The sequence below is a fragment of the Nocardiopsis potens DSM 45234 genome, assembly GCF_000341105.1.
Lineage (GTDB): Bacteria > Actinomycetota > Actinomycetes > Streptosporangiales > Streptosporangiaceae > Nocardiopsis_A > Nocardiopsis_A potens.
In genome coordinates this window covers 1-55,206 of sequence record NZ_ANBB01000008.1, presented here as the reverse complement: position 1 = coordinate 55,206, position 55,206 = coordinate 1, and the positions used below count along the sequence as shown (strand labels likewise).

Genomic DNA, 55,206 nt, shown 5'->3' with positions numbered 1-55,206 from the left:
CGGGGCGGGCCGGCGGTAGACGAACAGGACGAGGCCGGTGAGCGGGCCATGGGCCGTCACCGCCGCCTCCCGCGCCGTGCGCGACCAGGCCGGGGCCGCGCCGGACAGGTCGGCGAACCAGGCCGCATCGTCGTCGGAGGCCCACAGGAGGACGCTCCGGCCGGCCCCCAGCAGCGCAGGCCAGCCCGGCCCCGCGGCGTAGGCCTCGGGGTGCGCGCCGTTCTCCATCCACTCGTCGAGGGCGCCCCGGGCGGCCTGCGCGCCGAGCCGGTACTCGGCACCGACCGCCAGGCAGGCGTCGGCGCGGTGCACGGCGGTCTCGCAGGCCTCCCGGCGGGCCCAGAACCGCGTCCGGAGCGAGAGGTCGTCCGAGGGGTTCCACACCGGGGCGTCCGGCCCGGCCCCGCGCAGTGCGGCGGAGAGCGCCGCGGCGCCCTCGGCGAGCCAGCCGTCCAGGAACGCGCCGTCCTCGTCGGCGTACCCGGAGACGTCGTTCAGCCGGTCCTCGGCGACGGGGCCGGCCGCGCGGGTCCGGACGACCTCCTCGGCCCACCGCTGCGACCAACCCAGGTGGCGCAGGAGCTGCCCGAGGTTCCAGCCCGGGCAGGTCGGCACCGGGGCCCGCATGTCCGCGCCGCGCACCGCCTCCCGCAGCAGGTCGGTCTGGGCGGTGATCTCCGCGCAGTACCGCTCGTACTCCGCACGGTCCATCGGGTCTCCTCCGCGTCAAGGGGCCGGGCCGAGGGCCAGGCTGCCCGATCGGCGCGGCGCCGTCACCTCTTTTTCCCACCGGCGGGGCCGCCCGCCGCTCCGCGCCCGGCCCCGTCTACCCTTGCCGTTGAGTGAATCTCAGCGTTCCTCTCGCTGGTCTCCTTCCTGCTTCACCGACCGCCGCCGGCTCCGAAGAGCGAGGTCTCACACGGTCTCCACGAGGCGTTTCTCCTCTCCGGGCGACTTCCCGGCGAGGGCTCCGATGCCAGGCGGTGCTCTCCTCGAGAGACGCCCGCTTCCCGGCGCTCTGACGGTGAACGCCCTGCATGCGCGCCGGACCGCCGAACCGCCTGAGGCGATGGCAACGGAGGATCATCGAGAAGTACCGATGAAATCACCAACAGTTGTCAGCCCCCGTCCACGTCCCGGCCCCCGCCCGGCGGGCGGATCCGGGACCGCCCCGAAAAGGAGTCCCATGCGCGTTCTCGTCGCGGGCGCCACCGGCGCCGTCGGCCGCCTGCTCGTCCCCCTGCTGCTGCGGGCCGGGCACGAGGTCACCGGGACCTCCCGCACCGAGGAGGGCGCCGCACGGGTGCGGGCCCAGGGGGCGCGGGCCGTCCGGGCCGACGCGCTCGACGCCGGGGCGCTGCACGAGGCGGTGTCCGAAGCCGCACCGGACGCGGTGATCCACCAGCTCACCGACCTGTCCGGCGCGGACGGCGCGGCCAACGGGCGGCTGCGCCGCGAGGGCACCCGCAACCTGGTGGACGCCGCCGCGGCGGCGGGGGTGCGCCGGATCGTCGCCCAGTCGATCTGCTGGACCTACGCCCCGGGCGACGGCCCGGCCGGCGAGTCGGTCCCGCTGGACGACCGGGAGGCGCAGCCGCGGGCCGGGATGGTCGGCGCCGTCCGGGCGCTGGAGGAGACCGCCGCCGAGCTGGAGACCGCGGTCCTGCTCCGCTACGGGATCCTCTACGGCCCGGGCACCTGGTACGCGCCGGGCGGGGCGGTCGCGGCCGCACTGGCCGGCGAGCCGGGCGCCCCGTTCCTGGGCAGCCTGGAGGCCGGGGACGCGGTGAGCTCCTTCGTGCACGTCGCCGACGCGGCGCGGGCGGCGGTGGCCGCCCTGGACTGGCCGGGCGGCCCGGTCAACATCGCCGACGACGAGCCCGCGCCCGCCCGGGAGTGGCTGCCGGTGCTGGCCGGCGCCCTCGGCGTGCCCGCGCCGGCCCCCGCCGCCGAGGGGAGCGGCCCCGACTGGGCGCGCGGCGCCGACAACGCCCTGGCCCGCTCCCGCGGCTGGACCCCGGAGCACCCCACCTGGCGGACCGGCTTCGCCGACCAGGGCGCCTGAGTCCGTCGGCGGGGCGCACCCTCCGGGCGGTCCCCGGGCGGCGGCCGGCTGTCGTCCTCCCGCTGTAGCCTCGCGGGATGAGCGACGAGACCGCCCGCACCGGCGCCCCGGCCCCGGGCTCCCGCGTGCAGGCCGCCGTCCAGCGCGTGGCCCCGGAAGAAGAGGACCGGCAGCGCACCGTCCTCGCGGCCGAGATCAGCGCGGAGCTCGGCCGCACCGGCCGGGTCGTGGTGCATCCGGCCTATGCGGAGCAGGGCCCCCTGCTCAAGTCGGCCATCCGCCGCGCCGCACGCGAGATCGGCGAGAAGGCCAGGATCCGCACCTTGGAGGGCGGGGCCCTGTCCGCCGTCGTCGTCGAAGAGCCCGGCCCTTAGGAGAGGGGCCGCCGAGCCCCTGGTGCCCGCCGCGCGGGGAGCACGCGGGCGGCCGCCCCGCAGCGCGGCGGCCGCAGCGGCGGGACGGCCCTGAACAGGTGAGTCCGCCGGGCCCCGGAACTCATCGGGGCGGCGGGCCGGCGGCCCCGCCCCTCCCCTCCTCAGACGAGGGTGGAGATGCAGAACGGGTGGCCCGCCGGGTCCAGCAGCACCCGCCAGCGGTCCGGGTCCGGCTGGACCGGGGCCTCGGTCGCGCCCAGCGCGACCAGGCGCTCCCGGGCCGCGTCCAGGTCGTCGACGCCCAGCTCGATGTGGGCCCGCTTCTCTCGCTCGGGCTCCGGCCAGGTCGGGGGCCGGTAGTCCGCCACCCGGTTGAACCCCAGCCCGGGCGCGCCCTCCTGGGCGAGGAACACGAAGTGGTCGCTGGAGAAGGCGACCGGCAGGCCGAGCGCCTCCCCGTAGAAGCGGGCCAGTTCGGCCGGGTCCGGGCAGTCGAAGGTCACCGCGGAGAAGCGGGCGGCCGGCGCGGTCGCCCCGGCGGTCGTTCCAGTCGTTTCGCTCATGGAGGGGACGGTACGGGCCGACCAGGACGGGTTCTGTCCTGGTCGTGGTGGAGACTGCGAAGATGCTGAGTACGTCTGCGCGGCTGCTCCTCCTGCTCTCCCTGCTGGCCGACCGGCCCTCGTGGACCTGCGAGGAGCTGGCGGAGCGCCTGGAGGTCACCGGCCGCACCGTCCGGCGGGACATCGCCCGGCTGCGCGAGCTGGGCTACGGCGTCGAATCCGACCCCGGCCCCTGGGGCGGCTACGGCCTCGGCTCCGGCGACCGGATCCCGCCGCTGGCGCTGGACGACGAGGAGGCGCTGGCGATCGCGGTCGCCCTGCGCGAAGCCGCGCTCGGCGGAGATCTCGGCGGCGACCAGGCCGCGCTGTCCGCCCTGCTGAAACTGGGCCGGCTGCTGCCCGCCGCGGTCGCCCGGCGGCTGGGCGAGATGGACGCGGCGCTGGCGTACGCCCCCGGCTCCGAAGAGGGGCGGCTCGCCGCCGGCATGCTGCTCGAACTGGCCTCCGCCTGCCGGGGAGGGGAGCGCTGCCGGCTGTCCTACCGGGACCGGTCGGGCAGGGCCACCGTCCGGGAGGTGGACCCCTACCGGCTGGTGCGGGCCGCCGGCCGCTGGTACTTCGTCGCACGGGACGTGGCGCGGGGCGAGTGGCGGACGTTCCGCGCCGACCGGGTCCGGCGGATCGAGCCCTGCGGGCGGCCGGCGGACCCGGTCGAGGGGCCCGACCCGGTCCGGCTGGTCGCCGAGTCCCGGGCCGCCGGAAGGTACCCGGTGCACGCGGTGGTCCGCCTCCCCGTGCCCATGGAGCGGGCGCTGCTGCTGGTGCCGCCGTCGGTCGGCGCCCACCGCCCGGACGGCCCGGACGCCACCGTGGTGGAGATCGGCGGCCCCGACGCCGACGGCCTCGCCGGCTACCTCCTCGGCCTGGACACCCCGCTCCGGGTCCTGGCCCCCGACGCGGTGCGCACGGCCTTCCTGGAACGGGTGCGGTCCCTGCTCGCCGAGAACGGGGAGCAGGGACCGCCGTGACCGGGCCGTCCCGAGGCGGCCCGGCCGGGGTCACTGGGCGGTGATGCCCCCGTCGATGGCCAGCGCGGCGCCGGTGATGAACCGCGATTCATCGCTGAGCAGGAAGGCCGCGAAGGCGGCGATCTCGTCGGGCTGAGCGATGCGGCCGACCGGGAGCATGGCCTCCACCTGCGCCCTGCCCTCCGGGGTGGCGCCCATCGTCTGCGCGAACAGAGGCGTGTCGACACCCCCGGTGACCAGGGCGTTGACCCGGACTCCGGCGCCGGCGTTCTCCAGCGCGGCGGCCCGGGTGAGCCCGACCACGCCGTGCTTGGCCGCCACGTAGGGGGCCACGGTCGGCGTGCCGGTCACCCCCAGGTTCGAGGCGTTGTTGAGCACCGCCCCGCCACCGGCGGCGAGGATCGCCGGCAGCTGGTACTTGAGCCCGTAGAAGACGCTGGTCAGGTTGACGTCCAGGTCGGCGCGCCAGGCGCTGTCGGAGATCTCGGGCACCGGGCCGAACCCGTTCATCCCGCCGACGTTGTTGAACGCCCCGTCCAGGCGGCCGAATTCGTCGATCGCCGCCTGGACCAGCCGGGCGGCGTCCTCTTCGACGGTGACGTCGGCGGGGACGAAGACCGCGCGTCCGCCGCCGGCGCGGATCTCGGCGGCGACCTGGTCGCCGAGGTCCTTGCGGCGGGCGCCGAGGACGACCGCGGCCCCCTCGGCCGCGAGCCGCTCGGCCACGGCCCGGCCCATGCCCGAGTTGCCGCCGGTGACGAGGACGACCTTGTCGGTGAAGCGTGGCATGCGTGAACTCCCTTTTCCGGGCGCCGCTGACGGCGCCGAGAATCACACGACACGTGTCGTGTCGTTTTGGCGATGTGAAGTCTGCACATGCGACCGCCCCTCTGTCAACACGATCCGTGTCGTGTCGTATAGAGTGGGCGGCATGCCAGACGACCTCGAAGCCAGGCGGCCCGATCCCCAGCGGCGCAGCGAGAAGAGCCGCCGCTCGGTCCTCGACGCCGCCTTAGACCTATGCGAAGAGCAGGGATACGGCCCGGTGACGGTGGAGGCCATCGCCGCTCGGGCCGGAGTGAGCAAGAAGACGATCTACCGCTGGTGGCCCTCGAAGGGCGCGGTCGTCCTGGAGGCCCTGGACGATGCCGCCGCTCCCGCCGCCGACTTCCCCGACACCGGCGACCTCCGCGCGGACCTGCTGGCGCAGATGGAAGGACTGCTGCGCGAGCTACTGGGCGCCCCCCGCTTCGGCCGCGCCCTGGTCGGCGTGATCGCCGACACCCAGCATGACGCGGAGCTGGCGCGCGCCCTGAAGGAGGTGCTGTTCCGGCCGCGCGCCGAAGACGGCCGCGCCCGCCTGACCAAGGGCCGCGAGGCCGGCCAGATCGGCCCGGACGCCGATGTGGACCTGGCCCTGGAGCTGCTGTACGGGCCGGTCTACTACCGCCTCCTGCTCCACCAGGGCGACCTGCACAGCTCGGCCGAACTCCAGGTGCTCGTCGACCACACGCTGCGCGCCCTGGCTCCCCCCGCCGCGGAATGACCCGCAGGCCGGCGCGGGCCCATCGGCCGCCTCCACGGTGAGGAGGCGCCGCTGCGGGCCCCGGCCCCGATGCGGCACGGGAGGCGCCCCGGAGCGGGTGCGCGTCCCGCCCGCAGGGCCCGCACGGCCGTCCCGGCCTGCGCCGAGATGCCGCATCCCCGCCGGAGCCGAGCGGACGGAAGCGGGGCGGACGAGAACCGGGCGGGACACCGCGGACCCGCACACCGGCGGCGGCCGCACCCGTCAGGCCTCGGGCGCCCCGCCGCTCCGGGCCTTCCGCAGCGCCGCGGTGATCCGGTCGACGTCGCCGCGCTCGGCCGGGGGCAGCGGGGCGCCCGCCTCCTCGCGGAGCCGGGCCGCCGCGGCCAGCAGGCGGGACGCCTCCCCGGGCCGGCCGGCGAGCAGGTGCGCGCCGGCCAGCCCTTCGCGGGCCAGGGCGATCGCGCGCGGGTCCCCGGTGGCCTCCGCCGCCGCGAGGCCCCGCCCGTGCAGCTCCAGGGCGGCGCCGGGGTCGCCGCGCTGCTCGGCGAGGAACCCCAGTTCGGCCAGGAGCAGCGCGGAGCCGTTCTCCGCCTCGAACCCGCCGTTCCACTCCAGCCAGGGGCGCAGGTACTCCTCCGCCTCATCGAACCGCCCCCGGCGGCGCGCGGAGAGGGCCAGGCCGACCTCGGCGAACTCCTGGGCGCGGCGGTCGGCGTGCGCCACGGCCAGGCTCCGGCCGCGCTCGTGCAGTTCGTCGGCGCGGTCGTGGTCGCCGGAGAGCAGGGCGATCCGCCCCAGCTCCGACCAGCGGACGGACGCCTCGCCCCACAGGTCCAGGTGCTCGGCGTGGGCCAGGCCGTCCCGGTGCCGCTCCTCGGCCTCCCGGTAGTCGCCCTCGATCTCGGCGAGCCTGCCGAGCACGCCGCCGGCCTGGAGGAGCCCCCACCGGTCGCCGGCCTCGGCGAAGAGCGCCAGCCCCTCCTCGGCGTCCCGCCGCGCCCCGGCCAGGTCGCCGCGGACCTGGCGGTGCAGCCCCCGGGCGGTCGCGGCGGCCGCGACGCCCCACCGGTCGCCCCGGGCGCGGAAGGCCTCCAGTGCGCGGCGGTTCCGCTCCTCCCCCGCGTCCAGGGAGCCGAACAGCGTCTCGGCGTACCCGAGGAGCCACTCCTCCCGCCCGTCGCCCACCACCGCCCTCAACGGAGGCCCTTCGGGCCGCTGTCCCTTCTGCCCGTCGCCCACCACCGCCCTCAACGGAGGCCCGTCGGGCCGCCGCCCTTGCTGCCCGTCCCGTGCCTCCGACCCGGTCGGGGCCTCCTCCCGCCACGGCTCGCCGGAGAGCAGCGTCATCCCGGCCAGCCAGGCGGTGAGCGCGGTCCGGTCGGCTCCGGCGTCCAGCGCGGCCGCCAGGGAGCGCTTGGCCTCGGTGAACCGGCCGCGCAGGAACCAGTACCAGGCCAGCGCCCGCACCAGCCGCCCGGCGAGCGGCGCGTCGGCGGCCTCCAGCGCGGCGCGCAGGTTGGCCGTCTCCGCATCCAGGCGCCGCAGCCAGCTGCGCTGGTCGCCGCCGCGCAGGTGCGCGTCGGCGCGCTCGGCCAGCCCGGTGTAGTAGCGGGCGTGCGCGCGGACCAGCGCCTCGCGCTCGTCCTCCGGCAGCCGCTCCAGGCAGTAGGCGGAGACCGACTCCAGCAGCCGGTAGCGCGGCGCCCCGTCGGCCGACACGACCACCAGCGACCGGTCGGCGAGCCGGGCCAGCAGGTCGACGACCTCGGCGGGCTTCACCCCGCCGCCGGCGCAGAGCTCCTCGGCGGCCTCCAGGCCGCAGCCGTCGCGGTGGACCGCCAGGCGGCGCAGCACGGCCTGCTCCGCGCCGGTCAGCAGGTCCCAGCTCCAGCCGATCACGGCCTTGAGCGTCCGCTGCCGGGCCGGGGCGTCGCGGGGGCCGCCGACCAGCAGGCCGAACCGGTCGTCCAGGCGGTCCGCCAGCTCGGCCGGGCCCAGCACGCGCACCCGGGTGGAGGCCAGTTCGAGGGCGAGCGGGATGCCGTCCATCCGGCGGCAGATCACGGCCACCGCCTCGGCGTTCTCCGCGGTCACGGCGAACCCGGGCGACGCGGCGGCGGCCCGGGCCGCGAACAGCCGGACCGCGCTCGCCCCGGCCACTTCGGCCGGGTCGGCGCCGGGCTCGGGGACCTCCAGGGGGCGGACGGGCCACCGCCGCTCCCCGGAGACGCCGAGCGGCTCCCGGCCGGTGGCGAGGATCCGCACCTCGGGTGCGGCGCGCAGCAGCCGCACCGCCAGGTCCGCCACCGCGTCGACGACGTGCTCGCAGTTGTCCAGCACGAGCAGGAGCCGCCGGCCGCGCAGCGCCTCGGCCAGCCGGTGCGCGACGCCCTGCGGCGACGGCTCGTCCCGGAACCCGAGCACCGCGGCCACCTCCTCGGCGGCCCCCTCGTCGCAGGGCCGCCGGCCGGCCAGCTCCACCAGCCAGACGCCGTCGGGGAACGAACCGGCCGCCGCGCGGCCGACCTCCAGGGCCAGCCGGGTCTTGCCGACGCCTCCGGGGCCGGTCAGGGTCACCAGCCGCTCCTCGTCCAGCAGGGCCTGCACCGCCCCGACCGCCTCCGAGCGCCCGATCAGCCCGGTGAGCGGTGCGGGGAGGTTGCCGCGGGGCCGAGGGCCGGGGAGCTCCTGGCGCAGGATCTTCCGCTGCAGCCCGGCCAGCTCCGGGCCGGGGTCCAGGCCGAGGTCCTCGTTCAGCCGGTGGCGGGTCTCCTGGAAGGCGTCGAGCGCCTCGCTCGCGCGGCCCGCCCCGTACAGGGCGCGCAGGTGGGCGGCGCGCAGGCGCTCGCGCAGCGGGTGCCGGCGGGCCAGGTCGGCGAGCTCGCCCGCCAGCAGGTCGTGCTCGCCCAGCTCCAGCCGGGCCTCGGCGTACTCCTCCCAGGCCAGCAGCCGCCGCTCCTCCAGTCGCGCCGCCGCGGCCTGCGCGAACCGCTCGTCGGCGAACCCGTCGAAGGCGTCCCCGCGCCACAGCCCGACCGCCTCGGCGAGCAGCTCCGCCCTGCGGCGCGGATCGGCGGCGGCGCGGGCGCGGTCCGCCAGCTCCTCGAAGCGCTCGGAGTCCACCGCCCCGGGCCCGGCGTCCAGCAGGTAGCCCGGCGGGCGGCGCAGCACCGCCTGCGCGCCGAGCGCGCCGCGCAGCCGGGAGACCAGGGTCTGCAGCGCCCGGACGGGGTGCGCGGGAGGGCGCTCCCACACCTCGTCGACCAGGCGGTCGGCGGAGACCGCCCGGCCCGGGTCCACCAGGAGGGCGGCCAGCAGCATGCGGACCTTGGCCTCGGGGACCGGGACAGGTTCGCCGTCGGCCGCCCACACCGCCAGCGGCCCCAGTACACCGAATCGCACGGAGGCAGCCTACGGGCACCGAAGACGTTCCGAAGACCGGCCGAATGCGCCTCCCGGCACGGTTCTGCCATGAACACCGACATGAACACGTTCACCGGCAAGAAGGCCGTCGTCACCGGCGGAACGCACGGCATGGGCCTGGCGATCGTCGAGGCCCTGCTCGACCGGGGCGCCGAGGTGCTGCTGACCGGCCGCAACGAGAAGAACCTGGAAGCGGCGGCGACCGCGCTGAAGGGCCGCGCCGCGCACGTCGTCCGCTCCGACGCGGCGAGCATGGCCGACATCGCGGCGCTGGCCGAGCGGGCCCGGGAGGTCCTCGGCGGCGTCGACCACCTCTTCGTCAACCACGGCATCGCCGAGTTCGCCCCGCTGGAGGAGGTCACCGAGGAGGCGTGGGACCGGCACTTCGCGGTCAACGCCAAGGGGGCGTTCTTCACCGTGCAGGCGCTGTCCCCGCTGCTGTCCGACGGCGGGTCGGTCGTCTTCACCACCGTCGCCAACGACGTGGTCTTCCCGGGGCTGAGCGCCTACTCGGCCTCCAAGGAGGCGATGCGGGCGTTCGCGCACGTCCTGGCGGTCGAGCTGCTGCCCCGCAAGATCCGGGTGAACAGCGTCGCCCCCGGCTACATCAAGACGCCGACCATGGGCGTGGCCGCGCTGACCGAGGAGGAGCGCCGCGAGTTCGAGCGGCAGGGCGACGCCTCCACCCCGCTCAAGCGGAACGGGACGGTGCAGGAGGTGGCGAAGGCGGCCCTGTTCCTGGCCGGCGACGCCACCTTCAGCACCAACGTGGAGCTGGCGGTGGACGGCGGCTTCGCCCAGGGGCTGGGGGCGGAATGAAGGTCGCCGACAGCCCCGACCCGTCGGTCGCCGAGCACGTCCGGCGCTACCTCGCCACCGACGGGGAGAGCGGCCACATGGAAGGAGGGGTGACCAACCTCGTCCTCACCTACCGGGGCCGCAAGTCGGGCGGGCTCTACCGCACCGGCCTCTTCTACGGCGAGGACGACGGCCGCTACGTGCTGGTCGCCTCCGGGTCGGCGATCACCCACACGCACCCGCAGTGGTACCTGAACGTGGCGGCCGAGCCCGAGGTGGAGGTGCAGATCCGGGGCGAGCGGTTCACCGCCCGGGCCCGCACCGCGGAGGGCGGGGAGCGGGAGCGGCTGTGGAACATGATGGTCGAGCGGGCGCCGGTCTACCGCGTCTATGAGGCGCGCTCCCGGCGCACCATCCCGGTGGTCGTCCTGGAGCGGACCGGCGCCGCCTGACCCGGCGGCCGGAGGCGCGGGCCGCCCCGCCGAGCACGGCGGGGCGGCCCCGCCCTCAGCCGGTGAGCGCGTCGTGCAGCCGCCCCAGCAGGGCGCCCTGACCGGACTGGAGGACGTGGCCGTCGGCCAGCGGGATCCAGAAGCACTCGAAGCGGGTGGGCGGGGCGGTGCCGTCGTGCATCTCCCAGCTCTCCCAGCGGTCCGGGACCGGGCCGGCGGGGCGGAGGTGGAAGACGTGGCGGAGCTGCACCTCGGCCCGGTAGGGGGCCAGGTCGTACCGGGCCTCGCCGACCTTGCCGACCAGTTCCAGGGCGGACAGCCCGGTCTCCTCCCGGGCCTCGCGCAGCACCGCGTCGGAGGGGGTCTCCGCCGGGCGGACGGTGCCGCCCGGCACCTGCAGGCCCACCTCCTCCGGTGCGGCGTCCACGTGCCGGAAGACCAGGATCCGCCCGTCGTGCACGATGTAGGCGAGGGCCTTCTCCACCAGGTCCCGCCCGCCGTCCGCGCTGCTCCGCTCCATCGCTCCGCCTCTCCGCCGCCGGAATCCGCCCCGGCGGACAGCTCGCTGCTACCGAACGGTTCGGTGAACCGCTCCTTCCGGATACTTCCGGACCGGCCCGCGGGTGCGCATGGTCGGGCCATGGCCGAAACGCGCGGCGGGATTTCGCGCACGGGCGCCCTCTCCCGCCGTTTGCACCGCGGTGCGCTTCCGATGCGATCCCCGGTCGGCCTGGCCCTCTCCGCGCCGCGACGCTCGGCCGGGCGCGGAAGGGCCGTGCGGCGGTCGCGGGGACCGAGTAAGGGCGGGGTCGTCTCCGCGACCGCCGCGCCTCCGCGGCGCCCCTGCAGAAGCCGCCCCCGTCCATGCCCGGGACGCTAGGCGGTGATGCGGCCGGTGCGCGTCCTCGATCGCGCCCCCGCCGCCCCCCGCGGAGGGCGGGCGCCCGGCCGCGCCGCCCGGCGGACCCCGTATGTTGTCAGACGGTGAAGGACGACCGGGATCGGGGCGGCGGCGGGCCGCGGACGGAGGACGGGATGCCGCGCAGCGAGCGCCAGGAGGAGGACCTCCCGGACCTGGGGGTGCTCGCCGCGCGCCTGCTCTTCGACTTCCAGCGGGAGCTCTTCGGCGCCCTCGCCGAGCAGGGGCACTCGGAACTGCGGCCGCGGCACGGCGCCGTCCTCGCCCACCTGGACCCGGAGGGCAGCCGGGCCACCGACCTCGCCCGCCGCTCCCGCCGGCACAAGCAGGTCATCGGCAAGCTCATCGACGAACTCGAAGCCCTGGGCTACGTCGAGCGCCGCCCCGACCCGGACGACCGCCGGGCCAAGCTCATCGTCCCCACCCGCCGCACCCTGGACCAGATGGAGCGCACCGCCGCGCTCGTCGCGGAGATCGAGCGGCGCCACGCCGAGGCGGTCGGCCCGGATGCCTTCGCCGAGTTCAAGCGGGTCTTCCACCGGATCTCCCGGCCGCCGCAGGAGTGAGCGGCCCCGGTGAGCCGTACGCGCGGGCAGTGCCTTCGGTCCCCCGCGCGCACGGCGCCGGCGGGGCCGCGGGGCAAGGGTGTGCGTGCGGAATCAACCCGCGGCCGACGGGACCAGACTGGCGAACCGCGGAGCCCCGCACAGCCGGAAGGACCGCTCGGTTATCCAACGGTTACCCGGCGCGCCCGGGGGCGCCCGCCGCGCCGGGTCGCCGCCCGGCCGCGGAGCGCCCGGTGGTAAGAGGGAGGGGTGAGAAAGGGCGCCGGCGGAGCGGAAACCGGAGGAAGAGGCGCGTGACAGGCACGAGGACGATCACGTTCGGCGGGGAGATCACCGTCCCCGCCATCGGCCAGGGCACCTGGTACATGGGTGAGGACCCCGGCATGTTCGACGCCGAGGTGCGTGCCCTGCGCACCGGCGTCGACCTGGGGATGACCCTGATCGACACCGCCGAGATGTACGGCGAGGGCGGCGCGGAGCGGGTCGTCGGCGAGGCGGTCGCCGGCCGCCGGGACGAGGTGGTGATCGTCTCCAAGGTCTACCCGCACAACGCCGGCCTGGGCTCGGCCAAGGCCGCCTGCGAGCGCAGCCTGGACCGGCTGGGCACCGACTACATCGACCTCTACCTGCTGCACTGGCGCGGCGGGGTGCCGCTCGCCGAGACCGTGCAGGCCCTGCAGGGGCTGGTCGACGAGGGCAAGATCCGCCAGTGGGGCGTGTCCAACCTGGACACCGACGACATGGACGAGCTGTGGTCGCTGCCCGGCGGCCCGGAGTGCGCCACCGACCAGGTGCTCTACCACGCGGCCTCGCGCGGCGCCGACTACGACCTGCTGCCCTGGTGCCGCGAGCGCGGGCTGCCGGTGATGGCCTACTGCCCGCTGGCCCAGGCCGGCCGGCTCCGCGGCGACCTGCTGAACTCCCCCGCGCTCACCGGCATCGCCGCCGACCGCGGCATCACGCCGGCCCAGGCGGCGCTCGCCTGGGCGATCCGGGACGGGGACGTCGCCGCCATCCCCAAGGCGGTCCAGGAGGCGCACGTCCGGGAGAACGCCGCGGCCCTGGAGGTCGAGCTGACCCCGGCCGAACTGGCCGCCATCGACGAGGCGTTCCCGCCGCCCCGCCGCAGGGAGCCGCTGGACATCGTCTGACCGGGCCCGCGCCGCGCGGGCCGGAGGCGGGGCGGCCGCGGGGCCTGAGACCGCTGGCGGAGAACGGGAAAAGGGCGGCCGGCGTCGGGAGACGTCCCGTCGGCCGCTGCTCCCCGGAGGGCTTCCCCCCATCGGCGGTCCGAGACGGACTCCGAGGGACGGAGGGCCCTTCGGCCCGGCCCGGGCACCGGCCGCCTTCGCAGGGACCGCGATCGGCCCGGCCTTCCCTCAGGGCGTCCTGCCCGCCGACCGGAAGCGGGGCCGGCCCTGTCCGGCGGGGTTCCGCCCGGTCGGCGCCTCAGAGGCCGCGGCATGTGCGGACGGCCCGGCCCGTGCCCGGCACGGCCCCGGAGGTCAGCGGGCCGGATCCGGCCCGGGAGGCGGGGCCGCCGCGTCCAGGGTGAGCTGCCCTTCGGGCACGCCGTGGTCCCGGCCGGAGAGCCGGCGCAGGCAGCGGCGGCAGGAGACGGGCGCGTCGGTCGGGCGCAGCCGCAGCGGGTCGGCGCTCGCATGGCAGGGCACCGCCGGCACCCGCACCCCGGCCCACACCGCTTCGGTGAGGGCGTGCACCACCTCCCCGCCGCCGATGACGGCGTTGTGGCCGGCCAGCTCCGCGCGGCGCCGGGAGAGGACCGCCGCGAGGTGGCCGACGTCGGCCTGCTCGCGGTCGGCGCTCCGCCCCGGCCCGTCGTCGGGGGTGTTCGCTGTGCGCATGCCCCCATGATCGTCCCCGGTGACGACGTTCGGAGACCGCGCCCCCGCCCCCGCGGCGGAAAACCGCTGGCGGCCGGGGGCGGACCGGAAGCACAATGCCGCCCATGCCCGTTCCCCAGCGCCGCGTCCGCGCGGACTTCGACGCCCGGAGCATCGTCGTCTACCAGGCCTATCCCCCGGCCGTCGCCGAACCGGCGCTGCGCGCCCAGCGGTTCGTCCCGCCGTTCTCGCTCAACCGCATGACCTGGATCAAACCGTCCTTCCTCTGGCTCATGCACCGGAGCAACTGGGCCGGGAAGAGCGGCCAGGAGCGCATCCTCGCCGTGCGGATCACCCGGGAGGGCTGGGAGGAGGCCCTGTCCCGGGCGGTACTGACCACCGAGGCCCCGGAGGCGGTCGCCCGGGCCGCGGTCCACGTCCAGTGGGATCCCGAGCGCTCGATCCGGGGAGCCGCACGCGACCACTACAGCATCCAGGTCGGCATCGGCCGCGGGATGATCCGCACGTTCGCCGAGGAGTGGGTCGTCGGCCTCACCGACATCACCCCGCGGGTCCGCAGGATCGCGGCGCTGGTGCGGGGCGGCCGGTCCGCGGCGGCCCGGCGCCTGCTCCCGCCGGAGCGCCTCTACCCGGTCCCCCCGGCGGTGGCGGAGCGGCTGCTCATCGACGGCTGAACCGGGCCGCCCGCCGGGCCTCGCGCCCCGCCCTCCACCGGCCTAGGGACGGGAGATGGAGTCCTCACGCGTATCGGCGTTCGCGGCCGGGGCGCTGGTCGCCGGCAGCGCGCCGCACCCGGCCCCCGCGGTCACCGGGCGGCGCCACATCACCCCTCCGGCCTCCGGCCGGGCGGGGGTCCGGCCCGGTCGCCGATGCGGTCTGGGGCGGCCTCAACCTGGCGGGCGGGCCGGTGCCGCCCGCACCCGGCGCGGCGGCGGCCTGGACGGCGGGGAGCGGGCGGGTCCTGGCGGTCGGCTCCGCACCGGTCGGCGCGACGGGCGGCCGGCCTCCGCGCCGACCGGTTTGCCGTCCGGACCGGGCCGTGCCAGGCTCAATGGGCGGCCCCGTCCGAAATGAGGCCCCCGCCGAGGCGGGGCGGCGGGCGGCCGCCGATCCGTTTCCCGTTCCGAGCCGCGGCTCGGGCCCTCCCGCCCGCACCGGAGTGCTCTTCGTGCCCGCGCACGCCCGACCACCAGGAGCACAGCCGTGCCCGCGATCCAGTGGACCGAATCCGACGCCGAGCGGAGCGCCGGCTGGCGCTCGGAGAGCGGGGCCCGGCCGCCGCGCCGCGTCGTCACCGCCGACGACCGGATGAACGCCGACACCGCGCACAAGCTCGCCTGCGAGGGCACCGCGCTGCTGTGGCGGGGCGACTACCACGGCGCCCGCCGCCTGCTGCAGGCGATCGGCCGGCGCATCGACCGCAAGCCCGTCCCGACCGGGAACGGCCCCGCCGAGACCTTCCACCTGCAGCGCCGGGCCCGCGCGCACCGCGCCCGCATCATGGGCATGCTGCTGGTGCTGCTGGACGGCGAATACGCCCTCGACCTGCGCCGCGCCCCCGACGTCCGGCGGGCCTGCACCGAGGCCTACGGGCCGCCCGCCGGCCCCACCGCGGTCTCGCTGCGCGAGCTGCTCGGCGTGATCGGGGCGCAGCAGTGGCGGGAGAAGGGCGTCGAGGTGCCCGCCCTGGGCGCCCGCGTCCACCCGCACTACGGGGTCTTCTCCCCGGTGCGGGGCGAGTACGTGGACCTGGTCGCCGAGGCGCCGCTGCCGGAGGCCGCCCGCTCCCCCGGCGCCGTCGCGTTCGACCTGGGCACCGGCACCGGGGTGCTGGCCGCGCTGCTGGTCCGCCGCGGCCTGGCGCGGGTCGCCGCCACCGACGCCAACCCGCGCGCCCTGGACTGCGCCCGGGACAACGCCGAGCGGCTCGGGCTGGCCGACCGCATCGAGGTCACCGGCCCCGGGCTGTTCCCCGAGGGCCGCGCCGCCCTGGTGGTGTGCAACCCGCCGTGGCTGCCGCTCCGCCCGACGTCCCCGCTGGAGCAGGGGGTCTACGACGCCGGCGGCGGCATGCTCCAGGGGTTCCTGGACGGCCTCGCCGACCGGCTGGAGCCGGGCGGCGAGGGCTGGCTCGTCCTGTCCGACCTGGCCGAGCACTTCGGCCTGCGGACCCGCGCCGACCTGCTGTCCGCCATCGACGCGGCCGGCCTGGAGGTGCTGGACCGGATCTGCACCCGCCCGCGGCACCCCCGCGCCCGGGACACCGCCGACCCGCTGCACGCCGCCCGCGCGGCGGAGACCACCTCGCTGTGGCGGCTGGCCCCCGCCCGGGGGTGACCCGGCGGGCCCGGCCGGAGGAGCGGCTCCGCGGGGAAGGCCGGCGCGGTCGCCGCGCCGGCCTTCCCCGCCGCACGCCCCGGGGCGCGGCGGAAACCGGGTACGGGCGGCCCCCGGCCGTCTGCTAACTTCTCCCTTATGCAGCGTGCCGCCATGACGACGACGCCGGAGAGTGTCCCGGCGCGCTGACCGATGTTCTGAATCGAAGCCCCGGGGCGGGTGCCCCGGGGCTTCGTTCTGCGGTCACCCGCCTCCCGCCCAGGAGGAGACCGCCATGCACGACCACCGCAGGCTCGGCCGCGAGCTGGACCTGTTCGACACCGACCCGCTGATCGGGGCGGGCCTGCCCTACTGGCTGCCCGGCGGCGCGGCGCTCCGGCACGCCCTGGAGGAGTACATTCGCTCCGCCGAGCAGCGGGCCGGCTACCGGCACGTCCACTCGCCGGTGCTGGGCAAGCGGGAGCTGTACGAGATCTCCGGGCACTGGTCGCACTACAGCGACGACATGTTCCCGCCGATGCGGCTGGGCGCCGAGGAGGTCGTGCTGCGGCCGAGCCTGTGCCCGCACCACGCGCTGATCTACCGCTCCCGCTCGCACAGCCACCGCGAGCTGCCGCTGCGCATGGCCGAGCTGGGCGGGATGTACCGCTCCGAGCTCTCCGGGGTGCTCGGCGGGCTGACCCGGGTGCGCGCCATCCACCTCAACGACGCGCACGTCTTCTGCACCCTGGACCAGGTCGAGGCGGAGGCCGGTGCGGCCTTGGGGATGATCCGCGACGCCTACGCCGCGCTCGGCATCGCCCCGGCCCGCTACCGGCTCTCCCTGCCCGGCCCCGGCGGCAAGTACGTCGACGCGACGGAGAAGTGGCGGCGCTCCACCGAGCTGCTGACCGGCGTCCTCGACCGCTCCGGCCTGCCCTACGAGGCGGCCGAGGGCGAGGCCGCCTTCTACGGCCCCAAGATCGACGTGCAGGTCGCCGACCCCGCCGGCCGGGAGTCCACCCTGTCCACCGTCCAGGTCGACTTCCACCAGCCCGAGCGGTTCGACCTGCACTACATCGGCGCCGACGGAGCGAAGCACCGGCCGGTGATGGTGCACCGCAGCATCATCGGCAGCGTGGAGCGGGCGGTCGCGCACCTGATCGAGCGGCACGGCGGCGCGTTCCCGGCCTGGATGGCGCCGGTGCAGGTGGCGGTGCTGCCGGTCACCGGGGACCAGCTGCCGCAGGCCGAGGCGCTGGTCCGGCGCTGCGCCGAGCTGGGGCTGCGGGCCGAGGCCGCAGGCCCGGACCGGGGCGGCCTCGGCGCCCGGATCCGCAGCGCCCGCCTGGTCCCCTACCAGGCCGTCATCGGCCCGAAGGAGGCCGCCGGCGACCGGGTCGCGGTCCGGCTGCGCGACGGCCGCCGGTTGGACGCCCGCCCGGTGGGCGAGGTCCTCGCCGGGATCAAGGCCCTGGTCGACGCGCACGCCACGGTCCTGTGGGACGGCGCCCCGAACGCCGCGCGGACCTGATATCCCTGCAGGGACGGCGCCGGGGTTTCCACCGCCCGGGCGGCCGGGCCTGATGACCCGCGGACGAGACCGGAGGCCGGATGTCGGTGAGGTTCGGGTACCGGAACACGGGGGCGCCGGACCTGTACCGGCGCGGCCTCCGGCCGGAGACGGCGCCGCCCGCGGTGCTGCTCGCGGACATCGAGGCCGACCTGGCCGTCCGGGACGGCGTCCGGGTGGTCTTCGCGGAGGAGTCGTTCCCCGTCGCCGAACTGGCGCGGGCGCTGGTGGGCTGGCTGCTCCGGCCGGACCGCGGGCGCGGCGGCTTCGCGTTCGAGTCGATGGCCTTCCCGGAGCCGGGCGCCGTGCGGATCGAGGGGCCGGCCTGCGGCTGGCGGGTCGGCTCGGCGCTCCGGCCGGACGCCTGGACCGCACCGGTCGCCTGGGAGGCGCTCGCCGCGGAGATCGGCCGGTTCGCGGCCGCGGTCCGCGCGGACGTGGCCCGGCTCGGCGCCGACCCGGGCCTGATCCCGGACCTCTGAGGCGGCCGCGCCGCTCCCGCGGGCCCGCGAAGCCGGAGGGCCCGGAGCCGTGATCCGTTGACAGCCGGGCGGAGGACGGGCCAGGCTGCCGGGTTGGACGCCGCCGAGCCGGGACTGGAGCGGTCGATGGCGGAGAGTGCGCCGACTCGGGAGGACGCCCCTCCTCCGCTGCTGGGCGTGCACAGCGTGGACTGGAGCCGGCGCTACGACTGCTCGGGCGGCACCGACCGGGTTCCGGTGCTGCTCGACCGGGTGTGGAGCGGCACGGACACCGTCGGCGCCCTCGATGAGCTGTACGAGCGGCTCGTTCCCGAACACGGGATCTGCACCGCCGTCTGCGTGCGGGATGCCACGCCGGCCGCAGTGCCCTTCCTGGTGAGGCTCGCCCAGGACGTGCGCACTCCGTCGCGGGACCGCGTCATGGAGCTGCTGATGCGTGTCGTGGACGCCGTCGACGAAGGCCCGGTCGAACCCTGCTTCGGCGTCTGGCCCGACGTGTGGCTGACCAGGTGCGGGCAGGCCCTGTGCGAGACCCGCGCGGAGGAGTGGTTCGCGCTCCTCGACGAGGAGCCGGACCCCCATCGGCGCTGGAGGGCGCTCCGGCTGCTGGCGGTCGCCGCCCCGTTCAACGGCGGAGGGCTCGCGCTCTGGCTGTGGCGGTCGGCGCTCGACGCCTCCGACGCGGAGCGCCTCGCGGAGCGCGTGATCGCCGCGGCCTTCGCGGCCCGCGGCGACCCCTGGGACCGGCGGGACGAGGAGGAGGATTGGATCGGGCTGCTGCGGGAGTGGCTGGGGGTGGCCGATTCGGTGCAGGACCGGCTGGGGGAACCGCCCTACCCTTCCCCGGAGCAGACCACCGAAGCGGCGGGCGCCGCACTGCGGAACCTGCCCGAGTGGATGGCGGACGCCGATACCGCCGAGGCGCTCACCGACCTCCTGCGCGAGGGGGCGCCGGTAGGGCGGGAGCGGACGGAGGCCTCCTGAGCCGTTGATCCGGTGAGGGCCGGGAGGCGCCGGCCCCCGCGCAGGCGGGCGCCGCCTCGAGCGAGCGGGCGTCCCCGCGGGACGACCGCGCCCTGATCTTCATCGGGCCGGCGCCTCGGGGCGCTGGGCGGGCGGACCGGAATCCGCGAAGCCCCGGCGCGCCGCGAGCGGGCCCGCCCCGGGGAGGGCCGGGGCGCGGGATCCCCCGCCGCGGGGCCGCAGGCCCCGGTCAGCGGGTGAAGCCGGAGAAGGCGGTGGTTCCGTCCCGGGCCACCGACATCTCCACGTCCTCCTGGGCGCCGGTCTCCGGATCCAGGTACGTGCAGTCGTAGGCGACGTCCTCGAGGGAGTGGCTCGCCATCGCCACCGTCTCCTCCATGTCGCAGCGGACGTACTCGGTCCCCTCGTCGAAGCGCAGGTCGTCCTCGGCGACCTCGCGGAGGAAGGGCGCGGTGGAGACCGCGGGCAGGACCGACCCGTCGGATCGGTGGGCGTAGTGGTACTCGTACTCCTGCCCGCGGTAGGTGACGGTGCAGTCGAGCGCGGCGGCGCCCTCCTCCAGCTCCTCCGACTCCTCTGCGGCGACGCACGCGGACTCCGCGTCCGGGTCGGCGGCCCGGGCGAACGTCACGACCTCCTTCAGCGCGTCCCAGGCGATGCGCTCCTCCAGCGGGGCGCCCGCCGGGGGCTCGGCTGCGGGCAGGTCGGCCTCGTCCACCGCGGGTTCCCGGTCCGGGACCTCCCCCTGCCGGAGGCCGCCGGTCTCCATGGCGGCGGGGGCGTCCTGCCCCCCGCCCGGCGGCGCGTCCCCGGCGGGGAGGAGGCCGCAGCCGCCCAGGGCGGGTACGGCCGCCGCGGACACCAGTGCGGCCGCGGCGCGGAAGGGGGGTCTGCGGAAGGAAGGCACGGGGTTCTTCTCCGTCCGGCGGGTCGGGGCACGCGTTCGGCCGGGCGCCGCGGCGCGGCGCCCGCCCCCGTGTCCGACGGGAGCGGCCCGCGCACCGTTCCGGTCCTCTCCGCGGCGCCCCGGCCCGCGCCGGTGCTCCGGGGCGCGGGGAGCGGGAGCGCCCCTCCGGGGTGTCCGGGCCCGAGCGCGCCCGCTCCGCCGGAGGCGGGCGCGGGGAGGGGTCAGCGGTCCTTCGGGGCGAGCCAGGCCAGGGCGGCCGCGGTCAGGGCGCGCACCCCGGTGCTGAGGGTGGGTTCGACGACCGGGGCGAAGTGCGGGGAGTGGTTGGAGGGGACGTCGCGGTCGAGGGTGCCGCCCTCGAAGGCGGTGCGGAAGACCTCGGGGTCGGCGCCGCCGAAGAGCCAGTAGCAGGTGGGGGCGCCGGCGGCGGTGCCGAAGCGGCCGAAGTCCTCGCTGCCGCTGACCGGGCCGGGGTCGACCACCGCGGCGTCGCCGAGCTCCGCGCGCAGCGCGGCCCCGGTGCGGGCCATCGCCGACTCGTCGTTGTACAGCAGCGGGAAGGCGTTGAACGGGGTGATCTCCGGTTCGCGGTCCGCTCCGGAGGCGGCGGCCTCGGCCTTGACGATCCGGGTGACCGCCTCCAGCACCCTCGCCCGCACCTTGGTGTCGAAGCTGCGCACGTTGATCTGGAGCTCGGCCTCGTCGGGGATGATGTTCTCCTTGGTGCCGGCGCGCAGCGAGCCGACGGTGACCACCGCCGCGTCGCCCGCCGCGACCTCGCGGGAGACCACGGTCTGCAGCCGCATCACGGTGGAGGCCGCCATCACCACCGGGTCGACGGTGGTCTCCGGGCGCGACCCGTGGCCGCCCCGGCCGAACATGCGCACCCGCAGGCTGTCGGTGGCGGCGAAGGCGGCGCCGGGGTGGCAGCCCACCCATCCGGCGGGCAGCGGGGCGACGTGCTGGCCCAGCGTCACGTCCGGGGTGCCGAACCGCTCGAACAGGCCGTCGTCGACCATGGCCGCGGCCCCGGTGGCCAGCTCCTCGGCGGGCTGGAAGACCGCGAGCACCGTGCCGGACCAGGAGTCGGCCCCGGCGGCGAGCACGTCCAGCGCGCCGAGCAGGCAGACGGTGTGCATGTCGTGCCCGCAGGCGTGCATCACCGGGACCTCGGTGCCGTCGGCGGCGGTGCCGGTGGCGGTGCTGGCGTAGGGCAGCCCGGTCTTCTCCTCCACCGGGAGGGCGTCCATGTCGGCGCGGAGCAGCACGGTGGGGCCGTCGCCGTTGCGCAGCACCGCGACCACCCCGGTGCCGCCGACGCCGGTGGCCACCTCGTACCCGGCGGCTCCGGCGCGGCGGGCGACCTCCGCGGCGGTGCGGTGCTCGGCGTAGGAGAGCTCGGGGTGGGCGTGCAGGTCGCGGTAGAGGCCGGCGAGGTCGTCCCGGATCTCGTCGAGCCGTGTCGGGGCGGTGCCGGGCTCGGTCGTCATCGTTCGCCTCCGGAAAGGTGGTGTACCAGCGGTACACTGAATGTACCACTGGTACACGAGGCGGGGGATGCATGGCCGACCAGCGCGAGGAGCTGCTGACCAAGGCGGTCGAGTGCTGCCGGAACCGCCCGCTGCGCGAGATCACGCTGCGCTCGCTGGCCGCGGAGATCGGCACCAGCCACCGGATGCTCATCTACCACTTCGGCTCCCGGGACCGGCTGCTCGCCGCGGTGCTGCACCGGGTCCGGCTGGAGGAGCAGCGGGCGTTCATGGCCGAGGCCGCCGAGGGCGACCGGGCCCGCGCCCTGGAGCGGCTGTGGCGGCACTACACCGACCCGGCCGGCGAGCACCGGCTGCGCGCCTTCTTCCACGTCCTCGGGCTGGCCGCGGAGGACCCGGAGCCGTTCGCCGAGTTCCTCGACTCGCTGAACGACTGGCCCCGCCTCCTCGCCGAGCTGGGCGTCCGGGAGGGCCTCGACCCCGGCACCGCGCGCGCCGAGGCGGAGCTGATCGCCTGGACCGTCCGCGGGCTGCTGCTCGCCCTGGTCACCACCGGCGACCGGGACGCGGTCGAGCGGGCCCTGGAGTCGCTGCGCGCCTCGCTGTCCCGCTGACCCGAGCCCCCGCGGGCGGCGCGGCGGCGGGCCGGCCGCGGATCACGGGGCGGGGGCCTCCTCGGGGACCCACGCCGGGGCGACCGGGGTGATGTGGCTGTGCACGCACACCCAGCGGCCGCCGCGCCGGATGAACACGTCGGTGGTCCACTCGTCGGCGTCGTAGCGCCGCCCCCGGTAGTGGGCGGTGTTGGCGACCCGGGCGGTGTAGACCGCGACGCCGTCCAGCAGCAGCACGCGCGGCTCGCCGATCCGCTCCATCGCCGAATGGGTCAGCTCCCCGGAGGCGACGAGGTCGAGGAAGTCCCGCTTGGCGCCGACCCCCGTCTCGGACACGATGGCCCACCCCTCGGCCATGAACTCCGCGATCCGCTCGGGGTCGTTGGCCGTGATCGCCTCCGCCCAGGCGTCGGCGGCGGCGACCACCCCGGCGCGGTCCGCGCGCCCTTCGGGCGGGGTGTCCGTGACATCACCCTTGTCCACCATGCCCCGACGGTAACCCGCACCGCCCGCCCCCCCGGCCCGCGCCGCGCCGGGCCCCCCGGGCACGCCGGGCGGCGGAAATCCCGTTGAGCGGCCGGGGCGGGACGGCCATACTGGCCCGCATGTGCATCCGCCCCACCGCCCTCGGCCTGCACCACGTCTGCCTGGACTGCCGGGTCGCCTTCAAGCACGCCGGACGGCGCGACCGCACCTGCCCGAACTGCGCCGGCGGGCTGATCGACGCCGGGAACGACCTGGAGGTGCCGCGCCGCGGCGACGAGGCCGGGTGGCGGGTGCTGGGCGTGCTGCTCCGCGCCGGGGTCACCTTCCACTCCTCCTGCTGCGGCGGGCCGGGCTGGCGGCCGCGCACCATGGGCCAGGTCAAGGAGCGGCTGGCCGCGGCCGAGCGCACCGGCACCCCGATCGCCGAGGCGCTGACCACCGCCGACACCGACGAGATCGGCCGCCGCCCGCACCCCGCCCGCCGGCCCGTCGGAGCCGCGCCGCGGTGACCGGATCGGTCCGGGCCCGGGCCTGAGCGGTCCTCGCCGCCGCCGGGTCCGGCGCGCCAGGATCAAGGCATGGCAACCACACGCAGAGCACTGCTCGTCATCGATGTCCAGGAGTCCTTCCGCAAGCGCGAGACCTGGCCGAGCTGGGGCACCGTCTCCCGCCCGGAGATCGCCGAGACCGTCGACCGGCTGGTCCGGGCCGCCCGCGAACGGGGCGAGCCCGTCTTCTGGGTCCTGCACGAGGAGCCCGGAACCGGCGGCCCCTTCGACCCGGTCAACGACCTGATCCGTCCGATCCCCCCGCTCGCCCCGGCCGAGGGGGAGCAGGTGCTGCGCAAGACCTCGCACAACGCCTTCACCACCACCGACCTGGCCCGCACCCTCACCCTGGGCGGCATCACCGAACTGGCCGTCTGCGGCATCCGCACCGAGCAGTGCTGCGAGACCACCGCCCGGGTCGCCTCCGACCTGGGGTACCGGGTGGACTATGTGGTCGATGCGACGGCCACCAACCCCATCCCCGCGCCCGGCGCCGACCTCACCCGCCCCGAGGAGGAGATCCTCGCCGACCCGGAGACCCTGGGGGTGCGGGAGATCGAGGAGCGGACCGTCCGCGCGCTGCACGGCCGCTTCGCCGAGGTGATCACCGCCGAGGACTACATCGCCGGCCCCGACCGGGCATGATGGCCTGGTCATGACCATCGTGCAGTTCATCGTCGCCCCCGGAACGCACCTGCTCGACCTGTCCGGGCCGGCCCAGGTGTTCTCCGACGCCGCCGACCTCGGCCTGGACTACGAGCTGCGCTACGCCGGCGACACCGAGCGGGTGCCCACCGCCCAGGGCGTCGACGTGCACACCGGGACCGAGCCCGCCGACCTGGGGCCGGACGACATCGTCCTGGTCCCCGGGTGGGCGGGCCGGTTCCCCGGCGCGGGGGAGCTCAGCGGCCGGCTGCTGTCCGCCGTCCGCGCGCATCACGACGCCGGCGGCGCGGTGGCCAGCGTCTGCTCCGGCGCCGACGCCCTGGGCCGGGCCGGCGTCCTGGACGGGCGCAGGTGCACCACGCACCACGCCCTCCAGGACCGCCTGGCCGCCCGGTTCCCCCGGGCCGAGGTCGTGCGGGACGTGCTGTTCGTGGAGGACGGCACCGTCTCCACCTCGGCGGGCATCGCCTCCGGCATCGACCTGGCGCTGCACATGCTGGAGCGGCGCGACGGGCCGGCGGCCGCCGCCCAGGTCGCCCGGGACATGGTGGTCTACGCCCGGCGCAACGGCCGGGAGGCCCAGCTCAGCACGGCGCTGGCGTACCGCTCCCACCTGGACGACCTGGTGCACCGCGCCCAGGACGCCATCGACCGGGAGCTGGATCGGCCGATGACCCTGGACGGGCTCGCCCACCGCCTCCTGGTCAGCCCCCGCACGCTGACCAGGAGGTTCACCGCGGCGACCGGGATGACCCCGCAGGCCTACCGCCGGCTGGCCCGCCTGGAACGGGCGGAGAAGCTGATCGCGGCCGGCACCGGGATGGAGAGCGCGGCCCGCGCCGTCGGCTTCAGCGACGCCCGCACCCTGCGCCGGCTGCGCGCCCAGGAGCGCGACCGCGCGCCCTTCCCCGCGGACGGGGAACCGCCGCTCCCCTGACCGCCCTCGGCCCCGGCGCCGGTCACACCGGCTGCCCGGTCGGCCGGACGACCACCGTGTTCACGTCGACGCCGGGCGGCTGCTCCAGCGCCCACACCACGGTCCCGGCCACCTGCTCCGCGGTGAGATTGTCCCCGTCGGGCGGCCCGCCGACCGGGTCCCAGAACCCGGTCTCCACCCGCCCCGGGGCGATCAGCGCGACGCCGACGCCGTCCGGCGCGGCCATCCGGCGGGTGTTCTCCGCCAGCCCGGTGACCGCGTACTTGGTCGCCCCGTAGATGTTGCCGGGCGTGGGCACGAACCCGGCGACGCTGCCCAGCAGCACGATCCGCCCGCGGGTCTCGCGCAGCGCCGGCAGCGCGGCGTTGACCAGGAGCGCGGGGCCGAGCACGTTGGTCAGCACCATCGGCCGCCACCCGGCCGGGTCGCCGTCGGCCAGCCCGTCGTGGGTGGCGGACCCGGCGTTGGCCACCGCGGCGTCCAGCCGCCCGAACGCCCCGACCGTCGCCGCCACCGCGGCGGCGACCGCGCCCTCGTCGGCGGCGTCCCCGGGCAGGAGCAGCAGGCCGTCCGGGTCGCCGAGCCTCTGGGCGAGGGCGCGCAGCCGCACGGTGGCCGCCCCGATGCCGGCGGATCCCCCGGTGACCAGTGCGACCGGGGCCTGTGAAGAGGGGCGGGCGGCGGGTGCCGAAATCGTGGATTCGTCCATGCGCGGCACGCTAGGTCCTAGAGTCGGCTCCAGGTCAAAACCGGCACCGCCCTCCGCGGGCCGCCCCTCCCCGGCGGCGGTCTAGGGTCGGCGCATGGACGACGACGAGCCGGTCCTGAGCATCGGCCAGGCCGCCGAGCGCACCGGGCTGAGCGTGCACACGCTGCGCTTCTACGAGCGGGAGGAGCTGCTGCCCCGCCCGGTCCGCCGGGACTCCCGGGGGCGCCGGGTCTACGGCGAGACCGACCTCGAATGGCTCCTGGTCTGCGCGAACCTGCGCGCCTCGGACATGCCCCTGCCGGAGATCCGCCGTTACACCGCGCTCGTCCGTGAAGGCCCCGGGAACGAGGAGGAGCGGCTGTCCCTGCTGCTCCGCCACCGCGACCGGGTCGCCGCCCGGATCGCCGAGCTGGGGCGCCGCCTCGACCTGATCGGCTACAAGGCGGACTACTACGCCGAGCGCATCGCGGACGGGACCGCCCACCGGGTGTGGAGCCCGCCCCCGCCCGGCGGCGGGTAGCGGCGGCCGGACCGCGCGGGCCGCCGGCGCCTCCGCCCGCGGAGCCCGGAGGGGGCCGGAGAAGGGCGGCCCGGCGCATACTTCCCGGATTGGCGGGATCCGTTCCGGAACTTTGCCCGACGCCGACGGGGAAGGCGCCCCGCGGAGGCCGCCGCGCACATAGGCTTCCCGCGGATGGGCGCCGGCGGCGGCGCCCGGTGGACGGCGCGGCACGACGTGAGCGGAGGCGGCGATGGCCGGCGACGGGAGCGGGACCGAGCGGAACGACCGGATCAGCGGGGTCGTCGTCGGGGTGGACGGATCGGAGGGCGGGCGCGACGCGCTCGCCTGGGCCGCCCGCCTGGCCGAGCGGTCCGGCCTGGAGCTGACCGTCCTGGTCGCGGTGAGCATGCCGCTGATCTCGGTGCCCTTCGGCCGCCCGGTGCGGCTGACGCCCACCCCGGAGGTGGCCGACCGCGCCTCCACCCTGCTGGGCGACGAGACCGAGGCGGTCGCCCGCGCCCACCCCCGGCTGCGGGTGAACACCGTGGTCTCCGCGCAGGAGCCCGCGCCGGCGCTGATCGCCGCCTCGGACCGGGCCGACCTCGTGGTGGTCGGCTCGCGCGGCCTGAGCGGGGTCAAGGCCGCGTTCCTGGGCTCGGTGAGCCTGCGCACGGCGGCGCACGCCGCCTGCCCGGTCGCCGTGGTGCCCCCCGGCCACGGCCGCGACCACCGGGAGAAGGGCAGGATCGTGGTGGGCCTGGACGGCTCCGAGCAGTCGGTCGGCGCGCTGCGCTTCGCCATGGCGGAGGCCGCGCGGCTGGGCGCCGCCGTCACCGCCGTGCGCGCCTGGCGGCTGGTGCCCCGGCTGGACCCGATGCCCTCCGACGGGGCCGCGGTGGCCGAGGCGCACAACGCGATGTCCCAGAAGGTCTCCGAGGACATGCGGCGCACGGTGGAGGAGGCGCGCACCGGGGAGACCGCGGACGTGGACGTCGAGGTCGAGACGGTCGAGGGGCAGCCGGCGCACACCCTGATCACCGCGGGCGGCGGCGCCGACATGCTCGTGGTCGGCTCGCGCGGCCGCGGCGGGTTCGCCGGTCTGCTGCTCGGCTCGGTCAGCCAGACGGTGCTGCACCACAGCGAGGTCCCGGTGGTGGTGGTCCGCTCCGCCGGCGGGCCGGCCCGGGACTGAGCCCGCCCGGGCCGAAGGGGGCGGCGGCGCAGGGCGGCGGGGAACGCTCTCACCTGGAAGAACGGAGGAGGAGCGGGGGCGCGGAGCGGAGCCGCTCCGGGCGCAGGGCCGCCCGCGGGCAGCGAAAAGGCGGGAAGGAGACTCCCCGCCACTTTCAACTTATAGCGCACCGGGGGGCTTGCGGCAAGACCCCCGCCATGCCGCACAATCGTCGATCGTGATCCGAGCACACGACACGGGAGACGATGTGAACCTCCAGGCCACGAGCGCTTTCGACCTCCCCCGCCACCTCTCTCCCAAAGCCGCCCCGGAGCTGATCGCCGGCGACGAGCGGCACTTCGCCGCCATCGCGGAGACCCTGGAGCGGTCCATCGCCGACCTGTCCGGCCGGCTCGACGCCGAGCGCAGGGCGCCCGGCGGCAAGGGCCGGGCGGTGCTCGACCGGGACCTGGAGGTGCACCGGCTGACCGCCCGCCTGCGCACCCTGCGCCGCTTCGGCCTGGACCTGTGCCTGGGGCGGATCGTCGCCGCGGACGGCTCCGAACCGGTCTACATCGGCCGGCTCGGCCTCACCGACGGGGAGGGGAACCGGCTGCTCGTCGACTGGCGCTCCCCCGCGGCCGAGCCGTTCTTCGCCGCGACCCACGCCGACCCGATGGGGCTGGCCAGCCGCCGCAGGTACCGCTGGACCGGCGGCCGGATCGGCGACTACTGGGACGAGGTGTTCACCGAGGACGGCATCGAGGGGCACGCCGCCCTCGACGACCAGTCCGCCTTCATCGCGAGCCTGGGCGCCAACCGGTCGCCCCGGATGCGGGACGTGCTCGGCACCATCCAGGCCGACCAGGACGCCGTCATCCGGGCCGGCTCCGGGGGCGCCCTCGTCGTCGACGGCGGCCCGGGCACCGGGAAGACCGTCGTCGCCCTGCACCGCACCGCCCACCTCCTCTACTCCGACCCCCGCCTGGGGCACCGCCGGGGCGGCGTGCTGTTCGTCGGCCCGCACCAGCCCTACCTGGCCTACGTCTCCGACGTCCTGCCCAGCCTCGGCGAGGAGGGCGTGCGGACCTGCACCGTGCGCGACCTCCTCCCGGAGGGGGCGACGGCGGCCCCCGAGGCCGACCCGGAGACCGCCCGGCTGAAGTCCACCGCGGACATGGTGGGGGCGATCGAGCCGGCGGTCCGGTTCTACGAGCGCCCGCCCGAGCAGGGGCTGACGGTCGGCACGGACTGGGGCGACATCCGGGTCTCCCCCGGCGACTGGGCCGAGGCGTTCGACGCGGTGGACCGCGGGACCGTCCCGCACAACGAGGCCCGCGACCGGATCCTGGAGGAGCTGGCCGACATCCTGGCGGACCGGCACGGCGACGAGGACCTCTCCGCCGGGGCGGTCCTGGGCGCGCTGCGCCGCGACGCCGACCTGCTCGGCGCCCTCTACCGCGCGTGGCCGCTGCTCGACCCGGCCGACCTCGTCGGGGACCTGTGGACGGTCCCCGCCTACCTGCGGCTGTGCGCCCCCTGGCTCGCTCCGGAGGAGGTCCGCAGGCTGCAGCGCGCCGACCCCCGCGCCTGGACCGTCTCCGACCTGCCGCTGCTGGACGCGGCGCGGCAGCGGCTCGGCGACCCGGAGGCGTCCCGGCGCCGACGCCGCCACCAGGCCTCCGCCGCCGCCGAGCGCGAGCGCATGTCCGCCGTCATCGACGACATCGTGCAGGCCGACGACGACGGCGAGGGCGCGGTGACGATGCTGCGCGGCCGGGACCTGCAGGACACCCTGGTGGACGGGGCCGTGCCGCCCGGCGCCGCCGCGGACCCGCTGGCCGGCCCGTTCGCGCACATCGTGGTGGACGAGGCCCAGGAGCTGACCGACGCGGAGTGGCGGATGCTGCTGCTCCGCTGCCCGTCCCGGAGCTTCACCATCGTCGGGGACCGGGCCCAGGCCAGGCACGGGTTCACCGAGTCCTGGCGGGAGCGGCTGGCCCGGGTCGGGTTCGACCGGGTCGAACTGGCCTCGCTGAGCATCAACTACCGGACGCCGGAGGAGGTCATGGCGGAGGCCGAGCCGGTCATCCGGGCCGCGCTGCCCGACGCCAACGTGCCGGTCTCCATCCGCGCCGGCGGCGTCCCCGTGCAGTACGGCCCCGCCTCCGACCTGGAGGCGGTCCTCGGCGCCTGGCTCGCCGAGAACGCGGAGGGGACCGCCTGCGTCATCGGCGACCCCTCGTTCCGGGCGGCGCCCCGGGTCCGCTCGCTCACCCCGGAGCTGGCGAAGGGGCTCGAGTTCGACCTGGTCGTCCTCGTCGACCCGGACGCGTTCGGCGCGGGCATCGAGGGGGCGGTCGACCGCTACGTCGCGATGACCAGGGCGACGCAGCGGCTCGTCGTGCTCACCGGGGAGCGGGCCGGGTGACCGGGGGCGCGGGCGGACCGGCCGCGCGGGTCCGCCCCCGCCGGCGGGCGCGGCGCGGCCCGGGGGCGGCGCCGCGCCTCGGCCTCCGGGGTGAGCGCGGCTCACTCCCCGGGGTGAGGTGCGGCGGCGCCGCGATGGTTAACGTTGCCGCCGTGATCAGCCGAAACGGGGAAAGAACCCTTTCTACGCGATTCCGCCTGCCCGTTCGACTCGCTCTCGCGCTGTCCGTTCCGGTCGGCGCCGCATTCATCGGCGCGCCGCCCCCGGCGCACGCCGATGCGGCCGGCGGAGGAACGGTCGACGCCTATCAGGAGGCGTACGGAAATCCCGGCCTGGCCGTGGCCGTGATCGACGGCGATTCGGTCGAGACCGCGGTCCGCGGGAACGACGGCGACGGAGACGCCGTCACACCGGAGACGCTTTTCCGGATCGCCTCGATGAGCAAGTCGATGACCGCGGCGTCGATCATGATCCTGGTGGAGCGGGGAGAGATCGGCCTGGACGACCCCGTCGCCGACGCGCTGCCCGAATTCACCATGGACGATCCGCGGTTCCGCGACATGACCGTCCGCCACCTGCTGAGCCACACCTCGGGGCTGTCGATCAGAACGAACAACGAGTACGCCCTCCCGCCCCCGGGCAGCGCCGCCGAGGCCGTCGCCGGACTCGCGGACAAGGCCTTGGGCGCCGCCCCGGGAGCGCAGTACGAATACCACAACACGAACTACTCGGTGGCGGCGCGGATCGTCGAATTCCACTCGGGGAAGCCGTTCGGCGAATTCCTGGAAACGGAGCTGTTCGGCCCGCTGGGCATGGACCGGACCACCGCCGCGGAGGGCTGCTCGGACCCGGTGGCCGGGCTGGCCCCGGGGTACGGGACGGTTCTCGGGCTGTCGCTCCCCGTCCCCGAGATGCCCGGCCTGTGCGCGGGGAACGGCGGGGTCGTCTCGTCCCTGGACGACATGGTGCGGTGGGTGCGGTTCAACCAGGGGGCGCTCGGCGCCGGCCCGCTGAGCGCGGATTCCCTGAAGGAGATGCACACGGCCCAGCCGGGAGCCGACGGCCACGGCCTGGGCTGGGAGGTCCGCCCCGGCCCGGAGGAGGGGGCGCGGCCGCTGATCGGCCACGACGGCGCCTTGGCGACCTGGACCGGCGACATGTCCTTCTCGCCCGGGACAGGGGAGGCCGCGATCGTTCTGGCCAATGGCGCCGGGGCTCCCCGGCTGCTCTCGACCGCTCTGCTGGCCGAACGGAACGGCGCGGAGGCCGATCCGATGAGCAACCCGCTGACCACCGTGAACGCGGTTCTGCTCGGGCTGACCCTGCTCGCGGGCGCACTCCTCGCCCGCACCGCGGTGCGCGCGCGGCGCTGGGCGGTCCGGCACCGGGAGGCCCGCCGCCCCGAGGTGGTGCTCCGGCTGGTGCCGCTCGCACTGGTGACCGCCGCCGGGGCGCTGCTGCCGACGCTGATCGGCGCAGCGGGCGGCTCGTTCAGCTTCCACTACTGGGTCGTCACCGCCTGGCTGATGCCGCTGCTCGCGCTGTTCTCCCTGGTGTGCCTCACACTCGGCGCGACCGCGCTCGTCCGCCGGGTCCTGTGCCGCCGGAGGGCGCGGACGCGGACGGGGTGAACCGCCCCCGGACGGCGGCCCCGGGGAAAGCGGTGCGAGCCCCCGGTCCGCCGCCGGCGGGGGTCATTCCGCGCGGACGAGGCCGTGTTCGTAGGCGTAGATCACCACGTGGACGCGGTCTCGCAGTCCGAGCTTCATCAGGAGCGCCCGCACATGGGTCTTGACCGTGTTCTGGGTCAGGTGGAGCCGCGCCCCTATCTCGGCGTTGGACAGGCCGGCGGCGATGAGTCCGAAGACCTCGGCCTCGCGCGGGGTGAGGGCGTCCAGCGCATGGGCCCTGGGCTCCGGTGCGCGGCGGAGCATGCCGATGATCTTGGCCGCCACCCCCGGGGCCAGGGCGGACGTTCCCGCGGCGACCTCGTGGACCGCCCGGCAGAGCGCGGCCGGACGCGTGTCCTTGGTCAGGTAGCCGCTCGCGCCGGCCCGGACGGCGGCGACCACGAGCTCGTCGGCGTCGAAGGTGGTCAGGATCAGCACCCGCGTCGACGGGGACAGGCGAGTGATCTCCTCGGTCGCGCTGACGCCGTCGAGCCCGGGCATCCGGATGTCCATGAGCACCACGTCGATGCGGTGGGAGCGCACCGCGTCGACCGCGGCCCGGCCGTCGCCCACGTCCCCGACGACATCGATCCGCGGGTCGGCTCCCAGCACCGTCCGGAGCGCGCCGCGCAGCAGCTCCTGGTCGTCCACGAGGAGCACCCGCACCGGACTCATGGGGACCCCTTCGTCGGCAGCCGCGCGGCCAGCCTCCAGCCGCCGCCGTCCCGGACCACGGTGAGCGTACCGCCCGCGGCCTCGGCCCTCTCCCGCGCGCCCGCCAGACCGCTCCCCGCGGCCCCGCCGTGCAGGACGCCGCCCCCGCCGTCGTCGCCGACCTCCAGTAGGACGTACGTCTCCCGCCACTCGAGGCGGACCTCCACGGCGACCGGGGGCCGCAGGTGGCGGAGCGCGTTGGTGATCCCCTCCTGTGCCACGCGCACGAGGGCCGGCTCGGCCCCGATCGCCAGCGGCCTGCGCTCCCCGACCTCCTCGAAGGTCACCCGGTGCAGGGAGGTCGACGCGGCTTCCGCGAGCCCCGGCAGCGCGGCCACGGTCAGCGGGGGCCCGTCCCCGTCCGGGCGCTCCGCGTCCAGGACGGCCAGCATGGCCCGCAGCGCCCCGAGCGCGTCGCGGCCCGATTCGGCCACGTCCTCCAGCTCCCGGCGCGCGCCGGCGTCGCTCGCGGTGACGGACGCCGCGTCGATCCGCGCGACCATGACCGTGATCGAGTGGGCGATGACATCGTGCAGGTCGCGGCGGATGTGCGCCCGCTCGGTGGAGACGGCGGCGGCCAGCCGGGCCCGCTCCGCGCGGGCGGCCCGCTCCCTCCGGCGGGCCGCCGCGACCGCGGCGGCCCACACCCCGACGACGGCGGCCAGCGCGAACGCGCCCTGGAGCAGCGGCGTCCAGGCGGGGACGGAGTCCTCGAGCCGGATCCAGGAGAGCAGGCCCGTGACGGCGACCCCGGTGGCGCCCACGAGGAGCGCGGCGAGGCGCAGCCGGCGCCCCCCGGCGAACGCGCACCGCCACAGTGCCAGCAGGAAGCACGCCGACGACGGGAGCGCACTGGACTCCCATCCCGGTGCGGGCGTCAGCACCAGCCCCAGCATGGCCGCCGAGGCGACCGCGAACCCCGCGGCGGGGCGGCGCCGGGACACCTCGACCGCGGCGTGCAGGGCCACCGCCGCCAGGAGCGTCGCCGCGACCTGCCACGCGCGCGCCCCGTTGGCGACGAGGAGGACCGCCACCAGTGCCGACAGCGGAGCCAGGACGCAGTGGGCGGCCAGATCGAGGCGGAGCGCCCGCACGTCGCCTCGATCGCCGGGAATCGGATGTCCTTCCATGACCACCTTGGTGCCGGGCCGCCCCTGCGGGCCGCACGGGAGAGCGGCGCGGTCGCGCCGGGCATGATTAAAGCACGCCTTCCACGGGGCCCGGGCGGCCGCTCCGGAGCGCCGCGCGATCTCGCTCTGCAGGGCGAGGAAGAACGGTGGGGCGACCGATGGAATCGCCGCCGCAATGGGCGGACGCGCATTGCCGAACCTTTCGAAACGGAGCCGCAAATAGGCTCTGACCTGCCCGAAGCGTTGAATTCCGGCTCCGTTTCCGAGGCCGTTCCCTGAAGTGGTCCCGGACGCGGCCGCGCGGGTGGACCGACCTCCCGGCATTCCGGTCCGCGCTTTCCCTTTCACGCCCCGCGAATTCCGGAATTCCCCCCCTCCTCGCCGCCGGGCCCCGACCCGGCGGGTCGGGCCGCGCGCGAGGCGCCCGGGCGGCCTCCGAGGGCCGTCGGCGCCCGACGCCGCCCTGACCCCGGGCGGTCGGCGCCGAAGCATCAGGGGATGGTGATTTGCCTAAAACCTTTAGGGAAACGTATGGTCGCTTCAGGGAGATCGGAGGAGGTTCACGGTGAAGGCAGGGCTGTCCAGAGAGCGCCTCGTCCGGGCCGGGGCGGAGCTGGCCGACGAAGCAGGCTTCGACCAGGTGACCGTGTCCGCGCTGGCCAGGCGGTTCGACGTCAAGGTCGCCAGCCTCTACTCGCACCTGAAGAACTCCCGCGACCTCAGGACCGGGATCGCGCTGCTCGCGCTGGAGGAGCTCGCCGACCGGGCCGCCGAGGCCCTGGCCGGGCGGGCCGGCAAGGAGGCCCTGACCGCCCTCGCCGACGTCTACCGCGACTACGCCCACGAGCACCCCGGCCGCTACGCCGCGGCGCAGCTCCGGCTCGACCCGGAGACCGCGGCCGCCAGTGCCGGCGTCAGGCACGCCCGGCTGGCCCGGGCCGTGCTGCGCGGCTACGACCTGGACGAACCCGACCAGACCCACGCGGTCCGGCTGCTGGGCAGCGTCTTCCACGGCTACGTGAGCCTGGAGATGGGCGGCGGCTTCAGCCACAGCGCCCCCGACACCCGGGAGACCTGGTCGCGGACGCTGGACGCCCTCGACGCGCTGCTGCGCAACTGGCCCGATCCCTGACCCGGCCCCTCTCCCCCGCCGGCGCCGCCCCGGCGCGCCCGGCGGAGCGGAGCGACAGGACCACCCCGACCGACCCGACCGGCAGGCCGAACACCATGCACACCTGGACCACCACGCCCATCACACCCGACCTCCTGCGCGGAGCCCTGGAGCTGGAGCGCACCGAGCACGGGCTGCTGCCGCACCGGCTGCCCGCCCGGGCCCGCGCCCAGTGCGCCGACCCGCAGCTGGCCATGGCCGAATCCCAGCCCTCCGGGGTCCGGCTGGCCCTCCGCACCCGGGCCACCGCCGTCGAGCTGGACACCCTGCCCACCAAGCGCACCTACACCGGAATCCCGCCCCGCCCGGACGGCGTGTACGACCTGCTCGTCGACGGCCGCCTCACCGACCGGGCCTCGGCGGACGGCGGGAACACCCTCACCGTCGACATGGCCGCCGGCACCGCCGAGCACCGGCCCGGCCCGGTCGCCACCCTCCGCTTCACCGGCCTGCCCGACCGCGCCAAGGACGTCGAGATCTGGCTTCCGCACAACGAGATCACCGAGCTCGTCGCGCTGCGCACCGACGCCCCGGTCGAGCCGGTGCCGGACCGGGGCCGCCGGGTGTGGCTGCACCACGGCAGCTCGATCAGCCACGGCTCCAACGCCGCCGCCCCGACCGCCACCTGGCCCGCGCTGGCCGCCGCCGGCGGCGGCGCCGAGCTGGTCAACCTCGGCATGGGCGGCAGCGCCCTGCTCGACCCCTTCACCGCCCGCGCCCTCCGGGACACCCCGGCCGACCTGATCAGCATCAAGATCGGCATCAACCTGGTCAACGCCGACCTGATGCGGCTGCGCGCCTTCGGCCCCGCGGTGCACGGCTTCCTGGACACCGTCCGGGAGGGCCACCCCGCCGCGCCGCTGCTGGTCGTCTCGCCGATCCACTGCCCGATCCACGAGGACACCCCCGGCCCCGGGGCCTTCGACCTCGACGCGCTCCGCGACGGGGAGGTGCGCTTCCGGGCCACCGGCGACCCCGCCGAGCGCGCCGCCGGGAAGCTGACGCTCACCGTGATCCGGGAGGAGCTCGCCCGGATCGTGCGGCAGCGGGCGGCCGAGGACCCGAACCTGCACTACCTGGACGGCCGCCAGCTCTACGGCGAGGATGACTTCGCCGAGCTGCCGCTGCCCGACGGGCTGCACCCGGACGCCGCCGCCCACCGCCGGATGGGCGAGCGCTTCGCCCGGCTCGCCTTCGGCCCCACCGGCCCGTTCGCGGCCGAGGGCGCCTGAGGCCGCCGGAGGGAGAGAGCGGCCGGGGACGGGACCGCCCCGCCGGCGACCCGAGGGGCCGCCGCCGCGAGCCCGAACCCTCGGAGCGGGGGCTCCGAGAGCCTCCGGGTGCGCGGGCCGGCCCCGGGCGGTGCCGCTCCTCCGGCGCCGCGGGCCGCGGCGGGAAGGCCCTCCGGCGGGCCTCTCCGCCGTCGGCTTGACCCTGCCCCAAGGGCATGGCCTGGAGTGGTGGCGAGCCTCATCCGCCACGACCACGGAGCCGGGACCCATGCGATTCCTCCGCACGCCCTTCCAGATCATCCGCGCGAACCTCGGCGCCTACCTCGCCATGAGCGCGCTCGTCTACGGCCTGTTCTTCATCGGGATGGGGGCGGCGTTCGCCTTCCCCGGCCTGCACGCCGCGCACCTGGCCTCGATGGACGAGAAGGGGACGACCGGGCTGGTCACGTCGCTGCTCGGCAGCGTCTGGCTGTTCAGCCTGACCATCTTCGCGGTCAACACGCTCACGGTCGGCGTGCTGACGATCCTGCTGCCCTCGATGATCGTGCCCTTCGCCGGCATCGCCCTCTTCACCTACCGGGCGTTCAACTTCGGGGTGGCCCTCGCCCCGGTGAACGAGACCGTGGCGAAGACCCTGATCCCGCACTCCCTGACGCTCGTCATCGAGTTCCAGGCCTACGCCCTCGTCCTGCTCGGCGCCTACCTCCTCGGGAGGTCCTGGCTCCGCCCGGAGACCGCCGGCGCCCGCGACCGCCGCCAGGGGTACCTCCGCGGTCTCCGGCAGGTCGGCCGGGTGAGCCTGCCCGCGCTGGCGCTGTTCGCCGTCGGCGCGGTCTATGAGGCCTTCGAGATCATCCACCTGGTCCCCCTGCTGGTCGCCGGCTGACCACGGTCCGGCCGCCGGCGCGGGCGGTGGGCGATCGGAGCGCCGCTTGACCGTGCCCTCGGGGCATGGTGTGGACTTGCCCGGGGGCGCACGGCACGGGACGCCCGCGGCGGCGGACGAGGGGGCAGGACATGGCGTGGAGCACTCGGCAGCTCGCCGAACTCGCGGACACGACGGTGAAGGCCGTCCGGCACTACCACGAGATCGGGCTGCTCGACGTCCCCGAGCGCGCCTCGAACGGGTACAAGCAGTACGGCGTGTCCCACCTGGTCCGGCTGGTGCAGATCAAGAGGCTGAGCGACCTGGGCGTCCCGCTGGCGCAGATCGCGGCCATGGGGCGGGCCGACGAGGAGCCGGACGAGGCGATCCGCGTGCTCGACGCCGAACTCGAGGCGACGATCGAGCGGCTCACCCGGATCCGCGCGGAGCTGGCCGTGATCCTGCGCCACCGCGCGTCGCCCGAGGTGCCGCCCGGCTTCGCCCCCGTCTCCCGGTCCCTCTCCGAGACCAGGCGGTCGCTGCTCATGGTCTACTCGGCGGTCTTCAGCGAGGAGGGCATGGAGCGGCTCCGCCGGATGGCGGCCGAGCAGGAGGAGATCGACGACGAGTTCGAGCGCCTGCCCGCGGACGCGGACGAGGCCGCGATCGGCCTGCTCGCCGAGCGGATGGCGCCGGTGGTCCGCGCCGCCCGGGAGGAGCACCCGTGGTCGGCGGACCCCACGGCGGACTCGCCCCGGGGCGCGAAGCTCGCCGAGAGCGCGATAGCGCAGGCGGTGGCGGAACTGTACAACCCCGCGCAGATCCGCGTCCTGCAGCGGTTGAACGGGCTCCTCGCCGCGGACGGCCCGCCCCCGCCCTCCCGCTGACCCCAGGCCGCTCCCTGACCGCCGGCCGGACGACGGGGCCGGAGCCGGGGGCGCCCGGACACCCGGCCCCGGTTCCGCCAGGGCGCCGCGGGCCGGGGATGATGGGCGGATGGTCCCCGCCCTTCTCGCGTTCATCGGCGCCGCGTTCCTCATCGCGATCACCCCCGGCCCCAGTGCGGCCGTCATCCTCCGGCAGACGGTGCGCGGCGGCCGGCGGGCCGCGCTGGCCACGGTGCTCGGCAACGAGGCCGGCGTGCTGTTCTGGGGAGTGGCCGCCGCCCTCGGGCTGTCCGCGCTGGTCACCGCCTCGCAGATCGCCTATGAGGTGCTCCGGTTCGGCGGCGCCGCGGTGCTGCTCTGGCTGGGCGTGCAGTCGCTGCTGGCGGCCCGGCGCGGTGCGGTCGACGACGGCCCCGGGGGCGACGCGGACGCGCCGCGCCCGGCGTCCACCTGGTGGCCGTCCTTCCGGCTGGGCCTCGTCACCAACGCGGCCAATCCCAAGGCGGCCGTGTTCGCGGTCTCCTTCCTGCCGCAGTTCGTCCCCGAGGGCGCCCCGGTCCTGCCGTCCCTGCTGGCCCTGGCCGTGCTGTGGACCCTGGTCGACCTGGTCTGGTTCGTCTCCGCGGTGTGGGTGGTGGCGCTGGTCCGCGAGGCCTTCGCCCGGCCGGCGGTGCGCCGCTGGATGGAGGCGGTCTCCGGGACCGTCCTGATCGGCCTGGGGGTGCGGGTGGTGACCGCGGCCCCCTGATCCCGGCCGCGGCCGGGATCGGCCGCGCCGGGGCCGGATCCCGGGTCAGGCGGACATGGGGATGCCCGGGCGGCGCATCGCGTAGGCGGCGCCGCGCACGATCGCCTCCTTGTAGAGGACCGCGGCCCGCCCGGTCAGGATGCGCTCGCGCGGGCTGTCGTCGGGGTGCACGAACTGGATCAGGCCGTCCTCCCGCCCCAGGCTGATGCACTGCTGGAAGTAGGCGAAGCGCAACGGCCGGGCCCGGCGGCCGCTCTCCCGCGCGGCGATGGAGCGGACCGCGTGCTGGCCCGAGGGGATGCCGGTGGCGCAGGACATCCGCAGCCGCTTGCCGTCCCCGGAGACGAGCGCCGCCGCGTCCCCGACCGCGTAGACCTCGGGGTGGGAGAGCGAGCGCATGGTGGCGTCGACCGCGATCCGGCCGTCCCCGGCCGTCTCGACGCCGGCCCGCCGCGCCAGGTCGGGAACGGTGAAGCCGGTGGTCCACACGACCGTGTCGGCGGGGACCCGGTCGCCGCCGGCGAGGACCGGCCCGTCCGCGCGGACCTCGGCCACCGGCGCCCCCTCGATGACGTCGACGCCCAGCCGGGCGAAGGTGCGGCGCAGGTGGGCCGTGCCGATGCGGGACAGCGCCGCCCCGAGGCGCTCGGCGGTGACCAGGCGGACCTTCAGGTCCGGGTGGGACTCGGCGATCTCGGCGGCGGCCTCGATGCCGGTCAGGCCGCCGCCGACGACCGCCACCGATCTGCTCTCCGGGAGCCGCTTCAGCAGCTGCTCGGCCTGCTCCCGGGTGGTGACGCCGTGGGCGTGCTCGGCCGCGCCGGGGACCGAGGCCAGGTCGGGGCCGCTGCCCAGGGCGTAGACGAGGATGTCATAGCGGAGCGGCTCCGCGTCCGCGGCCAGGTGGACGGTGCGGTTCTCGGTGTCGATCCGCTCCGCGCGGTCCACCACCAGCCGCACCCCGGTCCCGGAGAGCAGCTCCTTCAGCGGCCGGTCCCGCAGCTCCTGCCCGCTGCCCAGCTGGTGCAGGCGGACCCGCTCCACGAACCGGTCCGAGGCGTTGACCAGGGTCACCCGGGCACCGGTCCGGCGCGCCGCGAGCTTGGCGGCGGGAAGCCCCGCGTAACCGGCCCCGAGGACGACGATCTGCTTCGCCATGTCTGTGGCTCCCTTCGGTCTCACCGATCTCACCCCTGGGACAGGGCGCGGCGCACGGATGTGACGGCTTCCGGGCATGACGCGGGTCACATCCGCTCCGGGGGTGCGGCGGGGCCGGCGGGGGCCGGTAGGGCTCAGCCGCCGGAGGCGCGGGCCTCCTCGGTGATGATCCGGGCGTAGTTCGCCATGGAGCGGTTGTACCGGGGCAGGTGCGGGGCCAGGGCGCCCAGCGCCAGGCCGGCGGCCTCCTTGGGGCGGCCCAGGTCGACGAGGACCAGGGCGAGGCAGGCGGTCAGCGCGTCGTCGAGCTCGTCGGAGGCGCGTGCCAGCTCGGCGGTGAGCAGGTCATGGCCCTCCTGCGGGCGGCCGAGGTTGCGCAGGGTGCTGGCCAGCTGCACGGTCAGCCGGCGCCGCCGCGTCCCCTCCAGCCCGGCGCCGATCGCCTTGGCGTACAGCTCGGCGGCCTGCTCGGGGCGGCCGGTGGAGTCCTCCGCTCCGCCGAGCTCGTGGTAGGCCGTCCCGGGGTGGTCCTCGGCGATCTCGGCGGTCAGCTCCGCCATCCGGGCGCGGAACTCTTCCGCGGGCAGCTCGTCGAAGGAGCCCCACAGGGCTTCCAGGCGCTTCTCCCATTCGGGGGCGGGGCCGGTCATCGGGTCCCCTCGGGTCTGTCGGGGCAGGGGGCGGCCCGGGGCCGGGAGGGCGGGCCGACGCTGGAGCATCCCACCGCGGCGGCGCACCGGGCAAGCCCTTATCGCCTCGGCCCCGCTCCCCGCGGCTTCCCGGACGGCGGGGCGCTCACCGCTCACCGCCCCGCTCCCCGGGGCCGCCGGGCTCCTCCGACGCGCGGCGGGTGCGCAGGGCGCGGACCTTGCTCCGGTTGCCGCACCGCTCCATGGCGCACCAGCGGCGCCGCCCGGGGCGGGAGGTGTCCACGAACACCAGGCGGCATCTCTGCCCGGCGCACTCCCGGATCCGGTCGGCGAAGCGACCGGTGAACAGCTCGACCGCGTCCCGGGCCACGGTGGACAGCGCCTGGGAGGCGTCGGCGGGCAGCGCCCAGGCGCGGGCGCCGCCGGGGGTGATCGAGGGGGCCAGGGGCGGCGCCGCGGCGGCCCGGTTGACCTCGGCGACGTCCTCGGCGCCGAGCGGGTCGCCGCGGAGGACGGCCTGGGCCATGCGCATGATCGCGTCGCGCACCCGGCGGGCCGCGGTGAGCTCCTCGGACGAGACGCGGACCTGATCCGGATCCAGGCGCAGCCGCGACTTCGCCAGCCACGCGGCGAGGTCGCCGGGTTCGTGCAGGGACTCCCAGCGGGCGAACTCGCCGGGGCCGCCGGTGGTGAGCAGCTCGAAGCAGAGCGACCCGGGGTCGAACAGGTAGCTCGCGCCGTCCGGGGGGTTCATCACGAAGCCGGTTGCCGTCGAACTCATGTAACCACTATAACTGGAATCACTGGGCGGGGCCGTACGGGCCCCGGTGAAGGACTGGAGAAGACGATGGCCGTGGAATGGCAGCTCGTGGTGGACAGCGCCGAACCGATCGCGCTCTCCCGCTTCTGGGCCGAGGCACTGGGCTACGAGCCGGAGGACAACAGTGCGCTGATCGAGAAGCTCGCCGCCGACGGGGTGGTCACCGAGGAGCACTACACCGTCGTCGACGGCCGCAAGGCGTGGATCACCGCCGCCGCGATCCGCCACCCGGACGACCCGGTGCAGGACTTCACCGGCTTCGGCCTGGGTCGCCGCCTGCTCTTCCAGACCGTGCCGGAGGCCAAGTCGGTGAAGAACCGCCTCCACATCGACCTGCGCGTCGGCCCGGAGCGGCGCGACGCCGAAGTGGAGCGGCTGCGGGCACTGGGCGCCTCCAAGGTCCGCGAGGTCGTGGAACCCGGAACCCACCACATCACCATGACCGACCCGGAGGGCAACGAGTTCGACGTGCAGTGACCGCTGATCGATCCTCGCCGCCCCTGAGGGCTCAAGCGGGCGGGCGCTGGTAGCGGCGCAGCGGTGGGCCGGCAACGGTAGGGGCGGGGCGAAGGTGTCACCCGAGCGCGGCGCCCCGCAGAGCGAAGGTTCAAGCAGGCAGCGAAGGCGGCGGTGGGGACCGGCCGGTCGGTCCGGTGCGGCACCCCACGGGGTGAGGGTTCATGCCGGCGGCGACGGCAGCGGTAGGGGCGGGGCGAGGGTGGTCGCCCGAGCGCGGCGCCTCACGGGGCGGGGGTTCAGGCTGGCAGCGAGGGCGGCGGTGGGGACCGGCTGGTCGGTCGGGTGCGGCAGAGCGGGGTGGGGCGGCAGGGGGGGGGGCAGGTGGCGGGTTCGCCGTTCCCGCGTCGCCCGGGCGGCGTGGCCGGCCGCCTCTGAAACCGCTGCCCCTCTTTGACCTGGGTGAATACGTAGGGTGATGGTGGCGTGGGGTGCCCTGCGCATCGCGAGAGCACCCCGGAGATTCCCGGGCGCGCATCCCGGCCCGGATCGGCCCCTTGGCGGCCCGATTGGGGCCGTTCGGGCCGGTGTTCGGGGGTTCGAGCCGCCCGGAAGGCCGCAAGGCAGGGGGCCGGAACCCAGGGAGGGCAGGGGTGGGGGCGGGATGTCGCTTTTGCCCTGCAGAGAGGGCCCGCCTTGGCCACTCTGGGTAACCGGAGAGGGGGTAGCGGGGGCCTCAGGGCTTGCTACTCGCTGGTAGATGTAATCGGGGTGCTCTCGCGGTGCGCAGGGCGCCCCTGCTCCCGCCCGATTCTCGCCGCGAACCGGGCATAGGGGATAAGGCCCCCTGGTGGGTGCGGGCCTGGCCGGTGAACGCGGCGCCCGGCCCCCTCCCGCCCTCGCCGCTCGTCTTGACCTTCGCTCCGTGGGGCGCCGCGCCGGACCGACCGGCCGGTCCCCCTTCCCGCCGTCGCCGCCCGCTTGAACCCCGGCCCGTGAGGCGCCGCGCCCGGTCATGCCTCCAGTGGGGCCCGTTCGTCGATGAGTCCCTCGGTGCGGAGGTCGGACCAGACTTCGGCCGGGACGTCGGCGCCGAACGACTCGAGGTTCCGCCGCACCTCCCCGGGCGAGCGCATGCCGACCACGACGCTCGCGACAGCCGGATGGAGCAGCGGGAACGCCATCGCCGCCTGCGGCAGAGAGGCTCCGTGCGCCTCGCAGACCTCGGCGATGCGCGCCGCCTCGGCGTCCTCGTCGCTCACCGGGGAGAACAGGCCGCCCAGCGGGCCTCAGCCGAACCCCAGTTCGGTCACCTCGACTCCGCTGCGCCCGAACGGGTCGGTCTTCATGCACCGGCTCCTCTCGCGCTCTCCTCGGCGGAGATCCTCTCCGCGTCGGCAGGGCGCGGGCAACGGGTTTCCGCCCTGCGGGCGCGGTTCGCCGCAGCGGGCGGGGAAACGTCCCCGGCACAGGCCAGAATGGTGCAGGATCCCCTGTCCCCCAGGGGTTCCCGTGCACCGCTCCGCTTCCCCGAGACCCCTGGGAGACGACCTTGATGGCCCCCTCGCACGCCGCCACCGGCCTGCTCGCCGGTGTGCTGGCCACCGCCGCCGCGGCACCGTTCATGGCGGTCGGACCGATGGAGCTGGCCGCGGGGGCGGCCATCGGCGCCGGGGCGGCGCTGCTGCCCGACATCGACCACCCCGGTTCGACCGCGACCACCTCCCAGGGGCCGCTGACCCGGGTGCTGTCGGCGGGCGCCCGGCGGCTCTCCGCCTGGGTCTACCACGCGACGCTGACCAGGGCGGACACGGTGGCCGACGGCGAGCACCGGTACCTGTGGCACACCCCGGCGGCGGCGCTGGCCACCGGGGCGGCGGTGGGGGCGGCCGGGGCGGCGTCGCCGTGGGCGCTGGGCGCGGTGCTGTGGTTCACCGTCACCCTGGCGCTGCGCGGCCTGGCCCAGGCCCTGCCCCGGGGCCGGACCCGCGCCCGGCTGATGAACCGGGCGGGCACCAGTCTGGCCGGGGCGGCCGCCGCGGTGCTGCTGGTCGCCTCGGGGGCCTCCCCCGGGCCCTACGTGGGGGCGGTGCTGGCGCTGGGCATGGTGGTGCACTCCCTGGGCGACGCGCTCACCCGCAGCGCAGTGCCGCTGGCCTGGCCGTTCCGGGTCAGGGGGCGGCGCTGGGCGATGATCGGCACCCCGCGCCGGCTCCGGTTCACCACCGGCTCCCGCCCCGAGCTGGTGATCCGCTGGGCGTGCCTGGCGGCGGCCCCGCTGGCCTGGCTGGCGCTGGTCTGACGGCGCCCCGGGGGCGGGGTGGCGGCACCGGGCGCCGGCGGGCCATCATGCGGCCATGACACCGACCTCCGAACCCCCCGAGGCCCCGATCGGATCCCCCGCCCCCGGGGCGCGCCCCGCGGTCAGCGCGATCGTGCTCCGCGGTGACCGGGTCCTGCTCGGCCTGCGCCGCGGCGCGCACGGCGCCGGGACCTGGTGTTTCCCCGGCGGGAAGACCGACCCCGGCGAGGCCCCGGCCACCGCCGCCGCCCGCGAGCTGCTGGAGGAGACCGGGCTGCGCGCCACCGCCGCCGTGCCCGTCGCCTGGACCGACGACCGCTTCCCCGCCGACGGCCTGCGCTTCGCCACCCTGCACCACCTGGTCGACGCCGACGGAGAGCCCGCCGAGCGGGAACCGGGCAAGGTCGGCCGCTGGGGCTGGTTCCGCTGGGACGGGCTGCCGGAGCCGCTGTTCTCCCCGGTCACCGCCCTGCTGGCCACCGGGTGGCGCCCGCCCGCCCCGGAAGCGCCCCGCTGAGCGGCGGCTTTGCCGGAACGGCAACGGAAATGGCGCCCGGTCGGCGCCCCGGGCCAGCATGGGGCCATGAGCGAAGCGAACGACGGGCAGTGGCGCTGGGACGCCGAATTCTGGGACGAGATGTACCTGGCCAAGGACGCCGTGTGGAGCGGCCGCCCCAACCAGACGCTGGTGCAGGAGGCCGCCGGGCTGGAACCCGGCCGGGCGCTGGACGTCGGCGCCGGCGAGGGCGCCGACGCGGTGTGGCTGGCCCGGCAGGGCTGGAAGGTGACCGCGGCCGACGTCTCCGAGGTGGCGCTGGAGCGGGCCGCCGGGCACGCCGCGGCCGCCGGCGCCGAGGTGGCCGAAGCCATCGACTGGTGGCGCGTCGACATGCTGGAGGCCGCACCGGCCCCGGCCGGATACGACCTGGTCAGCGCCTTCTTCTTCCATGTGGAACCGGGGCCGCGGGCCAAGGTGCTGGACCGGCTGGCCGCGGCGGTGGCCCCCGGCGGGACGCTGCTGTTCGTCGGCCACGACCCTTCGCACGTCGAGCTGGTGGGCGGCGATCGCCCCCCGCTCGAACTGTTCTTCACCGCCGAGGAGATCGCCGCCGGTCTCGACCCCGGCGAGTGGGAGGTGGTCACCGCGGAGAAGCGCACCCGCCCGGCCGCCGTCGGCGGCGAAGGCCACGTCCACACCACCGACGTGGTGCTCCGCGCGCGCCGGCGCTGACCCGGCCGGCCGGCGCCCCGGCGGACCGTCGCGTTCCGGGCGCCGCGGTCCTGTTCGCCGAGGGGCCGGTCCGCCGCCGGCCGGGGCCTCGGCGAGGAGCATCGGCACCGGTCGGCATGGGGCCGCGGAGCGGCCGGGCGGCCGGATCGCGGCGTACCGGGCCGGTGCCGGGGCCGCCCCTGCCCAGAGGGAGCGGCGCTCCGCGCCGAAGAGGAGGCGCAGGGCTGCGGGTACGCCGCGGGCGCACGCCGCCGACGCGCCGGGGCGGCGCTCCCTCCGCCCGCCCGGCCCGTCCGGCGGCGCGGACGCCGGGGTTCCGGCGGCGCGGGCCCTCAGCCGGTGCCCTGGCCGCGCTCCAGCCGCTCGATCCGCTCCACCAGGGGCCGGATCTGCCGCTTGAGGATCTCCTCCACCTCCTCGGCCGGGACCGCGGGTGCGGCGGGTGCGGCGCCGGCCCGCAGGTGCACGTAGCCGGCGAGGGCGGCGGAGACCGCGCGGCGGGTCAGCCGCGGGTCGGCGCCGGCCGAGCGCAGTACGTGCCCGGCGCGGCCCTCGGCGTCCCCGGACAGGGCGATGAGCAGGTGCTCGCAGCCGACGTAGTTGTGCCCCAGGGCCACCGCCTCGGTCACCGCCCCCTCCAGGGAGACCGCCGCCCCCGCGCCGATCCGCGGGCCTGCCCCCTCCTCCAGGGCGGCGCCGTCGGCGGGCCGGTGCTCGCGCAGCGCATCGCCCAGCCCGCCGGCGTCGATCTCCATCGACGCCAGCACCGGGAGAGCGAGGTTCTCCCCCTCCTCCAGCAGCCCCGCCAGCAGGTCGCCGGTGTCGGCCTCGGCCGCGCCGCGCTCCCGCGCGGCCTCGGCGGCCAGCGACAGCGCGGTGCGCAGCCGGGGCGTGAAGCGGGACATCGCCCCTTCCTCCGGGGCGGCGCCGCCGGCGAACACCTCCCGGACCGCGGCGACGCTGCGCACCGCCTGCTCCAGCGCGCGCTGGCAGACCGCGGAGACCGGGATGCCGGTCTCCTTGACCGCCTGGGCGAGCTCGTCGGGGACGTAGACGTTGAGCTTGGGCACGGGTTCCTCCCCACTCGGCCGGACAACGGATACCCTCTACATAACCCCATTGGGGGTACATGCTCAAGGAGGGGGTGGAAAAACCGTGCGCCCGCCCCCGTGAGCTGGGCTAGGGTCGAGGGTGAGAGCCGCCGTCGGCGGCGTCCGCGCGAAGGAGACCGCACCCCTTGTCCGAGCAGAACGGCAGCGCCGTGCGCGCCGACCGGGACCGAGCCGACCTGCGCGCCGACTGCGCGAACTGCTTCGCGCTGTGCTGCGTGGCCACCGCCTTCTCCGCCTCGGCGGACTTCGCCGCGGACAAGCCGGCCGGAACCCCCTGCTCCAACCTGCGCACCGACTTCCGCTGCGGCATCCACTCCCGGCTGCGCGCGGAGGGGTACAAGGGCTGCACCGTCTACGACTGCTTCGGTGCCGGCCAGAAGGCCTCCCGGCGCACCTTCGCCGGACGCGACTGGCGCGCCGACCCCGGAACCGCCCGGCGGATGTTCGCCGCCTTCCCCGTCCTGCGGGACCTGCACGAACTCCTCTGGTACATCGCCGACGCCCTGGAGATGCCGATCGGCGCCCGGCTCCGCACCGACCTGGAGGCGGCCCGCACCGAGACCGGGCGGCTGGCCGACGCCGGCGCCGACGAGCTGATCGCCCTGGACACCGGCGCCCACCGGGCCTCCGTCAACGCCCTGCTGCTGCAGGCGAGCGAGGCGGCCCGCGCCGGGGTGCGGCGCAGGCGCGACCACCGCGGCGCCGACCTGATGGGGGCCCGCCTCAAGGGCGCCGGGCTGCGCGGCGCGAGCCTGCGCGGCGCCCTGCTGATCGGCGCCGACCTGCGCGGAGCCGACCTGCGCCTGGCCGACGTCATCGGCGCCGACCTGCGCGGCGCGAACGTCGGCGGCGCCGACCTGTCCACCGCGCTCTTCCTCATCCAGTCCCAGCTGGACGCCGCCGACGGCGACGCCGCGACCCACATCCCCGGCCGCCTCACCCGCCCCGCCCACTGGACCGCCTGACCGGCGCCCGCCCCGGAGCCCCGCCGCGCTCCCGCAGGAGCAGCGCGGCGGGCACGGCCCATCTGCGGGTCGGTGCGGCGGCGCGCGGCGCACCGGTCCGAGGAGAGGCGTCCATGTCCGAGCCCTCCCCGACAGCCCTCGCTCCCGGCAAGTACGGTCTTTAACCTGCGCACCGTCTACCGCGAGGTACCGCCGAAGGGCGAGTACTCGCTCACCGGGATCGGCCGCGGCCTGGAGGACATCGCCCGGGGCGGGGGCCGGGTACGGGGAGGGCCCCGCCGCCCTTCGGGAGGAGGGGAGGCGGCGGGGCCCTGCGGGGAAAAGGGTCAGGAGGCGTCGGTGACGCGCTTGCCGGACTCGTCCTTGGTGATGGTGAAGGCGTCCACCACCTCGCCGTCGGCGGTGCGGGAGACGTAGTCGAGGGTCCCGCCGTCGACCGAGACCGCCTGGTAGGTCTGGGTGTCGGAGCGCTGGGCGCGGACCTCGGCGCCGTTGTCGGTCCAGTTGGAGTCACTGGCGTCGTACATCTTGGGGCCGGTGACCGAGACCGCGTAGACCGGGCCGGTCTGCACCGCCGGGTCCCCGGTGCGGTTGGCGGTCAGGTTGCCCCGGGCGTAGGAGTGGTCGTGGCCCTGCAGCACCAGGTCCACGTCGAACTCCTCGAACGTCTCCAGCCAGGCCTCGCGCACCGGCCCGTTGTCCCTGGTGGGGCTGTTGGAGAAGACCGGGTGGTGGAAGGTGACCACGGTCCACTCGCCCGGGGCGGTCTCCAGCGCCTTGCGCAGCCACTCCTCCTGGGTCTCCAGCCAGGCGCGCGGGGAGAACGGCGCCGCCGCGCGGTAGTTGGAGTTCAGGGTGATGAACCGGACGCCCTGGTAGTCGGTGTAGGAGACGGTCTCGGGCAGGTCGTCGCCCTCGGGGCCGTTGCCCGCGCCGGGGAACTGCAGCGCCCAGTGGCCGCTGAGCCGGGTCAGCGAGTACTCGTGGTTGCCCGGGGCGGCGATGTGGTTCATGCCGCCGGTGGCCTCCGGGCCGAAGGCGCCGTACCACTCGCCCCACTCGGAGTCGCTGTTCGCCGAGTTGATCAGGTCGCCGGCGTGCACGGCCAGCTCGGCGCCGGGCTCGGCCTCCAGGGCGGCCCGCACCACCGGGGCGGCGCCCTCGGTGATGTCGTTCTGGATGTCGCCGAAGTAGAGGAACTCGAACGGCTCGGCGCTCTCGGCGGGGGTGCTGAAGGACAGCCAGTCGGTGACGGACCCGCCGCCGTCGCCGACCCGGTACCGGTACTCGGTGCCGGGCTCCAGGCCGGTGGCGGTGGCGCGGTGGTAGGCGCCGCCGGCCTCGCCGGTGCGCTCGCCCTCGACCCGGACCACCCGGCCGGGGTCGTCGGCCGGAGCGATCTCCAGCACGGACCCGCCTTCGGGGCCGCGCCAGGTCACGGTCTGGGAGCGGGAGGGGTCGGCCGTCGGCGACAGCAGTACCCGCTCGGGCGCCTCCTGGGCCAGCGCCGAGGGCGCGGCGACCGGCGCGGACGCCGCGGCGAGGGCCGCGGCGCCGGCGACGGCGAGCACCCGGGGAGAGACGCGGCGGGGGGACGCGGGCATCGGGGATCTCGCTCTCTGTGAGGGGGAGCTGACCGGGTGAACATATCCACCCCAATGCACATCCCGGTGAACGGGCGGCGACGCTCCGGAGATGCGCGGCCACCGGGCCGAGGCGGGCGCGCCGGGAAAGAAGGCCCGTTCCGGGCGGAGGCGCGCCTCCGCCCGGGACCGCGGCCGCCGCCTCAGCCTCCGCGCCGCCGGCCCGGGCAGGCCGCCGGGGACGGGCGCTCCCCGCCGGGGCCGGCCGGGCCGAGGCGGCGAGACCCCCACCGCCTCCCCCGGAGAAACAGGACGGGCCCGCACCCGGCCCGGGGAGATCGCTCCCCCGGCCGCGGTGCGGGCCCGGTCCGCGGTGCCGCTACTGGCGGGCGTCGCGGCGGACGACGGTCTTGCGCCCCTTGATGGTGGTCCGGTTCAGCGCCGAGATGACCTGCTCGGCCGCGGACTCGGGCACGTCCACCAGGGAGAACCGGTCGGCGATCTCGATCGCGCCGATGTCGCGCCCGCTCAGCCCCGCCTCGCCGGCGATCGCGCCGACCAGGTCCTGCGGGCGGATCCGGGAGGAGCGCCCGGCCCCGACGAACAGCCGGGTCCGGCCGGCCGCCGGCGCACCGGGGCCGCGCCGGCCCCGCTGCTCGCGGCCGCCGCGCGGCCCGCCGGACCGCTCACCGCGCTCGCCGCGCTGCTCGAACCCGCGCCGCCCGCGGCCGTCCCGGGAGTCCCTGGGCGGGCGCAGCTGCGCCTCGGGGATCTCCTCCTCGTGGGCGGCGCCGTTCACCGTCTCGTGCACCAGCCGCAGCGCCGCGGCCGCGACCTCGGCGGCGCCGTGCTCGCGGCTCAGCTCCTCCACCGCGGCGGCGAACTCCTCGGCAGCCTCGCCGCCGTCCAGCCGCTCCTGCAGCGCCGCACGGGTCCGCTCCAGGCGGCGGGCGCGCAGCTCGGCGACCCCGGGCACCTGCTCCAGCGGCACCTCGAAGCCGGTGGCGCGGCGGATGTTCTTCAGCATCCGGTGCTCGCGCGGCTCCATCAGGGTGATCGCCACGCCCTCGCGCCCGGCGCGCCCGACCCGGCCCACCCGGTGCACGTAGGACTCCGGCGCGCTGGGCACGCTGTAGTTCACCACGTGGGTGAGCTGGTCGATGTCCAGGCCGCGGGCGGCCACGTCGGTGGCGACCAGCAGCTTGGCGCTGCCCGAGCGCAGCCGGGACATCACCCGGTCGCGCTGCTCCTGGCTCATCCCGCCGTGCAGCGGCTCGGCCCGGTGCCCCCGCCCGTTGGCCTCCTCGGTGATCCGGTCGACCTCTTCGCGGGTGCGGCAGAACACGATCGCCGCGGCCGGGTCCTCCACGTCCAGCAGCCGGGCCAGCGAGGCCGGCTTGTAGCCGCGCGGAACCGCATAGGCGCACTGCCGGACCCGGGGCTCCTCGCCCTCCGGGCGCTTCTCCCGCTCGATCCGGATGCGCAGCGGGTCGCGCAGGTGGCGGCGGGCGATCTCCTCGATGCGCGGCGGCATCGTCGCGGAGAACAGCACCGTCTGCGCGTCCGGCGGGGTCTGCTCCAGGATCGCCTCGATGTCCTCGGTGAAGCCCATGTCGAGCATCTCGTCGGCCTCGTCCAGGACGACCATCTCCAGGCCGCTCGGCTCCAGGCTGGACCGGCCCAGGTGGTCCAGGACCCGGCCCGGGGTGCCCACCACCACGTCCACGCCGCGCTCCAGGCCGCGCAGCTGCCGCACGATCGGCGCGCCGCCGTAGACCGGCAGCACCCGCACGCCCATGTCGCGGCCGTAGTCGTCGACCGCCTGGGAGACCTGGACGGCCAGCTCGCGGGTGGGCACCAGGATCAGCGCGACGGGGTTCCTGCGGCGGCGGCCGGTCTCCAGCCGCTCCAGCACCGGCAGCGCGAACGCCGCGGTCTTGCCGGTCCCGGTGGCCGCCTGGCCCAGCACGTCGCGCCCCTCCACCAGCGGCGGGATGGCCGCCCGCTGGATCGGGGTGGGCTCGTCGTAGCCCAGCTTCGCCACGGCGTCGAGCAGCTCCGGCCGCAGGGGCAGGCCGGCGAAGCCCGGAAGGGCCTCGGCGCTCTCGGCGGTCTCAGTCTCGGCGGTCTCAGTGGTCTCGGTGTCGTCGGTGGCCAAGGCCATACTCTGCTTCTCTTCTCTCTTCACACAAAAGGCCGGCGCTCCCGAACGGGGAGCGGCCGGGCGGATTCCCGCACAACCCCTTGGAATCGCGACCGATCGCGCAGCCGATCGCACAGCGAAGTGAAGAGGTCCGAGACGGGTTCCGAGCCGTAATGCCCGTGACGTGCGCCGGAGCGAACGAGGGCGCTCCGCGGCGCGGCTCGCACGGCGGAGGGGCGGGCGCCTCTGGGCGCATCCTCGCTGCCGGCTCGGGGGAGACGTTCTCCCGCCGCAGCACAAGGGTAGGCGATAACGGGACCTCTTGCGCTCAACACCCGCTTTCGGCCGGGGGTTTCCGCATCGCACCGCGCCCCCGCGGCACGGCACGCGCCCCTGTCCGGGGAACACGGGTGGGACATGCCACAGTGGGTTCATGACCTCACCCACCGTGGAAGAGTTCCTGCCCGGCAGTGCACCGACCGCCGACCTCGCCGCGTGGTCCGAGGTGTACGGCGACGGGCGGCGGGAGCAGGGCGGCGCCTCCCCCTCGGCGGCGGTCCTGGCCGAGCGGCTGGCCTCCCGGGAGGAGCCGGGCGTGCTGCGCTGGGCGGCCCGCCCCGCCCCCGGCGCCCCCATCGCCGGCGCCGCCGAACTGCGGCCGCGCCCGGCGGCCGACCCCCGCCCGCGCCTGCTCCGGTTGTTCGTGGCCCCCTCCCGGCGCCGCCGGGGCCTGGGCCGCGCGCTGCTGCGGCGGGTCATGCGCGACGCGGCCGCCGCGGGCCTGGACCGCCTCCAGGCCGTCGTGCTCGCCGGCCCGCCCGGCGAGCCCTTCGCCCTGTCGGTGCCAGGCGCCCGCACCCTGCTCCGGCTCGACCTGCAGGAGCAGCCGGTCACCGACCCCTCCGTGCTGCGGCTCTGCCGCGACCTGGCCGAGCGCCCGCCCATGGGCTACCGGCTGGCGTTCTGGCGCGGCTCCGCCCCCGAGGACACGGCCGCCTCCTTCGCCCGGGTGATGAACCACGTCCTGGACGCCCCCGGCGCCGAACTGCAGCTGGCGCCCCGCTCCTGGGACGTGCCCGCGCTGCGCGCCTGGGAGGCCGACCTGACCGAGGACGGCTCGGCGCTGCTGGTCAGCACCGCCGTCCACCGGGCGAGCGGCGAGGTGGTCGCCGCCACCGCGGCCACCGTCCCCCCGTTCGGCCCCACCGCCGAGCAGCACGACACCGCGGTGCTGCCCGAGCACCGCCGCCGCAACCTCGCCCGCTGGATCAAGGCCGAGCAGACGCTGCGCCTGCACACCCTCTTCCCGCACATCCGCACCGCCGCCAGCACCGTCACCGCCGACAACCGGGCGATGGCCTCGGTCAACCGCGCCGTGGGCTACCGCCCGGGCACCGACCGCCTGCTGGTCGAGGCGCTGCTGACCCCCGAGGGCTGAGACCGCCGCACCCCGCGCCGTCGGTGCCCTGTGCCAGGATTCCCGCACCGTTGGAACCGACGACGCGGAGGACGACCGTGCCCGACACCGCCCTGGACGACGACGCCCTGGTGGAGCTCGCCGAGCGGCTGCGCGGAGCCGAGACCGGAGGGTGGACCGAGAAAGGGGTGCGCGGCCTGGCCGGCGCCCTCGGCTGGGAGCCCGCCGACGGCGCGCCGACCCGGCTGCGCACCGGCCTGCCCACCGGCGAGGCCCGGCTGCGCCCGGTCGACCGGCTGGACGAGGACTACACCCGCGGCGAGCGCCACCTCGGCCTGTACGTGCCCGTCGCCCTGGTCGACGGCGGCGCGGCGGCCAAGGCCGACGCCTTCGCCCGCGCCGCCCGCGCCCTGACCGCGAAGCTGGGCCCCGCCCCGATCATGGGCGCCCACGGCGACCCCGGCCCCTTCTACGAGAGCACGGCCTCGTGGGGGTCGCCGTTCCTGCGCTGGCGCGGCCGCCCCGACTCCCTCGAACTGCGCGCCGGGGACGACGGCCCCGAGCTGCTGCTGCACCCCAGCGACCCGGTGGAGAACTGGCACTGGCGCCAGGGCCACGGCGAGGCCTACGCCCTCGGCGGGTTCTTCGGCGCCCGCCCCGACCCCGCCAACGCCGGCCTGGGCCACCCCGGCGGCTGGACCACCGGCGACTGGGACGTCTTCGCCACCGCGCTGGGCGGCTTCCTCGGCTGCCTGGCCGCCGAGACGCGCGCCCTGGGCATCGAGCTCTCCCTGGGGATGCACGGGCGGATCCCCGGCACCCACGGGCCGTGGGTCTTCCACATCGCCTCCGCGCAGACCCTGGAGCTGGCCGTCTACGAGGAGACCGTGGACACCTCCGCCCTGGACATGGCCGCCCTGGGCTGGACCCCGGTGTCCGAGGCGCCCGCCGCCATGGACCACCTGATCGACGTCTCCCACCACACCGGCGCCTTCGCCCCCGGCGAGGCCGACGGCCGCGGACTGGCCCGCACCCTCGTGGAGACCGCCAAGGCACTGGGCATCCCCTCCCCCCGCGGCCTCAGCCTGATCGACCACTGCCAGAGCGTGGCCGGCTACCGCGTCGACTACTACGGGCTGACCTTGAAGGAGAACCCCTAGCACCGGCGGGCCGGCCGGCACGGATCGAAGGAGGGCAGGAAAGACCATGGGGTGGGTCGACGTCGGAGACGGCTGCAGCGCGACCGTGCGCGGGACCGGCCGCGGGGCCGAGCTGGTGTGCCGCAACGCCCGGGGCCGCGAACTCGCCCGGGTGCCGGCCGGGCTGAAGAAGGCCCCCGGCATCACCGCCCTGGTGGAGCTGGGACGCCTGCTGGCCGAGCACGAGCGGCGGGCGCACGCCCGCATCGAGCGGTGGATGCTGGGCTCGCCGCCGGTGCCCACCGCGCTCCTGGCGGCGCTGTGGCCCGACCCGGTCTGGCGCGCCGCCCTCACCGGCCTGGTCCTGGCCCCCGACACCGGAGGCGCCCCCGCCGCCGACCGCGCGGCCGGCGCCGGGGTCCCGATCGCGCCCCGCACCCGCGAAGCCGTGCTGGACGAGGAGGCCGGCGCCGTCCCCGGCCCCCCGCAGGGCGACGGCGAGGACGCCCTCATCGCCTGCCGCTACACCCACCCGGCCCTGGACGGCCCCCTGGTCGCCACCGCCGCCCGCGCCGCCGGCTCCGCCGTGAAGGCTCCGGCCGGTCCCGGCCGCCCGTGCTCCGCACGGCCGTCGAGCGCCCCCCGGGGCTCCCCTCCCCGCCCCCGGTGAATCGGCCGCTCAGAGCGGCGGCGGGCCGCGGCGGAGCCACCGGCCGCTCCCCCGGCGGGCGCGCGGGCGGGTCCTCGCGGAGCCCGGCCGTATCAGGCCAACCGGCCATCCCCGCGGCGCGCCCCGCCGTCCTGCGAACGACAGCGCGACCGACCCCCCGACGGAGGACGCATGCCCGACCGACCGCGCCGCACCCCCACCCGCACCCTCCCCCGTGCACTCGGCATCGCCGCGACCGCGGCCCTGGCCCTCACCGCGGCGGCCGCCCCGGCCGCCGCCGACCCCGCAGGAGAGCGGCCCCCGCCCGGCGGCCGCATCGCCTTCGACACCGACACCGGCGGGGAGAGGTACGACGACACCGTCACCGTCATCGACCCCCGGGGCGAGGTGCGGGCCGACACCGGTGACCTGGGCATCGACGTCAGCGGGATGCGGATGAGCCCCGACGGCGCCCGGATCGCGGTCCAGGGCTTCTCCGGGCCCGCCCCGCGCGCCTACATCCTCCCGGTCGGCGCCGGCGGCCTGGAGCGGATCCCGATGGAGCACGGCGGCCTGCAGTGGCAGCCGGACTGGTCGCCCGACGGCACCCGGGTCGCCTTCGCCGTGGAGGACCCCTGCATGAGGAACTGCCCCGTCGTCGAGGACGGCGTGCACACCTACACCGTCGGCGACGAGCACTCCCGGCCGCTCCTGGACGCCCGGGACATCCCCGACCACACCTCCGTGCTGTGGGACCCGCGCGAGGAGTGGATCGCCTCCCACCCCCGGGACACCGTCTCCCGGCCCCGGATCGACCTGCTCGACCGGGAGACCGGGGAGACCGTGCGCAGCATCGGCATGGAGAGCCGGATCTTCCGCGCCCAGTGGACCCCCGACGGCTCCCGGCTGCTCATCGCCACCGTCGAGGGCCCGGAAGGCGGCGAGCAGACCACCCGGGCCTGGACCCTGGACCGCGGCTCCGCCGAACCGCGGGAGGAGTTCTCCCTGCCCGGGTTCACCCCGTTCGACTGGTCGGCCGACGGCGAGTGGATCGTCTACCCCGGCCCCGGCGGGCAGGAGGAGCACGGCGTCCACATCGCCCCGGTCGACGACGTCGGCGACTCCCGCCTCATCCACGAGACCGCGGCCCCGCCCCGCCACCTCACCTGGTGACCCCGGCCCCGGCGCGGCGGGAGGGCCGCGCCGGAGCCTCCCCTCCTCGGCGGCCCCGCGGCCCCCGCCCGCGTCCGGCTCCAGCGCGCCGCTGCAGCACCCCGGCCGGCGCCCCTCGACGCCGGACCGCACGGCCCCACCGCGCCCGGCCGCGGGGCCCGCGCGAAAACCCGTTGCCGGACCGGTCCGGCCGCTGCTAGGTTTCCGGAGGCCGTGCCGGAGAACGAGGAGGTGATACCCGTGAACGCAGTATCGACATGGGTGCTCCCCTCCGGGGTCGCGGTCGGGCGATAGGTCGTCCGGGAGCGCCGCTCAAGAGCAGCACTCCCGAAAGGCACGACCATGCGCTTCACCTCCGAACGCCGCCTCGGCGGCGGCGTCCTCGAACGCGAGTTCACCCTCGGCGAGATCCCCGGCGTCCTGTGGACGCCCGAACCCGCCCCCGAACCGGTCCCGCTGATCCTGCTCGGCCACCCCGGCGGACTGCACTGGATGCGCCCCCGGCTGGAGGCCCGGGCCCGGCAGTCCGCGGAGCACGGCTTCGCCTCGGCCGCCATCGAGCTCCCCGGGAGCGGCGACCGGCCCCGCTCCGAA

At 76.5% G+C, this 55,206-nt stretch carries 54 protein-coding genes and 1 pseudogene (1 of these 55 only partly in view); 36 read left to right on the top strand and 19 right to left on the bottom strand.

Annotated elements, in window-relative coordinates; genetic code table 11:
- A protein-coding gene (locus D459_RS0103180) for a maleylpyruvate isomerase N-terminal domain-containing protein (RefSeq protein ID WP_017591546.1) crosses the window boundary here: on the bottom strand, positions 1–711 show its 5' portion. It extends 72 nt beyond the left edge of the window; only the first 711 of its 783 coding nucleotides appear in the window; its start codon is at positions 709–711; its stop codon lies off the left edge, out of view.
- Between the two features lie 475 nt (positions 712–1,186).
- On the opposite strand from D459_RS0103180, the gene D459_RS0103175 reads away from it, so the two are divergent.
- Both D459_RS0103175 and D459_RS0103170 read left to right on the top strand, forming a co-directional pair.
- Positions 1,187–2,065, top strand: a complete 879-nt coding sequence (locus tag D459_RS0103175; protein WP_017591545.1) for an NAD-dependent epimerase/dehydratase family protein — start codon at positions 1,187–1,189, stop codon at positions 2,063–2,065.
- Positions 2,066–2,142: 77 nt separating this feature from the next.
- Complete coding sequence (locus D459_RS0103170) at positions 2,143–2,439, top strand: hypothetical protein (RefSeq protein WP_017591544.1); 297 nt, start codon at positions 2,143–2,145, stop codon at positions 2,437–2,439.
- A 161-nt stretch (positions 2,440–2,600) separates the two neighbouring features.
- Here the strand turns inward: D459_RS0103170 and D459_RS0103165 are convergent, their stop codons facing one another.
- Positions 2,601–3,002 (bottom strand): VOC family protein, encoded by a 402-nt coding sequence (locus D459_RS0103165; RefSeq protein ID WP_026120018.1) that lies wholly within the window; start codon positions 3,000–3,002, stop codon positions 2,601–2,603.
- A gap of 62 nt (positions 3,003–3,064) precedes the next feature.
- On the opposite strand from D459_RS0103165, the gene D459_RS0103160 reads away from it, so the two are divergent.
- Positions 3,065–4,030, top strand: coding sequence for a helix-turn-helix transcriptional regulator (locus tag D459_RS0103160; RefSeq protein WP_017591542.1), 966 nt, complete (start codon positions 3,065–3,067; stop codon positions 4,028–4,030).
- Between the two features lie 30 nt (positions 4,031–4,060).
- Here D459_RS0103160 and D459_RS0103155 read toward each other — a convergent pair whose 3' ends face one another.
- Positions 4,061–4,819 carry an SDR family NAD(P)-dependent oxidoreductase gene (locus D459_RS0103155; protein ID WP_017591541.1) on the bottom strand — a complete coding sequence of 253 codons (759 nt, stop codon included), beginning with the start codon at positions 4,817–4,819 and terminating at the stop codon, positions 4,061–4,063.
- A gap of 142 nt (positions 4,820–4,961) precedes the next feature.
- On the opposite strand from D459_RS0103155, the gene D459_RS0103150 reads away from it, so the two are divergent.
- Complete coding sequence (locus D459_RS0103150; RefSeq protein WP_081620430.1) at positions 4,962–5,576, top strand: TetR/AcrR family transcriptional regulator; 615 nt, start codon at positions 4,962–4,964, stop codon at positions 5,574–5,576.
- Positions 5,577–5,819: 243 nt separating this feature from the next.
- Here the strand turns inward: D459_RS0103150 and D459_RS0103145 are convergent, their stop codons facing one another.
- Positions 5,820–8,960 (bottom strand): BTAD domain-containing putative transcriptional regulator, encoded by a 3,141-nt coding sequence (locus D459_RS0103145; RefSeq protein ID WP_026120017.1) that lies wholly within the window; start codon positions 8,958–8,960, stop codon positions 5,820–5,822.
- Positions 8,961–9,029: 69 nt separating this feature from the next.
- On the opposite strand from D459_RS0103145, the gene D459_RS0103140 reads away from it, so the two are divergent.
- Entirely contained in the window at positions 9,030–9,800 is a 771-nt protein-coding gene (locus D459_RS0103140; protein WP_017591538.1) for an SDR family oxidoreductase, read from the top strand.
- Entirely contained in the window at positions 9,797–10,231 is a 435-nt protein-coding gene (locus D459_RS0103135; RefSeq protein WP_017591537.1) for a nitroreductase/quinone reductase family protein, read from the top strand. The genes D459_RS0103140 and D459_RS0103135 overlap by 4 nt, the downstream gene beginning before the upstream one ends.
- A gap of 55 nt (positions 10,232–10,286) precedes the next feature.
- On the opposite strand, the gene D459_RS0103130 is transcribed toward D459_RS0103135, so the two are convergent.
- Entirely contained in the window at positions 10,287–10,751 is a 465-nt protein-coding gene (locus D459_RS0103130) for an NUDIX hydrolase (protein ID WP_017591536.1), read from the bottom strand.
- A 464-nt stretch (positions 10,752–11,215) separates the two neighbouring features.
- On the opposite strand from D459_RS0103130, the gene D459_RS0103125 reads away from it, so the two are divergent.
- The gene (locus D459_RS0103125; protein ID WP_020380034.1) at positions 11,216–11,716 is read left to right on the top strand and encodes a MarR family winged helix-turn-helix transcriptional regulator; all 501 of its coding nucleotides are present in this window, start codon (positions 11,216–11,218) and stop codon (positions 11,714–11,716) included.
- Positions 11,717–12,009: 293 nt separating this feature from the next.
- On the top strand, positions 12,010–12,867 hold the full coding sequence (locus D459_RS0103120) for an aldo/keto reductase (protein ID WP_017591534.1): 858 nt from the start codon (positions 12,010–12,012) through the stop codon (positions 12,865–12,867).
- A gap of 354 nt (positions 12,868–13,221) precedes the next feature.
- Here the strand turns inward: D459_RS0103120 and D459_RS33460 are convergent, their stop codons facing one another.
- Complete coding sequence (locus D459_RS33460) at positions 13,222–13,581, bottom strand: hypothetical protein (RefSeq protein WP_017591533.1); 360 nt, start codon at positions 13,579–13,581, stop codon at positions 13,222–13,224.
- A gap of 104 nt (positions 13,582–13,685) precedes the next feature.
- Here D459_RS33460 and D459_RS0103110 point away from each other — a divergent pair, with 104 nt between their 5' ends.
- From D459_RS0103110 to D459_RS33455, 5 genes are all read left to right on the top strand, one after another.
- Complete coding sequence (locus D459_RS0103110) at positions 13,686–14,255, top strand: DUF4291 domain-containing protein (protein ID WP_040709102.1); 570 nt, start codon at positions 13,686–13,688, stop codon at positions 14,253–14,255.
- Between the two features lie 529 nt (positions 14,256–14,784).
- Entirely contained in the window at positions 14,785–15,918 is a 1,134-nt protein-coding gene (locus tag D459_RS0103105) for a methyltransferase (protein WP_017591531.1), read from the top strand.
- A 172-nt stretch (positions 15,919–16,090) separates the two neighbouring features.
- Positions 16,091–17,431, top strand: coding sequence for a threonine--tRNA ligase (thrS, locus tag D459_RS0103100; protein ID WP_275041848.1), 1,341 nt, complete (start codon positions 16,091–16,093; stop codon positions 17,429–17,431).
- A gap of 80 nt (positions 17,432–17,511) precedes the next feature.
- Positions 17,512–17,952 carry a DUF7878 domain-containing protein gene (locus tag D459_RS30570; RefSeq protein WP_017591529.1) on the top strand — a complete coding sequence of 147 codons (441 nt, stop codon included), beginning with the start codon at positions 17,512–17,514 and terminating at the stop codon, positions 17,950–17,952.
- 93 nt (positions 17,953–18,045) lie between these two features.
- Complete coding sequence (locus D459_RS33455; RefSeq protein WP_017591528.1) at positions 18,046–18,936, top strand: hypothetical protein; 891 nt, start codon at positions 18,046–18,048, stop codon at positions 18,934–18,936.
- Positions 18,937–19,165: 229 nt separating this feature from the next.
- Here the strand turns inward: D459_RS33455 and D459_RS33450 are convergent, their stop codons facing one another.
- On the bottom strand, positions 19,166–19,843 hold the full coding sequence (locus D459_RS33450) for a hypothetical protein (protein WP_017591527.1): 678 nt from the start codon (positions 19,841–19,843) through the stop codon (positions 19,166–19,168).
- Positions 19,844–20,064: 221 nt separating this feature from the next.
- Positions 20,065–21,333 (bottom strand): amidohydrolase, encoded by a 1,269-nt coding sequence (locus D459_RS0103080; protein ID WP_017591526.1) that lies wholly within the window; start codon positions 21,331–21,333, stop codon positions 20,065–20,067.
- Positions 21,334–21,404: 71 nt separating this feature from the next.
- On the opposite strand from D459_RS0103080, the gene D459_RS30555 reads away from it, so the two are divergent.
- Entirely contained in the window at positions 21,405–21,947 is a 543-nt protein-coding gene (locus tag D459_RS30555) for a TetR/AcrR family transcriptional regulator (RefSeq protein ID WP_017591525.1), read from the top strand.
- Between the two features lie 42 nt (positions 21,948–21,989).
- Here the strand turns inward: D459_RS30555 and D459_RS0103070 are convergent, their stop codons facing one another.
- On the bottom strand, positions 21,990–22,433 hold the full coding sequence (locus D459_RS0103070) for a nuclear transport factor 2 family protein (protein WP_017591524.1): 444 nt from the start codon (positions 22,431–22,433) through the stop codon (positions 21,990–21,992).
- A 119-nt stretch (positions 22,434–22,552) separates the two neighbouring features.
- Here D459_RS0103070 and D459_RS36675 point away from each other — a divergent pair, with 119 nt between their 5' ends.
- The 3 genes from D459_RS36675 (at position 22,553) to D459_RS0103055 (ending at position 24,584) form a co-directional block, all read left to right on the top strand.
- Positions 22,553–22,942 carry a hypothetical protein gene (locus D459_RS36675; protein ID WP_017591523.1) on the top strand — a complete coding sequence of 130 codons (390 nt, stop codon included), beginning with the start codon at positions 22,553–22,555 and terminating at the stop codon, positions 22,940–22,942.
- A gap of 69 nt (positions 22,943–23,011) precedes the next feature.
- The gene (locus D459_RS0103060; RefSeq protein ID WP_017591522.1) at positions 23,012–23,626 is read left to right on the top strand and encodes a cysteine hydrolase family protein; all 615 of its coding nucleotides are present in this window, start codon (positions 23,012–23,014) and stop codon (positions 23,624–23,626) included.
- A 10-nt stretch (positions 23,627–23,636) separates the two neighbouring features.
- On the top strand, positions 23,637–24,584 hold the full coding sequence (locus D459_RS0103055; protein WP_017591521.1) for a GlxA family transcriptional regulator: 948 nt from the start codon (positions 23,637–23,639) through the stop codon (positions 24,582–24,584).
- 22 nt (positions 24,585–24,606) lie between these two features.
- On the opposite strand, the gene D459_RS0103050 is transcribed toward D459_RS0103055, so the two are convergent.
- Positions 24,607–25,293 (bottom strand): SDR family oxidoreductase, encoded by a 687-nt coding sequence (locus D459_RS0103050; RefSeq protein WP_017591520.1) that lies wholly within the window; start codon positions 25,291–25,293, stop codon positions 24,607–24,609.
- 94 nt (positions 25,294–25,387) lie between these two features.
- Here D459_RS0103050 and D459_RS0103045 point away from each other — a divergent pair, with 94 nt between their 5' ends.
- From D459_RS0103045 to D459_RS0103030, 4 genes are all read left to right on the top strand, one after another.
- Complete coding sequence (locus D459_RS0103045; RefSeq protein ID WP_017591519.1) at positions 25,388–25,813, top strand: MerR family transcriptional regulator; 426 nt, start codon at positions 25,388–25,390, stop codon at positions 25,811–25,813.
- Positions 25,814–26,045: 232 nt separating this feature from the next.
- Positions 26,046–26,987 (top strand): universal stress protein, encoded by a 942-nt coding sequence (locus D459_RS0103040; protein ID WP_017591518.1) that lies wholly within the window; start codon positions 26,046–26,048, stop codon positions 26,985–26,987.
- 247 nt (positions 26,988–27,234) lie between these two features.
- Positions 27,235–29,397 (top strand): RNA polymerase recycling motor ATPase HelR, encoded by a 2,163-nt coding sequence (gene helR / locus D459_RS0103035; protein ID WP_017591517.1) that lies wholly within the window; start codon positions 27,235–27,237, stop codon positions 29,395–29,397.
- 152 nt (positions 29,398–29,549) lie between these two features.
- Positions 29,550–31,028, top strand: a complete 1,479-nt coding sequence (locus D459_RS0103030) for a serine hydrolase domain-containing protein (RefSeq protein WP_275041847.1) — start codon at positions 29,550–29,552, stop codon at positions 31,026–31,028.
- Positions 31,029–31,091: 63 nt separating this feature from the next.
- Here D459_RS0103030 and D459_RS0103025 read toward each other — a convergent pair whose 3' ends face one another.
- A complete protein-coding gene (locus D459_RS0103025; RefSeq protein ID WP_017591515.1) occupies positions 31,092–31,742 on the bottom strand; it encodes a response regulator in 651 nt (216 codons plus the stop codon).
- On the bottom strand, positions 31,739–32,911 hold the full coding sequence (locus tag D459_RS0103020; RefSeq protein WP_040709071.1) for a sensor histidine kinase: 1,173 nt from the start codon (positions 32,909–32,911) through the stop codon (positions 31,739–31,741). The genes D459_RS0103025 and D459_RS0103020 overlap by 4 nt, the downstream gene beginning before the upstream one ends.
- 565 nt (positions 32,912–33,476) lie before the next feature.
- On the opposite strand from D459_RS0103020, the gene D459_RS0103015 reads away from it, so the two are divergent.
- The 5 genes from D459_RS0103015 to D459_RS0102995 all read left to right on the top strand — a co-directional run bounded on the left by D459_RS0103015 (position 33,477) and on the right by D459_RS0102995 (position 37,814).
- Entirely contained in the window at positions 33,477–34,043 is a 567-nt protein-coding gene (locus tag D459_RS0103015) for a TetR/AcrR family transcriptional regulator (RefSeq protein ID WP_017591513.1), read from the top strand.
- Between the two features lie 95 nt (positions 34,044–34,138).
- Positions 34,139–35,314: a GDSL-type esterase/lipase family protein gene (locus D459_RS0103010; RefSeq protein WP_017591512.1), complete on the top strand. Its 1,176-nt coding sequence runs from the start codon at positions 34,139–34,141 to the stop codon at positions 35,312–35,314.
- Between the two features lie 268 nt (positions 35,315–35,582).
- Entirely contained in the window at positions 35,583–36,200 is a 618-nt protein-coding gene (locus tag D459_RS0103005) for a stage II sporulation protein M (RefSeq protein ID WP_017591511.1), read from the top strand.
- 131 nt (positions 36,201–36,331) lie between these two features.
- Positions 36,332–37,066 carry a helix-turn-helix domain-containing protein gene (locus tag D459_RS0103000; RefSeq protein WP_017591510.1) on the top strand — a complete coding sequence of 245 codons (735 nt, stop codon included), beginning with the start codon at positions 36,332–36,334 and terminating at the stop codon, positions 37,064–37,066.
- A gap of 109 nt (positions 37,067–37,175) precedes the next feature.
- Positions 37,176–37,814, top strand: a complete 639-nt coding sequence (locus D459_RS0102995) for a LysE family translocator (protein ID WP_017591509.1) — start codon at positions 37,176–37,178, stop codon at positions 37,812–37,814.
- A gap of 45 nt (positions 37,815–37,859) precedes the next feature.
- Here the strand turns inward: D459_RS0102995 and D459_RS0102990 are convergent, their stop codons facing one another.
- The 3 genes from D459_RS0102990 to D459_RS0102980 all read right to left on the bottom strand — a co-directional run bounded on the left by D459_RS0102990 (position 37,860) and on the right by D459_RS0102980 (position 40,403).
- Entirely contained in the window at positions 37,860–38,972 is a 1,113-nt protein-coding gene (locus D459_RS0102990; RefSeq protein WP_017591508.1) for an NAD(P)/FAD-dependent oxidoreductase, read from the bottom strand.
- A gap of 134 nt (positions 38,973–39,106) precedes the next feature.
- Positions 39,107–39,622, bottom strand: coding sequence for a tetratricopeptide repeat protein (locus tag D459_RS0102985; RefSeq protein WP_017591507.1), 516 nt, complete (start codon positions 39,620–39,622; stop codon positions 39,107–39,109).
- Positions 39,623–39,767: 145 nt separating this feature from the next.
- A complete protein-coding gene (locus D459_RS0102980; protein ID WP_026120009.1) occupies positions 39,768–40,403 on the bottom strand; it encodes a CGNR zinc finger domain-containing protein in 636 nt (211 codons plus the stop codon).
- A 66-nt stretch (positions 40,404–40,469) separates the two neighbouring features.
- Between D459_RS0102980 and D459_RS0102975 the strand changes: the two genes are divergently transcribed.
- Positions 40,470–40,919, top strand: coding sequence for a VOC family protein (locus D459_RS0102975; protein WP_017591505.1), 450 nt, complete (start codon positions 40,470–40,472; stop codon positions 40,917–40,919).
- Positions 40,920–41,911: 992 nt separating this feature from the next.
- Here D459_RS0102975 and D459_RS0102970 read toward each other — a convergent pair.
- The gene (locus tag D459_RS0102970) at positions 41,912–42,160 is read right to left on the bottom strand and encodes an aldo/keto reductase (RefSeq protein ID WP_017591504.1); all 249 of its coding nucleotides are present in this window, start codon (positions 42,158–42,160) and stop codon (positions 41,912–41,914) included.
- Positions 42,161–42,453: 293 nt separating this feature from the next.
- Here D459_RS0102970 and D459_RS0102965 point away from each other — a divergent pair, with 293 nt between their 5' ends.
- From D459_RS0102965 to D459_RS0102955, 3 genes are all read left to right on the top strand, one after another.
- The gene (locus D459_RS0102965; RefSeq protein ID WP_017591503.1) at positions 42,454–43,200 is read left to right on the top strand and encodes a metal-dependent hydrolase; all 747 of its coding nucleotides are present in this window, start codon (positions 42,454–42,456) and stop codon (positions 43,198–43,200) included.
- A gap of 55 nt (positions 43,201–43,255) precedes the next feature.
- Positions 43,256–43,717 (top strand): nucleotide triphosphate diphosphatase NUDT15, encoded by a 462-nt coding sequence (locus tag D459_RS30550; RefSeq protein ID WP_017591502.1) that lies wholly within the window; start codon positions 43,256–43,258, stop codon positions 43,715–43,717.
- 66 nt (positions 43,718–43,783) lie between these two features.
- A complete protein-coding gene (locus D459_RS0102955; RefSeq protein ID WP_017591501.1) occupies positions 43,784–44,431 on the top strand; it encodes a class I SAM-dependent methyltransferase in 648 nt (215 codons plus the stop codon).
- A 332-nt stretch (positions 44,432–44,763) separates the two neighbouring features.
- On the opposite strand, the gene D459_RS0102950 is transcribed toward D459_RS0102955, so the two are convergent.
- On the bottom strand, positions 44,764–45,501 hold the full coding sequence (locus D459_RS0102950; protein ID WP_017591500.1) for a Clp protease N-terminal domain-containing protein: 738 nt from the start codon (positions 45,499–45,501) through the stop codon (positions 44,764–44,766).
- Between the two features lie 167 nt (positions 45,502–45,668).
- Here D459_RS0102950 and D459_RS0102945 point away from each other — a divergent pair, with 167 nt between their 5' ends.
- Positions 45,669–46,508: a pentapeptide repeat-containing protein gene (locus D459_RS0102945; RefSeq protein ID WP_017591499.1), complete on the top strand. Its 840-nt coding sequence runs from the start codon at positions 45,669–45,671 to the stop codon at positions 46,506–46,508.
- A 326-nt stretch (positions 46,509–46,834) separates the two neighbouring features.
- On the opposite strand, the gene D459_RS0102940 is transcribed toward D459_RS0102945, so the two are convergent.
- Positions 46,835–48,112, bottom strand: coding sequence for a purple acid phosphatase family protein (locus D459_RS0102940; protein ID WP_017591498.1), 1,278 nt, complete (start codon positions 48,110–48,112; stop codon positions 46,835–46,837).
- Positions 48,113–48,470: 358 nt separating this feature from the next.
- Positions 48,471–50,255 carry a DEAD/DEAH box helicase gene (locus tag D459_RS0102935; RefSeq protein WP_017591497.1) on the bottom strand — a complete coding sequence of 595 codons (1,785 nt, stop codon included), beginning with the start codon at positions 50,253–50,255 and terminating at the stop codon, positions 48,471–48,473.
- 412 nt (positions 50,256–50,667) lie between these two features.
- Between D459_RS0102935 and D459_RS0102925 the strand changes: the two genes are divergently transcribed.
- From D459_RS0102925 to D459_RS0102905, 5 genes and pseudogenes are all read left to right on the top strand, one after another.
- Complete coding sequence (locus D459_RS0102925; protein ID WP_017591496.1) at positions 50,668–51,672, top strand: GNAT family N-acetyltransferase; 1,005 nt, start codon at positions 50,668–50,670, stop codon at positions 51,670–51,672.
- Between the two features lie 77 nt (positions 51,673–51,749).
- The gene (locus D459_RS0102920) at positions 51,750–52,811 is read left to right on the top strand and encodes a hypothetical protein (RefSeq protein WP_017591495.1); all 1,062 of its coding nucleotides are present in this window, start codon (positions 51,750–51,752) and stop codon (positions 52,809–52,811) included.
- Positions 52,812–52,857: 46 nt separating this feature from the next.
- Positions 52,858–53,460 carry a DUF4132 domain-containing protein gene (locus tag D459_RS35760; protein WP_026120004.1) on the top strand — a complete coding sequence of 201 codons (603 nt, stop codon included), beginning with the start codon at positions 52,858–52,860 and terminating at the stop codon, positions 53,458–53,460.
- A gap of 171 nt (positions 53,461–53,631) precedes the next feature.
- On the top strand, positions 53,632–54,612 hold the full coding sequence (locus D459_RS0102910) for a WD40 repeat domain-containing protein (protein WP_017591494.1): 981 nt from the start codon (positions 53,632–53,634) through the stop codon (positions 54,610–54,612).
- Between the two features lie 342 nt (positions 54,613–54,954).
- Positions 54,955–55,206, top strand: a pseudogene (locus D459_RS0102905) (alpha/beta hydrolase); the annotation flags it as partial.

Excerpts from the sequence above, each read along its gene's own strand:
- D459_RS0102990 (WP_017591508.1), bottom strand. The coding sequence starts at position 38,972 with ATGGCGAAGCAGATCGTCGTCCTCGGGGCCGGTTACGCGGGGCTTCCC.
- D459_RS0103155 (WP_017591541.1), bottom strand. The coding sequence starts at position 4,819 with ATGCCACGCTTCACCGACAAGGTCGTCCTCGTCACCGGCGGCAACTCG.
- D459_RS0103150 (WP_081620430.1), top strand. The coding sequence starts at position 4,962 with ATGCCAGACGACCTCGAAGCCAGGCGGCCCGATCCCCAGCGGCGCAGC.
- D459_RS0103140 (WP_017591538.1), top strand. The coding sequence starts at position 9,030 with ATGAACACCGACATGAACACGTTCACCGGCAAGAAGGCCGTCGTCACC.
- D459_RS0103040 (WP_017591518.1), top strand. The coding sequence starts at position 26,046 with ATGGCCGGCGACGGGAGCGGGACCGAGCGGAACGACCGGATCAGCGGG.
- D459_RS0103160 (WP_017591542.1), top strand. The coding sequence starts at position 3,065 with ATGCTGAGTACGTCTGCGCGGCTGCTCCTCCTGCTCTCCCTGCTGGCC.
- D459_RS0103025 (WP_017591515.1), bottom strand. The coding sequence starts at position 31,742 with ATGAGTCCGGTGCGGGTGCTCCTCGTGGACGACCAGGAGCTGCTGCGC.
- D459_RS0103070 (WP_017591524.1), bottom strand. The coding sequence starts at position 22,433 with ATGGTGGACAAGGGTGATGTCACGGACACCCCGCCCGAAGGGCGCGCG.
- D459_RS0102975 (WP_017591505.1), top strand. The coding sequence starts at position 40,470 with ATGGCCGTGGAATGGCAGCTCGTGGTGGACAGCGCCGAACCGATCGCG.
- D459_RS33460 (WP_017591533.1), bottom strand. The coding sequence starts at position 13,581 with ATGCGCACAGCGAACACCCCCGACGACGGGCCGGGGCGGAGCGCCGAC.
- D459_RS0103080 (WP_017591526.1), bottom strand. The coding sequence starts at position 21,333 with ATGACGACCGAGCCCGGCACCGCCCCGACACGGCTCGACGAGATCCGG.
- D459_RS0103175 (WP_017591545.1), top strand. The coding sequence starts at position 1,187 with ATGCGCGTTCTCGTCGCGGGCGCCACCGGCGCCGTCGGCCGCCTGCTC.
- D459_RS30550 (WP_017591502.1), top strand. The coding sequence starts at position 43,256 with ATGACACCGACCTCCGAACCCCCCGAGGCCCCGATCGGATCCCCCGCC.
- D459_RS35760 (WP_026120004.1), top strand. The coding sequence starts at position 52,858 with ATGGGGTGGGTCGACGTCGGAGACGGCTGCAGCGCGACCGTGCGCGGG.
- D459_RS0103165 (WP_026120018.1), bottom strand. The coding sequence starts at position 3,002 with ATGAGCGAAACGACTGGAACGACCGCCGGGGCGACCGCGCCGGCCGCC.
- D459_RS0103060 (WP_017591522.1), top strand. The coding sequence starts at position 23,012 with ATGGCAACCACACGCAGAGCACTGCTCGTCATCGATGTCCAGGAGTCC.
- D459_RS0103170 (WP_017591544.1), top strand. The coding sequence starts at position 2,143 with ATGAGCGACGAGACCGCCCGCACCGGCGCCCCGGCCCCGGGCTCCCGC.
- D459_RS0102940 (WP_017591498.1), bottom strand. The coding sequence starts at position 48,112 with ATGCCCGCGTCCCCCCGCCGCGTCTCTCCCCGGGTGCTCGCCGTCGCC.
- D459_RS0103130 (WP_017591536.1), bottom strand. The coding sequence starts at position 10,751 with ATGGAGCGGAGCAGCGCGGACGGCGGGCGGGACCTGGTGGAGAAGGCC.
- D459_RS0102955 (WP_017591501.1), top strand. The coding sequence starts at position 43,784 with ATGAGCGAAGCGAACGACGGGCAGTGGCGCTGGGACGCCGAATTCTGG.
- D459_RS30555 (WP_017591525.1), top strand. The coding sequence starts at position 21,405 with ATGGCCGACCAGCGCGAGGAGCTGCTGACCAAGGCGGTCGAGTGCTGC.
- D459_RS0103050 (WP_017591520.1), bottom strand. The coding sequence starts at position 25,293 with ATGGACGAATCCACGATTTCGGCACCCGCCGCCCGCCCCTCTTCACAG.
- D459_RS0103045 (WP_017591519.1), top strand. The coding sequence starts at position 25,388 with ATGGACGACGACGAGCCGGTCCTGAGCATCGGCCAGGCCGCCGAGCGC.
- D459_RS0103055 (WP_017591521.1), top strand. The coding sequence starts at position 23,637 with ATGACCATCGTGCAGTTCATCGTCGCCCCCGGAACGCACCTGCTCGAC.
- D459_RS0102910 (WP_017591494.1), top strand. The coding sequence starts at position 53,632 with ATGCCCGACCGACCGCGCCGCACCCCCACCCGCACCCTCCCCCGTGCA.
- D459_RS0102935 (WP_017591497.1), bottom strand. The coding sequence starts at position 50,255 with ATGGCCTTGGCCACCGACGACACCGAGACCACTGAGACCGCCGAGACT.
- D459_RS0103010 (WP_017591512.1), top strand. The coding sequence starts at position 34,139 with ATGCACACCTGGACCACCACGCCCATCACACCCGACCTCCTGCGCGGA.
- D459_RS0102965 (WP_017591503.1), top strand. The coding sequence starts at position 42,454 with ATGGCCCCCTCGCACGCCGCCACCGGCCTGCTCGCCGGTGTGCTGGCC.
- D459_RS0103000 (WP_017591510.1), top strand. The coding sequence starts at position 36,332 with ATGGCGTGGAGCACTCGGCAGCTCGCCGAACTCGCGGACACGACGGTG.
- D459_RS0102985 (WP_017591507.1), bottom strand. The coding sequence starts at position 39,622 with ATGACCGGCCCCGCCCCCGAATGGGAGAAGCGCCTGGAAGCCCTGTGG.
- D459_RS0102995 (WP_017591509.1), top strand. The coding sequence starts at position 37,176 with ATGGTCCCCGCCCTTCTCGCGTTCATCGGCGCCGCGTTCCTCATCGCG.
- D459_RS0103005 (WP_017591511.1), top strand. The coding sequence starts at position 35,583 with ATGCGATTCCTCCGCACGCCCTTCCAGATCATCCGCGCGAACCTCGGC.
- D459_RS0103110 (WP_040709102.1), top strand. The coding sequence starts at position 13,686 with ATGCCCGTTCCCCAGCGCCGCGTCCGCGCGGACTTCGACGCCCGGAGC.
- D459_RS30570 (WP_017591529.1), top strand. The coding sequence starts at position 17,512 with ATGTCGGTGAGGTTCGGGTACCGGAACACGGGGGCGCCGGACCTGTAC.
- D459_RS36675 (WP_017591523.1), top strand. The coding sequence starts at position 22,553 with ATGTGCATCCGCCCCACCGCCCTCGGCCTGCACCACGTCTGCCTGGAC.
- D459_RS0102980 (WP_026120009.1), bottom strand. The coding sequence starts at position 40,403 with ATGAGTTCGACGGCAACCGGCTTCGTGATGAACCCCCCGGACGGCGCG.
- D459_RS0102925 (WP_017591496.1), top strand. The coding sequence starts at position 50,668 with ATGACCTCACCCACCGTGGAAGAGTTCCTGCCCGGCAGTGCACCGACC.
- D459_RS0103020 (WP_040709071.1), bottom strand. The coding sequence starts at position 32,911 with ATGGAAGGACATCCGATTCCCGGCGATCGAGGCGACGTGCGGGCGCTC.
- D459_RS0103135 (WP_017591537.1), top strand. The coding sequence starts at position 9,797 with ATGAAGGTCGCCGACAGCCCCGACCCGTCGGTCGCCGAGCACGTCCGG.